This is a genomic window from Nonomuraea sp. NPDC004354 (genome assembly GCF_053602555.1).
Map to the genome: position 1 here is coordinate 55,928 of NZ_JBSGDV010000008.1, position 57,671 is coordinate 113,598.

At 70.0% G+C, this 57,671-nt stretch carries 47 protein-coding genes (1 of these 47 cut by a window edge); 27 read left to right on the top strand and 20 right to left on the bottom strand.

Annotated elements, in window-relative coordinates:
• A protein-coding gene (locus tag ACWENQ_RS22875) for an FAD-dependent monooxygenase (protein WP_452415987.1) crosses the window boundary here: on the top strand, window positions 1-603 show its end. The gene continues 651 nt to the left of window position 1, outside the view; the window shows 603 of its 1,254 coding nt (coding positions 652-1,254); its start codon lies beyond the left edge, outside the window; it ends in the stop codon at window positions 601-603.
• A 53-nt stretch (window positions 604-656) separates the two neighbouring features.
• The gene (locus ACWENQ_RS22880) at window positions 657-833 is read left to right on the top strand and encodes a hypothetical protein (protein ID WP_449923240.1); all 177 of its coding nucleotides are present in this window, start codon (window positions 657-659) and stop codon (window positions 831-833) included.
• A gap of 603 nt (window positions 834-1,436) precedes the next feature.
• Here ACWENQ_RS22880 and ACWENQ_RS22885 read toward each other — a convergent pair.
• Window positions 1,437-1,829: a nuclear transport factor 2 family protein gene (locus tag ACWENQ_RS22885; RefSeq protein WP_354908692.1), complete on the bottom strand. Its 393-nt coding sequence runs from the start codon at window positions 1,827-1,829 to the stop codon at window positions 1,437-1,439.
• Window positions 1,830-1,971: 142 nt separating this feature from the next.
• On the opposite strand from ACWENQ_RS22885, the gene ACWENQ_RS22890 reads away from it, so the two are divergent.
• From ACWENQ_RS22890 to ACWENQ_RS22910, 5 genes are all read left to right on the top strand, one after another.
• On the top strand, window positions 1,972-2,451 hold the full coding sequence (locus ACWENQ_RS22890; RefSeq protein ID WP_452415989.1) for an AAA family ATPase: 480 nt from the start codon (window positions 1,972-1,974) through the stop codon (window positions 2,449-2,451).
• A gap of 203 nt (window positions 2,452-2,654) precedes the next feature.
• Complete coding sequence (locus ACWENQ_RS22895) at window positions 2,655-3,113, top strand: hypothetical protein (RefSeq protein WP_452415991.1); 459 nt, start codon at window positions 2,655-2,657, stop codon at window positions 3,111-3,113.
• On the top strand, window positions 3,107-3,880 hold the full coding sequence (locus ACWENQ_RS22900) for a TIGR03084 family metal-binding protein (protein ID WP_452415992.1): 774 nt from the start codon (window positions 3,107-3,109) through the stop codon (window positions 3,878-3,880). The genes ACWENQ_RS22895 and ACWENQ_RS22900 overlap by 7 nt, the downstream gene beginning before the upstream one ends.
• 377 nt (window positions 3,881-4,257) lie before the next feature.
• Window positions 4,258-4,818 carry a cysteine hydrolase family protein gene (locus ACWENQ_RS22905; RefSeq protein ID WP_449923250.1) on the top strand — a complete coding sequence of 187 codons (561 nt, stop codon included), beginning with the start codon at window positions 4,258-4,260 and terminating at the stop codon, window positions 4,816-4,818.
• A 225-nt stretch (window positions 4,819-5,043) separates the two neighbouring features.
• The gene (locus tag ACWENQ_RS22910; protein WP_452415994.1) at window positions 5,044-6,015 is read left to right on the top strand and encodes an AraC-like ligand-binding domain-containing protein; all 972 of its coding nucleotides are present in this window, start codon (window positions 5,044-5,046) and stop codon (window positions 6,013-6,015) included.
• A gap of 7 nt (window positions 6,016-6,022) precedes the next feature.
• On the opposite strand, the gene ACWENQ_RS22915 is transcribed toward ACWENQ_RS22910, so the two are convergent.
• Window positions 6,023-6,541 carry a hypothetical protein gene (locus ACWENQ_RS22915; RefSeq protein WP_452415995.1) on the bottom strand — a complete coding sequence of 173 codons (519 nt, stop codon included), beginning with the start codon at window positions 6,539-6,541 and terminating at the stop codon, window positions 6,023-6,025.
• Between the two features lie 45 nt (window positions 6,542-6,586).
• Between ACWENQ_RS22915 and ACWENQ_RS22920 the strand changes: the two genes are divergently transcribed.
• From ACWENQ_RS22920 to ACWENQ_RS22950, 7 genes are all read left to right on the top strand, one after another.
• Window positions 6,587-7,456, top strand: a complete 870-nt coding sequence (locus ACWENQ_RS22920) for an SseB family protein (RefSeq protein WP_452415996.1) — start codon at window positions 6,587-6,589, stop codon at window positions 7,454-7,456.
• Window positions 7,453-7,845, top strand: coding sequence for a hypothetical protein (locus ACWENQ_RS22925; protein WP_452415998.1), 393 nt, complete (start codon window positions 7,453-7,455; stop codon window positions 7,843-7,845). Before ACWENQ_RS22920 ends, ACWENQ_RS22925 begins: the two co-directional genes overlap by 4 nt.
• A gap of 76 nt (window positions 7,846-7,921) precedes the next feature.
• Entirely contained in the window at window positions 7,922-8,329 is a 408-nt protein-coding gene (locus ACWENQ_RS22930) for a YbaB/EbfC family nucleoid-associated protein (RefSeq protein WP_354908707.1), read from the top strand.
• The gene (locus ACWENQ_RS22935; protein WP_449923266.1) at window positions 8,326-8,670 is read left to right on the top strand and encodes a hypothetical protein; all 345 of its coding nucleotides are present in this window, start codon (window positions 8,326-8,328) and stop codon (window positions 8,668-8,670) included. The genes ACWENQ_RS22930 and ACWENQ_RS22935 overlap by 4 nt, the downstream gene beginning before the upstream one ends.
• Entirely contained in the window at window positions 8,667-23,609 is a 14,943-nt protein-coding gene (locus ACWENQ_RS22940) for a WXG100-like domain-containing protein (protein WP_452415999.1), read from the top strand. Before ACWENQ_RS22935 ends, ACWENQ_RS22940 begins: the two co-directional genes overlap by 4 nt.
• A gap of 5 nt (window positions 23,610-23,614) precedes the next feature.
• Window positions 23,615-24,076, top strand: coding sequence for a hypothetical protein (locus ACWENQ_RS22945; RefSeq protein WP_449923271.1), 462 nt, complete (start codon window positions 23,615-23,617; stop codon window positions 24,074-24,076).
• On the top strand, window positions 24,073-24,639 hold the full coding sequence (locus ACWENQ_RS22950) for a hypothetical protein (RefSeq protein WP_452416001.1): 567 nt from the start codon (window positions 24,073-24,075) through the stop codon (window positions 24,637-24,639). Before ACWENQ_RS22945 ends, ACWENQ_RS22950 begins: the two co-directional genes overlap by 4 nt.
• Here the strand turns inward: ACWENQ_RS22950 and ACWENQ_RS22955 are convergent.
• Both ACWENQ_RS22955 and ACWENQ_RS22960 read right to left on the bottom strand, forming a co-directional pair.
• Window positions 24,636-25,916 carry a WXG100 family type VII secretion target gene (locus ACWENQ_RS22955; RefSeq protein WP_452416003.1) on the bottom strand — a complete coding sequence of 427 codons (1,281 nt, stop codon included), beginning with the start codon at window positions 25,914-25,916 and terminating at the stop codon, window positions 24,636-24,638. The two genes, ACWENQ_RS22950 and ACWENQ_RS22955, sit on opposite strands and share 4 nt — an antisense overlap.
• Window positions 25,917-25,918: 2 nt before the next feature.
• Window positions 25,919-26,362: a hypothetical protein gene (locus ACWENQ_RS22960; protein WP_452416004.1), complete on the bottom strand. Its 444-nt coding sequence runs from the start codon at window positions 26,360-26,362 to the stop codon at window positions 25,919-25,921.
• An 86-nt stretch (window positions 26,363-26,448) separates the two neighbouring features.
• On the opposite strand from ACWENQ_RS22960, the gene eccB reads away from it, so the two are divergent.
• The gene (gene eccB, locus ACWENQ_RS22965; RefSeq protein ID WP_452416005.1) at window positions 26,449-27,882 is read left to right on the top strand and encodes a type VII secretion protein EccB; all 1,434 of its coding nucleotides are present in this window, start codon (window positions 26,449-26,451) and stop codon (window positions 27,880-27,882) included.
• A 15-nt stretch (window positions 27,883-27,897) separates the two neighbouring features.
• Here the strand turns inward: eccB and ACWENQ_RS22970 are convergent, their stop codons facing one another.
• From ACWENQ_RS22970 to ACWENQ_RS22995, 6 genes are all read right to left on the bottom strand, one after another.
• Window positions 27,898-28,656, bottom strand: coding sequence for a WXG100 family type VII secretion target (locus tag ACWENQ_RS22970; RefSeq protein WP_452416007.1), 759 nt, complete (start codon window positions 28,654-28,656; stop codon window positions 27,898-27,900).
• The gene (locus ACWENQ_RS22975) at window positions 28,653-29,687 is read right to left on the bottom strand and encodes a hypothetical protein (RefSeq protein WP_452416009.1); all 1,035 of its coding nucleotides are present in this window, start codon (window positions 29,685-29,687) and stop codon (window positions 28,653-28,655) included. Before ACWENQ_RS22975 ends, ACWENQ_RS22970 begins: the two co-directional genes overlap by 4 nt.
• A 77-nt stretch (window positions 29,688-29,764) precedes the next feature.
• Window positions 29,765-31,105 (bottom strand): hypothetical protein, encoded by a 1,341-nt coding sequence (locus ACWENQ_RS22980; protein ID WP_452416011.1) that lies wholly within the window; start codon window positions 31,103-31,105, stop codon window positions 29,765-29,767.
• Window positions 31,106-31,107: 2 nt separating this feature from the next.
• Window positions 31,108-31,488: a hypothetical protein gene (locus tag ACWENQ_RS22985; RefSeq protein WP_449923293.1), complete on the bottom strand. Its 381-nt coding sequence runs from the start codon at window positions 31,486-31,488 to the stop codon at window positions 31,108-31,110.
• Between the two features lie 62 nt (window positions 31,489-31,550).
• Window positions 31,551-31,856 carry a WXG100 family type VII secretion target gene (locus tag ACWENQ_RS22990; protein WP_354908732.1) on the bottom strand — a complete coding sequence of 102 codons (306 nt, stop codon included), beginning with the start codon at window positions 31,854-31,856 and terminating at the stop codon, window positions 31,551-31,553.
• A 24-nt stretch (window positions 31,857-31,880) separates the two neighbouring features.
• Window positions 31,881-32,345 carry a WXG100 family type VII secretion target gene (locus tag ACWENQ_RS22995; RefSeq protein WP_449923916.1) on the bottom strand — a complete coding sequence of 155 codons (465 nt, stop codon included), beginning with the start codon at window positions 32,343-32,345 and terminating at the stop codon, window positions 31,881-31,883.
• Window positions 32,346-32,550: 205 nt separating this feature from the next.
• Here ACWENQ_RS22995 and ACWENQ_RS23000 point away from each other — a divergent pair, with 205 nt between their 5' ends.
• Complete coding sequence (locus ACWENQ_RS23000; RefSeq protein WP_449923296.1) at window positions 32,551-32,970, top strand: hypothetical protein; 420 nt, start codon at window positions 32,551-32,553, stop codon at window positions 32,968-32,970.
• A 68-nt stretch (window positions 32,971-33,038) separates the two neighbouring features.
• On the opposite strand, the gene eccD is transcribed toward ACWENQ_RS23000, so the two are convergent.
• Window positions 33,039-34,538: a type VII secretion integral membrane protein EccD gene (gene eccD, locus ACWENQ_RS23005; RefSeq protein ID WP_452416012.1), complete on the bottom strand. Its 1,500-nt coding sequence runs from the start codon at window positions 34,536-34,538 to the stop codon at window positions 33,039-33,041.
• A gap of 136 nt (window positions 34,539-34,674) precedes the next feature.
• Between eccD and eccCa the strand changes: the two genes are divergently transcribed.
• The 3 genes from eccCa to ACWENQ_RS23020 are packed head-to-tail and all read left to right on the top strand — an operon-like array spanning window position 34,675 to window position 40,154.
• Window positions 34,675-38,607, top strand: coding sequence for a type VII secretion protein EccCa (gene eccCa, locus ACWENQ_RS23010; protein ID WP_452416013.1), 3,933 nt, complete (start codon window positions 34,675-34,677; stop codon window positions 38,605-38,607).
• Window positions 38,608-38,628: 21 nt separating this feature from the next.
• Window positions 38,629-38,943 (top strand): hypothetical protein, encoded by a 315-nt coding sequence (locus tag ACWENQ_RS23015; RefSeq protein WP_449923305.1) that lies wholly within the window; start codon window positions 38,629-38,631, stop codon window positions 38,941-38,943.
• Entirely contained in the window at window positions 38,940-40,154 is a 1,215-nt protein-coding gene (locus ACWENQ_RS23020; RefSeq protein ID WP_452416014.1) for a transglycosylase SLT domain-containing protein, read from the top strand. Before ACWENQ_RS23015 ends, ACWENQ_RS23020 begins: the two co-directional genes overlap by 4 nt.
• Before the next feature lie 87 nt (window positions 40,155-40,241).
• Here the strand turns inward: ACWENQ_RS23020 and ACWENQ_RS23025 are convergent, their stop codons facing one another.
• Both ACWENQ_RS23025 and ACWENQ_RS23030 read right to left on the bottom strand, forming a co-directional pair.
• The gene (locus tag ACWENQ_RS23025; protein ID WP_452416016.1) at window positions 40,242-42,368 is read right to left on the bottom strand and encodes a protein kinase domain-containing protein; all 2,127 of its coding nucleotides are present in this window, start codon (window positions 42,366-42,368) and stop codon (window positions 40,242-40,244) included.
• A gap of 61 nt (window positions 42,369-42,429) precedes the next feature.
• Entirely contained in the window at window positions 42,430-43,584 is a 1,155-nt protein-coding gene (locus ACWENQ_RS23030; protein WP_449923313.1) for a S8 family serine peptidase, read from the bottom strand.
• A 509-nt stretch (window positions 43,585-44,093) separates the two neighbouring features.
• Between ACWENQ_RS23030 and ACWENQ_RS23035 the strand changes: the two genes are divergently transcribed.
• Window positions 44,094-44,543 carry a hypothetical protein gene (locus ACWENQ_RS23035; protein WP_354908757.1) on the top strand — a complete coding sequence of 150 codons (450 nt, stop codon included), beginning with the start codon at window positions 44,094-44,096 and terminating at the stop codon, window positions 44,541-44,543.
• 354 nt (window positions 44,544-44,897) lie between these two features.
• Here ACWENQ_RS23035 and ACWENQ_RS23040 read toward each other — a convergent pair whose 3' ends face one another.
• Window positions 44,898-45,608 (bottom strand): VOC family protein, encoded by a 711-nt coding sequence (locus tag ACWENQ_RS23040; protein WP_452416268.1) that lies wholly within the window; start codon window positions 45,606-45,608, stop codon window positions 44,898-44,900.
• Window positions 45,609-45,954: 346 nt separating this feature from the next.
• On the opposite strand from ACWENQ_RS23040, the gene ACWENQ_RS23045 reads away from it, so the two are divergent.
• Window positions 45,955-46,659 (top strand): alpha/beta fold hydrolase, encoded by a 705-nt coding sequence (locus tag ACWENQ_RS23045; RefSeq protein WP_452416018.1) that lies wholly within the window; start codon window positions 45,955-45,957, stop codon window positions 46,657-46,659.
• Between the two features lie 166 nt (window positions 46,660-46,825).
• On the opposite strand, the gene ACWENQ_RS23050 is transcribed toward ACWENQ_RS23045, so the two are convergent.
• A complete protein-coding gene (locus ACWENQ_RS23050) occupies window positions 46,826-48,223 on the bottom strand; it encodes a hypothetical protein (protein ID WP_452416020.1) in 1,398 nt (465 codons plus the stop codon).
• Between the two features lie 503 nt (window positions 48,224-48,726).
• On the bottom strand, window positions 48,727-49,185 hold the full coding sequence (locus ACWENQ_RS23055) for a MarR family winged helix-turn-helix transcriptional regulator (protein ID WP_452416022.1): 459 nt from the start codon (window positions 49,183-49,185) through the stop codon (window positions 48,727-48,729).
• 38 nt (window positions 49,186-49,223) lie between these two features.
• Here ACWENQ_RS23055 and ACWENQ_RS23060 point away from each other — a divergent pair, with 38 nt between their 5' ends.
• Window positions 49,224-49,679: a hypothetical protein gene (locus tag ACWENQ_RS23060; RefSeq protein ID WP_449923330.1), complete on the top strand. Its 456-nt coding sequence runs from the start codon at window positions 49,224-49,226 to the stop codon at window positions 49,677-49,679.
• A gap of 30 nt (window positions 49,680-49,709) precedes the next feature.
• On the opposite strand, the gene ACWENQ_RS23065 is transcribed toward ACWENQ_RS23060, so the two are convergent.
• The 3 genes from ACWENQ_RS23065 to ACWENQ_RS23075 all read right to left on the bottom strand — a co-directional run bounded on the left by ACWENQ_RS23065 (window position 49,710) and on the right by ACWENQ_RS23075 (window position 52,134).
• A complete protein-coding gene (locus tag ACWENQ_RS23065; protein ID WP_452416024.1) occupies window positions 49,710-50,822 on the bottom strand; it encodes an ABC transporter substrate-binding protein in 1,113 nt (370 codons plus the stop codon).
• Window positions 50,823-51,076: 254 nt separating this feature from the next.
• The gene (locus ACWENQ_RS23070; RefSeq protein ID WP_452416026.1) at window positions 51,077-51,754 is read right to left on the bottom strand and encodes an NUDIX domain-containing protein; all 678 of its coding nucleotides are present in this window, start codon (window positions 51,752-51,754) and stop codon (window positions 51,077-51,079) included.
• Complete coding sequence (locus ACWENQ_RS23075) at window positions 51,751-52,134, bottom strand: hypothetical protein (RefSeq protein WP_452416028.1); 384 nt, start codon at window positions 52,132-52,134, stop codon at window positions 51,751-51,753. The genes ACWENQ_RS23070 and ACWENQ_RS23075 overlap by 4 nt, the downstream gene beginning before the upstream one ends.
• Window positions 52,135-52,183: 49 nt before the next feature.
• Here ACWENQ_RS23075 and ACWENQ_RS23080 point away from each other — a divergent pair, with 49 nt between their 5' ends.
• From ACWENQ_RS23080 to ACWENQ_RS23095, 4 genes are all read left to right on the top strand, one after another.
• The gene (locus ACWENQ_RS23080; protein WP_452416029.1) at window positions 52,184-52,942 is read left to right on the top strand and encodes a DeoR/GlpR family DNA-binding transcription regulator; all 759 of its coding nucleotides are present in this window, start codon (window positions 52,184-52,186) and stop codon (window positions 52,940-52,942) included.
• 74 nt (window positions 52,943-53,016) lie between these two features.
• The gene (locus tag ACWENQ_RS23085) at window positions 53,017-53,907 is read left to right on the top strand and encodes a helix-turn-helix domain-containing protein (RefSeq protein ID WP_449923344.1); all 891 of its coding nucleotides are present in this window, start codon (window positions 53,017-53,019) and stop codon (window positions 53,905-53,907) included.
• A 60-nt stretch (window positions 53,908-53,967) separates the two neighbouring features.
• A complete protein-coding gene (locus tag ACWENQ_RS23090; RefSeq protein ID WP_452416031.1) occupies window positions 53,968-55,167 on the top strand; it encodes an epoxide hydrolase family protein in 1,200 nt (399 codons plus the stop codon).
• Window positions 55,168-55,475: 308 nt separating this feature from the next.
• Window positions 55,476-56,171, top strand: coding sequence for an SRPBCC family protein (locus tag ACWENQ_RS23095; protein ID WP_452416032.1), 696 nt, complete (start codon window positions 55,476-55,478; stop codon window positions 56,169-56,171).
• 54 nt (window positions 56,172-56,225) lie between these two features.
• On the opposite strand, the gene ACWENQ_RS23100 is transcribed toward ACWENQ_RS23095, so the two are convergent.
• Window positions 56,226-56,840, bottom strand: a complete 615-nt coding sequence (locus ACWENQ_RS23100) for a TetR/AcrR family transcriptional regulator C-terminal domain-containing protein (RefSeq protein ID WP_452416034.1) — start codon at window positions 56,838-56,840, stop codon at window positions 56,226-56,228.
• 65 nt (window positions 56,841-56,905) lie between these two features.
• Here ACWENQ_RS23100 and ACWENQ_RS23105 point away from each other — a divergent pair, with 65 nt between their 5' ends.
• Window positions 56,906-57,316 carry a hypothetical protein gene (locus tag ACWENQ_RS23105; protein ID WP_449923358.1) on the top strand — a complete coding sequence of 137 codons (411 nt, stop codon included), beginning with the start codon at window positions 56,906-56,908 and terminating at the stop codon, window positions 57,314-57,316.
• Window positions 57,317-57,671 lie beyond the last annotated feature (355 nt).

A 57,671-nucleotide genomic window follows, 5' to 3' on the forward strand; every position in this document is an offset into this window, starting at 1 on the left:
CTGTTCCGGAGCGAGCGCGAGCTCGACTACCACCACCGCGACGTGCCCCGGCAGAAGGAGCTGCTGCGCGGCGCGTTCGAGGGCATGAACGCCGACGTGGACCGCTGGCTGGACGAGCTGGACCGCGCCCCTGCGTTCTACTTCGACTCGATCACACAGCTCCGCATGGACACCTGGTCGCGGGGAAGGGTGACGCTCGTCGGCGACGCGGGCTACTGCCCCGGCCCGGCCGTCGGCGGCAGCACCAGCCTGGCCGTCGTCGGCGCGTACGTCCTCGCCGGGGAACTGGCGCGGGCGGGCGGTGACCACGAGCGCGCCTTCCCCGCCTACGAGCGGGCGATGGCCGAGCACGTGCGCGGCAGCCGCGCGGTCGCGCTGAGCGCGGCGAAGACCCTGGTCCCCACGTCCCGCCTCGGGGTGTGGGGGCTGGCCCAGGGTGCCCGCCTGATCTCCGCCCTGCCCACCGGGCCCAGCCGCGCCCTCCTCCGCCTCACCACCAAGAGCGCGCGCCTCTACAACTCCATGACCGTCGACGACTACCCGCCGTCGCCCGCCGCACCACGAGGCTTGATCGGCCTCGAGGGCGGACGCGGGGCGGACTGAGGAGTGTTCGCCGGGTAGTGGAACTCGGATGACCACCCGCTCGTTGCGCGAGAGTGACCACACCCCAGCTCACCTGCCCGCTGTGCCACAGCACCGAATTCACGCGGCAGGACGGCCGCATCGACAACAAGAACGGCTACCTTCCCAACCCGGTGGCGCTCATGATCTGCAAGCTGTGCAACTACGTGTTGCCGTTCTGGGAAAGGAAGTCGATCTTTGACCTGAGCTGAGGTCACGCCGAAATCCGGCGATTACGTTCGCGATGCGGACGCCCTGGGCCCTCACGCGCGGGCGCGGACGCCCAACCTGGGAACCACTCGCGCCCGACAGCAGCGCGGCCGGCTCGCCGAGGGAACCGACGACCACGGGCCGCAGACCGGCCCAGGCCCGACGTCGAGCGGTGTTCGCAAGCAACCCGCTGCGCCGTACGGACAGGTGACAGGGTTCCGAAGTGACCACGCATCGTGGGCGGCCAGTCGAGGCGCCTGCTGAAGTTCTTCCGCCGCCTGATCAGCGTCTCGGAGCCGTCCTCCGATCATGAAAGCGGTGGCGAGGCCGTTGGCGAGCAGGCGCGCGGCGGCGGCCCACAAGGCGGTGGGGGCCGCGCCCGTACGGAGGAACAGCGTGCCGAGCAGGGCGAGGCCGAGCGTGCCGCCGAGTTGCTGAACGGCGTTGAGCAGCCCGGCTGCGCAGGCCGCTCCCACGTCCCACCGGAGAGGGGCGCGTGGAGGACCGCGGTCCTCCACCGGCTGGGGCAACGACGCACACCGTGGCCCCTGACGCCTCACCGAGCGGCAGGGGTCGCTTTCCCCTGACCGCTGTCCCGGTCTGGATCAAGCCTTGATCGCGGTGCCCTGGGCGGAGACGAGGCGCCAGGTGCCGTGGGCGTCGGCGGCGTAGACGTGGGTGTAGCGGCTTCCGGCACTGAACGTGGCGCCGTCGGAGGTGGTGAAGTTCATGCCGGTACGCCCGACGACGATGCCTACTGTGCCGATGACCCGGACGATCGCCTCGTCCGGGAACGAGTGGATCCGCGGAAACCGGAGGGAGCCGGAGGCCACCAGGTCGAGCAGGATCCCCCTGTCGGCGACGGCCCCGTCCTCGACCCCGACCAGGACGAAGTCGTCCGCCAGCAGTTCCTCCAGAACGGCGAGATCGCTTGCCACGAGGGCGTCGAAGAAGCTCTGGTCGTACTTGAGGAGGGTGACCCGATCCAAGCTGTTCATGTCGCGACGGTAAACGTTGACGCCAGTGACAAGGTCAAGCCGGCCTCAGGGGCGCGTTCATCCGGGTGCCTGTGAGCGTCGGATCGCCAACCTCGGTCATACGAAGCCGACCGAGATCAGGGCGGTCCGGTAGTCTCGGCCGATGGCGAAGATCCTGGTCACCGGCATGTCGGGCACCGGCAAGTCCACGGCGTTGGCGGTGCTGGCGGCCCGAGGTCATCGCGCCGTCGACACTGACACCGACCGGTGGAGCCACTGGGTGACTCTGCCGGACGGATCCACTGATTGGGTGTGGCGGGAGTCGGCCATCAGCGACCTGCTCGCCGACCACCGTGAGGGCGCCCTCTTCGTGGCCGGCTGCAAGTCCAATCAGGGTCGGTTCTACCCGCGATTCGACCACGTCGTACTGCTGAGCGCTCCCGCTGAGATCATGCTTGCTCGCATCGCGACGCGAACCAACAACCCCTTCGGTAAGCGCCCTGAGGAACGTGCGGCCATCCTGCGCGACCTGGCCAACGTGGAGCCGCTGCTCAGGGCCACCTCCACTGTCGAGATCGACGCTTCTGCGCCGATCGACAAGGTCGTCCAGCAGCTTGAAGAACTGGCGCGAACCACGCCGTGACCAGGGGCTGCAGGAACATCCACCGCTTCTAGGTTCAGGCGCAGGCCGCCAGGAGCCTTGCGAGGCGTTCAACCGGGTGTCCAGTCGCTTCCGGCGAGCACCGCGACCGCGGACCGCAACCCGAAGCCACAGCCCCGAGCATCCCCAACGCGGCCAACGCGACGCGGATCCCGCACCTGCCGATCGCCGCGCCTCCCGGGGCCGTGGCCACCCTCACCTTCGCGGTGCTGACGCCGCCGGCTCAGCTCATCCGGGAACGCGCCGCGCCCGTTGTCGGTGCGGATCAATGGGTGCGTCCCCGTGATCGAGAACAGGTCATGCCGGGCCCGAATCGAGGCACTCGCATGAACGCCGAGCAGAAGGTGCTCGACCGCATCGAGGCCGGCTCCGTCGCGAGCCTCGTGGCGTTCCTTGACGGCCTCGGCGACGACAAGCGCGCGGTGGCCCTCTCGCCCGCTCACCTGAGCGGGAGCGAGCTGGCCTTGCGCGTGGCGTCCAGGAGGCCGCTGCTCACGGTTCCCAACCTGTCAGGGGCGATGTCGGCGACGCCAGCTCGGCATGCCGAGATCAACCTGGGTAGCCTGACCACATTAGATCAACTTTGCCCGCCCGAACGGGACAAGCCCGTTGCCGCCAAAGTGTGGAGGCGACACCGATGTTGAACTACGGCCTTGACATGTCCGATGTAGAGCTCGGCCTTGCTCTGCCCGACTTGGTGGCTGAAGGGGATGAGCTTGACGCCCTGGTATCAGCGCAGGCCGACTGGTCGAAGCCTACGCCGGCAGCAGGGTGGACGATCGCCCACCAGATCGCTCATCTTGCTTCAGCTGATGCGAACGTTCTCATCGCCATACGGACTCCGGAGGCGTTCGACGCTGTGCTGAAGCAGGCGGAAGCCGCAGGCAGCCAATACGCTGATCTCGACGCCGCCGCGGGAGCAGCCAAACCGCGATCCGTACTGCTGGAACAATGGCGGGCTGGTCGAACCGAGGTGGCGGCGGAGCTACGTGACCTTCCACTGGACCATGGGTTTCCGTGGTACGGCTCGCAGTTGACAGCAGCGCTCATGGTGCCGCTTCGACTGATGGAAACGTGGGCTCACGGGCAGGACGTTTTCGATGCGCTGGGTGTCTCACGCCGTCCGACGGGTCGGCTCCAGCATGTGGCCTCGTTGGGAGTGGTAGGGCGAGAGCTGTCGTTCCATGCCGCCCAATTGCCTGCTCCGGCAGAGCCGTTCCGTATCGAGCTGACTGGTCCTGACGGCCAAACCTGGGCGTGGGGCCCAGAAGATGCCATGCAGCGGGTTCAGGGCAGTGCCCTCGACTTCTGCCTTCGAGTCACCCAACGCAGGTCCCGAGCCCAGACTGACCTCACGGCAGTCGGCGAGGACGCGCAGAAGTGGCTTGACATTGCTCGCGTTTTCCTCTGAAGAAGCACCTTCGTATGCGGACGACCGTGTGTGAAGCCGCCATCCCCCGCAACTTCTCTGTCAACGACGTCTGAAACAACCGCCGCACCACCGCGCCGCGCATGGTGCGGCTGGCAGCCTGCTCTCGCCGAGCTGCCCGAGGGCTCCCGTCCGATCCTCGTCAAGGTCACGATCGCCCACCTCAGTCAGGGGCTGGTTGTGGTGGACATGGAGCCGATAGTGCGGTCTACGACCCAAGCCGCCTGCGCCGCGGCGAATGGATCACAAGCGGATCTGTCCCACTATCGTCGTACTAGATCAGTACGAGATCGATGACAACAACGCCAAGGTACGCCGTGAGGATGGCCGATGGCGCGCCGTACAGACAAGGAACCCGTATGACCACCACCGCGCTCATCGTCGGCGACCTGCAGGCGGGCATCGTGGACAACTACCCTTTCGCCGCCGCCGTGCTTCCCGCCGTGGAGAGGGTTCTTCCCGCGGCCAGAGCCGCCGGAATCCCGGTGATCTTCGTGCGTTTCGGGCTCAGGGCCTCAGGCCTTGATGTGGCAGCGGGAAACCAGTTGATCAGCGCCCTGCAAGGGGCGGGGACGCTGTTCCACGAGGAATCACCCGAAACGCTCGTGCACCCGCGCATCGAGCCGTTGCCGGGCGAGGCCGTCGTTCTCAAGCGCCGTGCCAGCGCGTTCGCGGCGACCGACCTCGATCGGCTCCTGCGCGCCCAGCGCATCGACTCGATCGTGCTGACCGGTGTCGCGACCGGGGCGATGGTCGCCGCTACGCTCTACGACGCCGCCGACCGCGACTACGGCGTGACCGTGCTCAGCGACGCCTGTGCCGACGCGGAACCGGACGTGCACGACTTTCTGATCAATCGCGTGTTCCCGGCCAGGGGTGTTGACGTCCTCACGAGTCACGAGTGGATCGCCCGCCTGTGACCAGCCGTCAGCAGTAAAAATCCCGCGATGAGACGGCTCGCGGGCGCCGGGAGCGGGGCGGTCGCGGGCCGCTGATCTTTCGGCGGCCGTTGTGCCGCCGGTCTTGCGGCCGGGGCCCGGGTTGTGGACCCTTGGACGGTGGCCGACAGCGTGGATGCGGTGTGCGATCACCAGTTCCGGAGTTCCTGGATCCACCGCACCGTCAGACCGAGCCCGGTGGTCTCCGTGTCCACCGACCCGATCCCGAAGAAGGATCGCCTGGAGTGGTGGGCGCACATGGCCGCGCACGAGATCGCGCCCACGTCGCTGTCCAGCGAGCACGCCGACGACTTCTACGGCCGGGTGCACTCCATCGACCTGTCGCGCGTGCGCGTGGGCGAGTTCACGATGTCGCCGCTGGCGGGCCGGCGCACCCCCACCCACATCAGGCAGTACGACCCCGAGGGCTACCAGCTCTTCCTCGTCCACGACAACCCGGTACGGCTGCGGCAGCAGCGCAACGACTCCTTGTTACAGGCCGGCGACATGTCGCTGTTCGACACCTCCTCCCCCTACACCACCGAATTCCTCGACGTCGGCGGGCTGACCCGGTTGACGATCCTGTTCCTGCCGCGCGACGCGCTGCCCCTGCCACGGAGCCAGGTGGAACGCCTGCTGGCCGCCAGGCTCCCCGCCCGGACCGGCTCGGGAGCGCTGCTGGCCCGCTATCTCACCGGTCTGCGCGAGCACGCCGGCGACTGCCACCCCGCTGACCTGCCGAGGCTCGGCAGCATCGGCCTGGACCTGGCCGCCGCGTTCGTCGCCGGTCGCCTCGACGCCGACCACCGGCTGCCGGCCGAGAGCCGCCACCGGACTCTGGTCACGCACATCGACGCCTTCATCAACCACCATCTCGGTGACCCCGAGCTGGGGCCCTCGAGCGTCGCCGCGCACCACCACATCTCCGTGCGCACCCTGCACGCGCTGTTCGAGCAACAACCGGAGACCGTCAGCGCCACGATTCGGCGGCGCCGGCTCGAACGCTGCCACAGCGACCTGGCCGACCCCCGGCTGGCGGAGCATCCGATCGGTGAGATCGGCATCCGCTGGGGCTTCAGGAACGGCGCGGAGTTCAGCCGCGCCTTCCGCGCCGCCTACGGCATCAGCCCGAGGGAGCACCGCCGCCAGGCGCTCAACGGACACCAGGACCGGGACTGACCCGCGGTCAACGGCCGGCGAGGTCGCGGTAGGTGTCCCTGACGACCTGCAGGCGGTCGCGGCGGAAACGAGGGGGCTCGGCGGCACGCACCTCCCGTCCGCGTGCGGTCCAGAACGCCTCCGCGGGGACGTCGTCCCGCCCCTCGGGGATGAACTTGAGCACTTCCTCCACGGCCGCGCGCGCCATGGACAACGTCCGGCGAGCGTTCTCCGGGTCGTCGGGGACGTTGCCGGCCGTGAGGTCGGCGAGCCACATCCACTCCCCGGCATCGAGCAACTCCGACGGTTCCGTCCCGCCGAAAGCCGGCCAGCCGACCGGCATGGTCTCGCGCTGCGGCAGCGAGAACAGGTGCTCCCGCTCCGCGCCGCAACCTTCGCAGACGCCCGAGTAGCACGTGGCCAGCGAACCTTCGACGCTGACCACGCCGCTGTCCCACTCGGTCTCCACAGAGCCGCACTCGCACGGGTTCAGGTCGAGGTATACGAGAGCCTCGTCGCGGGTGCGGGCAACCGGCCGATCCGTCACACCCGCAACCTACAGGGGTGCGAGGGAACCTACTAGGGTGTCGCCATGCAGGCACCGAGCGCGTTCGAGAAGCGACTCCAGGAGGCGCACGGCCGGCAGGACCTGACCACCTGTCTCACGCTGTTGCGGTACGCGGACTTCGCCTGCCCGGTCACCGACGCCGCCGCCAGGGGTGACGAGCGGATCGCCTGGCCGACGTTCCTTGGGGCGGATCGGGTGTGGGTGGTGGTGTACACCTCGGCGGAGGCGATGCGGGAGGCCACCGGCGACGCCGTCCGGCATTTCCGGGTGTTGTCGCTGGTCGAGCTCGCGGCCGGCTGGCCCGATCCCCGCTGGGGCCTGGCGGTCAACCCGGGGCTGGAGCCGTCGTTCCTGCTCGAACCCGGCACGGTCGCGAGGCTGGCGGTGCCCACGCTGGAGCAGGACCTGGCCGCGGAGCCGGACAGCGGCACCCCGATCGTGCAGAAGCTGCTCGAGGTGGCGCAGCTTCAGGAGCTGCTGGCCGGCGAGCGGCCGCGGATCTCCGGCTACTGCCATCACGCCCTGGACGTCGCGCACATCGCGACCCCCTCCGTGCTCGCCGACGCGCTGCTTCAGGAGGACGCGCTCACCGCGGAGGGCGCGGTCAACCTGTTGCGCTGGCCGGCGATCGGGCTGGAGCTCTACCGCACGCCGTACGGCGGCACCGACGAGGTGGGCCGCCTGGCGATGGCCGGCTGGGTGATCGAGGAGCCGCCGTTCGCCGGCATGGGCCTGGTGCCGAACGCGACCGAGACCATCAGGGAGTACAAGATCGACGGCATCGGCCTGCCGCACGGCGCCGAGATCGTGGAGCTGGCGGCCGACGGGAAGGAACGTACGCAGGCCAGGTACGACGCCGACCACGGCCGCTGGCTCATGGTGGCGGACGCGTGAGCCGCGAGCCGTACCGCGCCCGCTGGGCCGGGACCGACTACGAGGCGTCGGCGGACCTCGTCGACGGCCGGCTTTACCTGCGCCTGTACGGCTCGGCGCCCGCCGACGGCTTCGAGAAGGTGGCGCCCGGCCGGTTCGTGCGCGCGGTTCCCGCCGCGGACTGCTCGGCGGTCTGGCACGTGACGACCGTCTGCGAGTGGCACGGCGCCCCGTTCCTGGTGCACACGGCACGGGAGGCCGAGCTGCTCATCGAGTACACCGGCGGGGACGCCCTGCACGCCGCGGGGCTCGGCCTGGAACGGATCGAGCGCGGCGTGTACCGCATCTGGGTGAAGCGAGAGGAGGTGTCGGCGCTCGGCGAGAAGCTTGTAAAGATCGTCAGCAGTTGATGAACAACATGGCTCATGTTCTCTTTCACGCCCGATGATGTTGTTGTTATATTCGCCCCAGTTAGGGGGTGGGGCCTTGATCGAGGACGCTGACGTAGTCGGGCTCCAGGCCTACGCCGACGAATTACGCGCAACCTTCATGCGCATGCAGCGCGAGGCGACCGATCTCAACGCCCGGGCGCAGGCGATCCGGGTCACCGAGAAGTCCGCCGACGGGCTCGTCTCGGCCACGGTGAGCGTCCGTGGCGAGCTGATCAGGCTGGACCTCGACCCCCGGGTGTTCCGCCGCCCCGACGCCAGAGGGCTGGCGGACGCGATCACCGACACCGTGCGGCGGGCCGCCGCCAAGGCCATGGACGAGCTGCTCGAGGTCTTCCAGCCGGTGGTGCCGCCCGAGCAGTTACGCGCTCATCTGGAGGGCGATCTGGAGGCCGTGCTCGATCAGCTCTCCGGCCCGATGCCCGGGGAGAGACGCCGTCGATGACCGCCGACGACCGGGCGGACGTGCACATCCGCGAACCGATCAGCAACAGCCTGAACCAGTGGGACGCCATGGCGAACAACCTGAGCGCCGCCTGGCCGGCCATCGCGGCGCGGATCCGGGCGCTGAACGCCGCCCGCCCTCAGGGCGACGGGCCGGACGGCCAGTCCTTCAGTTCGCGATACCTGGCCGGTGGCGGCCCCGAGCGATTCCTGCGGGACACCGACGATCTCATCAAGGAGATCTCCGGTTCCGGGCCCCTGCTGCGCGCGACGGTGTCCAACACGCTCACCACTGAGCAGGCGATCGACCTGGGCCTGTCGACGACCTACCGCCAGGCATGATGGCGGGCAAGGGCGATGTCAACAACGACGCCCGGAAGCCGGCAGGCGGCACCGGCGCGTTCGACGGCGGGATCGCCACCAAGGACGTGGAGCCGGTCTGGCGGACCGAGGCGTTGCCCGGCTGGGTGGTCCACCACCTGATCCCGCTGCTCACGGCGGGCCAGAGCTGGCCCGAGGGAAGCGAGAGCAAGCTCTGGGAGCTGCGCGTCGAGTACGTCAAGCTGATGAACCTGCTCATCAGCACGCTCGACCCGACCTCCACCACGGTGCAGACCCTGAACGGCAGCCTCCAGTCACCCGCCAAGCCGGCCATCTTCAAACGGCTGGCCAAGCTCTACGACGACAAGGCCGGCGTGGTCGCCAAGGCGCAGGAGTCCTTCTCCTACGCGAAAATGGTCGACAACTTCGCCCGCGAGACCCAGTACACCAAGCTCTCGATCAACATCGCGTTCTGGATCGCGGTGATCGCCGCGTTCATCGCCCTGATCGCCGCGGGTTTCTTCCCGCTCGCGAGCATGCTGCTGCGCAGCGTCGGGACGGCGGGGGCGAGCAGGATCGCCCTGATCATGGAGCGCCTGGCGCTGGTGGCGTCGAGGTCGGGCACGGTCGCCGCGAGCGGCCAGGTCACCAAGCTCGCCGGAGCCGGTGCGGGCAGCAGGTTCTTCAACGCGGCGCTGGCCGCCGAACTGTTCGAGGAGATCACCGAAGAGCTCTCCATCGACGTCCTCTCCCAGTACCAGCAGATCAAGATGGGCACCCGCGACTCGTGGGACTGGAAGAAGATCAAGGCGGCGGCGATCGGCGCGGGCGCCGGCGCGATCGCGGGCACCAAGCTCGGCGGTCCGATGTCGCGCTTCGCCAACGACCTGCCCGGCATCTCGCGGCTGAACAGGATGGCGGGCGACAACCGCGGCGTCGGCAACGCGTTCCTGCGTTTCCCCGGACGTGCGCTGAACACCGGCCTGAACAACATGGTCGCCTCACCGGCCGGCAGCGTCGTCGCCAACTACGCCGTGTACGACCAGTTCGCGCTGCCCGGCGCGGAAGGCTTCTACGGCGGTTTCCTCGGCGGCGCGGGCCGTACGAACACCTTCGGCCCGACCAGCCATAACGTCGTGAGCGCCATCGTCTCCCCGATCTCCACGCTGAGCGGCGTGATCAACGAAGCGATGGCGGCCCAGCAGAACCCGCCCGGTACGGCAGGCCTCACCGCGGGGGACTTCACCTCGCCGGCCGGGCCCCGTCCCGGCTCGTCCGACGGCACAGCCGTGCCGGTGGTGACAGCGCAGCAGCCGGGCGGCGACCTGTCCGGCGCGCCCAGACGTGACCGCGGCGCTCCGGTCGCCGAACCGGCCGGGCCGCAGCCCGCGCAGAAGGGGACGCGGTCCGTACCGGCGCCCGACGTCGCCGGCCAGGACGCGCACCAGACGAACAGGTCGCAGCACGGCAACGACGCGAAGACGCGACAGGACACCGCCGCCGCGCAGAACCCGAACGTCCAGGACCAGTCCCAGGACCAGCCCGAGGACCAGCCGGACCAGGACCAGCCACGGGACCAGGACTCGCGACCGGCGTCCCGGCCTGCCGCGCAGGACGCTGCCCCCGCCCCCGACCAGCGGCCCGCGCCCACGACGGAGCAGGCCCCGGCCGAACCGTCGGCCGCGCCCGACGGCCCGCGGGACTCCACCGTCACCCCGGATCCGACCGGCACCGCGGATCCGGCGAACACCCCTGATCCGACCAGCACCCCGGAGCCGGCGAACACCCCGGAACCGACCAACACCCCGGAACCGACCGGCACTCCGGATCCGGTGAGCGCCCCGGAGCCGGCGAGCGCCCCCGACGCGGCCGGCGCGCCGGAGGTGGCGAGTGCTCCGGAGACGGCCACCGCTCCAGACCCGACCGGCACCCCGGAGGGCGCCCCTCGAACGCCCGACCCCAGCGGCAGCCCGCAAGACGTCGGCACGCCCGGCACCGTCACCACGACGGAGACGGTGACCGTCTCCGGCACGACACCGCAGGCCGACACGCGGCCCGCCGCCGCCCCCGCGCTGGCCCAGCAGGCCGCGGACCCCGCACCGGGCCTGGTCACCCGGCTGATCAGGACTGCGCGCCGGACCAGGGACGCCCACGCGCTCGTGAGCGGCCGTCCCATCAGGAACACCAGATTCGTCGCCGACGGCCGCGAGAGCGGCGTGCCCCGGCTCACGGTGGCGGAGGCCAGGGCGGCGTTCGAGGCCGAGGTGCTCGCCGCCGACCTCGGCGAAACGGTCACCGGCCTGCGCTGGACCGCGCCCGACACGCTGGTGGTCGAGCTCAGCGGCCTCCCCGACCAGACGTTCACCTTCGAGGTGGGCCGCGTCTCACGCGGGCGGCTCGGCCGCACCGTGGCGAACCCGGGCAATGTCAACGAGGTGCGGCTGGCTCCGGGCGTGGCGCCCGACCAGGTGGCCAGGCTGGTGCTGCACGAGATCGTCGACACCCTGCACGCCAGGAACCACCCTCGCCAGAACCTGCTCCGCCGCCTGGTCACCCGGCCGGAGGGCCGCGACGAGTGTCTGACGGCGCGGCAGCGCGAGGAGGCGTTCCTGACCCGCCGGATCGGCGCGGTGAGCGAGGACCAGCGGGCCGACCTCGTGGCGGAGCGGAACGCCGTACGCCGGATCCTGGAGGCGCACGGCCTGAGGACGGCGCCTTCCGGGCCGGCCCCGGCCGCCCCGCCGTCGGTGGCCGACCTGGTCGGCCGGTTACGCGAGCACGACCATGCCGTCGACCCGCTCGTACGGGATCTCGACCAGGCGCTGGCGCAGCATATCGACCGGCTCCTGGTCGTCGAGATGAACCTCCGCCTCCAGGCGATGACGATGGCCGGCGGCATGAGCACCGACCCGTTGCTGGAGGCGGTCTCCCAGGCGAGAGCCGCCTACGAGAGCGCCCAGGCGCTCGTGCACGCCGCGAGCACCCCTAACACGAGCGTCACCGAGTTCGCCAGGGCGCTGTATGCGGCCAACCGGCTCCACCAGCGGTACGAGGAGCAGGCCGGCCAGGTCAGCGTGGTTCCCGCGCTCACCGACGCGGCGCCGGAGCCGGACCTGCTCCGCCGGCAGATCGCCGCGCTGCGCGCCGCCGCCGCCGAGCTCACCGGCCCGGCGTCGCGGTCGCCGGGCACGGCGGCCGAGCGGCAGGCCGCGGCGGCCTCGGCGGTGCACGCCGCCGAGGTCTACGGGTTGCTCCTCGACGAGACGGTTCGGGCGCGCCGCATCGCGATCGGCCCGCCGGAGGTGCTCGCCGCGCAGTTGCGCCGCCTGGGCGCCACCTACGAGCAGCACTACCGCCGGGTCGCGGCGCAGGAGAAGTCGGCCGGCGCCCGCGGCGCCCAGGACATCCTCGCGCTGTACGCCGACCTCCGCGGACATCTGACCGCCCGCCAGGCCACCGCCCTGACGCTGCGCGCCACCGTCGAGGCGCTCGGCGGGGTCGTCGCCGCTCAGCGCGCGACGGTACGTGCCTACAACGAGTCGGCGGGCGGGGCGTACGCCCTCGCGGCGGACGCCCTGGCCAGGAGCGACCTGGACGGCGCGCGGACGTGGCAGGCCACCGCGGCGGATCTCGGCCGGATCGGCGAGCTGCACGAGGGGGCCGAGCGGCTGGCGATCGCCGCGCGCAACGTTCTCCGGGAGCTCGACGGCCTGCTGGACGACGTGATCACGGGAGTTCCCGTCGACCACGTCACGCTGGCGGCCCACGCGGACGCGGCCACCGCGGCCCTGAGGACGTATCAGGAGGCCGTCGCCGCGCTGCCGCCCGCGACACCGCCCGCTCTCCCCCGGCTGTCACAGCCGCCGTTCAGCCCGCTGGCGCAGCTCAGGAGGGAGATCCACGAGGAGGAGAGGGCGCTGGAGGTCGCCCGCCAGCACAACCTCGAGCTCGGCCTCGAGCACCGGCACAACGCCTGGATCGCGCGGGAGAAGGTTTTCGAGGCGTTGCACCAGGCGGCCCTTCACGGCCGGAACCTGGACGACAGCGCGCCCGAACGCACTCGCCGGGCTGAGCTGGACGCCATGACCGCGTTGTCGATCGCCCAGCACCACACCCGCATGGCCGAGCGGTACGAGGCCGCCGCCGCGGCCGCCGACCACGCGCTCGAAGCCGCTTATGCCACGCTCGCCGCCCTGAACAGGGTGAACAGGCCGGACAAGCCCAAAACGCTGCAGGTCGAATCCGCCATGCACGAGCTGCGGAGCCGGAGGGACGCCTACGAATCGGCGAGCCGGGCGGTGCTGCCGTCGGCGCACGCTCTGCTGGCGAGCTACGCGGCGGGGCCGATCGCCAACCTGCCCGTGCTGACCGAGCTGGTCAACGACATGCTCAGGCAGGAGGGGGTGGCCACACAGCTCACCCAGGAGGAGCTGAGGTACGCGATCCGCCAGGCCTTCCGCGGCGTGGTCTCGGAGGACGGCCTGCTCCTGCGCCTGAACGTGGCCACCGGCACGGAGCTGCGGATCAAACTGACGCTGGACGACCTCATGGAGGTGGCCAGGCCCGGCGGCACGCACTCCGAGACCATGTACGGCCGGCTGAGGCAGGGCGGCGGCAGATCGTCCGTGACCGGTCGGATGCCCCGCGGGCTCGACTTCGACCGGGACCTGATGGATACCGTCAGGGGGATGCTGCGGTTCCTGCCGTTCGAGACCGCCCGTCAGATCGCGGAGCACGGCGTACTGAGGCTCAGGCTCGGCTGGGACGACGGTCGCTCCGTCACCACCTCGGCCCAGAACAACTGGGTGGGCGGCAACGTCGAGGACAACCGCGGCATGGCCGCCATGTTCAGCGCCAGGGCGAGCTGGGAGGTGGAGCTGCGCACGGCGTCCGGCCACTCGGTGACGCGTGAGCTGCCCGCCGACAGAGAGTCCGCGCGGCAGAACGTGTGGATCGCGCACGCCTACCTCACCGACCCTCCGGAGCACGTCCTCCAGCTCCCGAAGGAGGAACGGCAGCAGGCTCCCTTGCCCGAACACGTCGTCACCGGCATGACCGGCCTGATCACGCTGGCCGACGACGCGGTCCGGCTGATCGAGGAGGCCGGGCTCAGGCTCAGTCCTGTCGCCCGGAGCCAGGTCCTCACGACGTTCACCGAGGATCTGCCCAGTTACCTCGGCGAGGCCGTCAACAATCCGTCGGGGCTCCGCCGGACCATCACCGTGCACGGCCGGGCCAGGGCCACGGTGACCGTACGCACCGCCGTGCTTCCCGGGGTCACCCTCGTCGGCGGCACCGTGAGGCAACGCCAGGAGCGGCATCGGACCGGATCCTCCATCGCGGGCCAGAGCCGTTCCAACAGCCACGACAAGGGCCTCGGAGCGGACGTGGGCGCCACCACGAAGTCGCACGAGCAGCAAGCGACCCCCGAGCTCGTCGTGAAGGGCACCTTCGGCGGCAACCTGGACCGGGCGGGTTCCACGAGCACCAGCGAGACCGCGGCGTCCCTCCATCCGGGCGTGCAGGCATGGGATGGCCAAACCCAGAGCTATCTGCTGAACATGGTGCACACGGTGACGATCCAGGTGGACGGGCAGCCACCGATCACTCTCGTCTCCGACCCGAGCACCGGACTGTTCCGCATGACCGAACCGGATGCCTACCGCTACGGACTGCCGGTCGACACCAAGGCGGAGATCGGGCGGAACGCGGACGGATCCATCGTGCTCCGCGGCGACCCCGTCAAGGTCGCCCCGCCCGGGAGAACCGGCGTGCTGCCCACCTGGCTCGGCAGCGATCCGGGACAGACCCGCGGCGCGGGCCCGGCACTGGTTCAGCAGGTCACCGGCATGAACCAGGTCCGGGCCCAGGTCGAGGACTATCTGCGTGACAAGGGCGTGTTGCCCAAGCTCAAGAACGGCGTCCCCGACTACTCCATGGACCCGTGGCTCAGGGCGAGCCAGATGGCCAACGAGCAGCTCGTCGCCGAGCAGTTCTCCGCGGAACGCCTGGAGACCGATTATGACCAGGCCGCCCAGGAGGGCCTGCTCATCAACCTGGTGCACCACAGGACCGGCCTCACGGCCGAGCACTACACCCTGCGCATCAAGCTGGAGCAGGACTTCGACAACGCCGTCTACGAGGGGGTGTCGACCGCCGAGCGCGTGGTGACGCTGGACATCGGCTCGGACACCTACACCTCGGCCCGGAACCAGGGCACGTCGGCCGGGCTCGGGATCCGCGGCGAAGCCGGGCTGAAGAACGCGCCCGGCGGAGTCGGAGGGTACAGCGGCGGCCTCGACGCCGGTCGGGGCAGCTTCGGGGAGCACACCACGGGCAGCACCGTCAACCAGGTGAAGCTCATGGAGGGCCTCGGGCAGACCGCGGTCTTCCGCGTCCCGCACACCGTCCGCGTCGATCGGCTGACCGGCCCGAACCTCATGCAGACCGTGGCGGAGGAACAGACCGGCGACGCGCGGGTCCTGCTTCCCGCCGATCTGCTCCCTCTCGCGCCGTCCGCGGACGGGCACCCCAGGCCGGAGAGCCCACGTCATCCCACCTCGGAGCGGGCGTTCCGGCTGGCCACGGTCGCCCACCTCAACGTCGGCGACATCGCGACGGCCGCCGCGAACGAGCTCGCCAAGTCGCTCGGCCGCGACTCCCCCGAGTTCCAGCACCTCGCGGCGTTCTTCAACGTACGCGGGCTGATCAGCCACCGCGAGGTGTTCTCCACCGGTCACCGGACCGGGGTGGACACCCGGACGGCGGCCGGGGCGGCCCGGCACCAGCCGGTCTCCCTCCACCTGAGGCGGGGCGAGTCCCGATTCCTGTCCGCCACGGACGTGCTGGTCGGCGACATCAACCTCACGCTCGGCTCCCACAGCAGCTCCGGCCGGCAGTCCAGGCCCCGCAGCGCAGGGGGCGGCCTGAACGTGCCGGTCACCACGAAGGGGGGCACCGACGAGGGCGCGGGGGTCTCATGGGGACGGACGACCGCACTCGAGCAGAAGATCATCGCCGGTCCCGAGCGGCTGGGCATCGACACGGGCAAGCAGTACGCCTTCGTGATGGACGTCACCCCCGAGCTGACCGTGGGCTCCGGCGCCGACGCGAGGACGACACAACCGGACAAGGGCACCGTCGTCTACCTGCTCGCCGAACGTGACGCGCTCGACCTGTACGCGAGCGGCGAGGTGCGGCTGCCCCTGCACCAGGTCGCCGACGCGGCCGAACGGCTGATGAACGGCAACCTGAAGCTCAGCCGCCGGGTCGCGGTCAGGTTCATGGACCGGTACCTGCAGGACCTGGAGCTGGCCAGGGCCGAGTCGCCGGGCCTCACCGCCGTGCCCGGTGTCCCGCTCACCTCGGAGCACAGCATGGGCAGGGCGCTCGCCGCGCTCCTCGGCATGTTCCCCACCGACAGGCTGGTCGACCTGATGCCGCCCGGGGTGCCGCCTGGACGGCGTGGCGAAACGGACTCCGAGACCATCGAGCGCATGCTGAGCCGGACGGAGTTCCATCCCCACGTTCTGGACAACCTGCGAGCCGCCGCCCTGCGGCTGGAGAACGGCGAGGTGGCCGCCGCGCTCGCGCCGACCTACCAGGACGCCATCGGCATGAGCACCGTCAAGGGGGTAAGCCTCCATCCGGTGAACAGGCCCGGCACCGAGGTGGAGCTGCTGGAAGAGATCGTGGCGGCGGTCGAGGAGGTGGCTCCGGGCGCGCTCGACCAGGACACCGCCCTGTGGCGCGCGCTGACGAACGACTTCTCCGGCAACACCTGGCTCGGGAAGATCGACAGCATGCTCGACCCGGACTCGCCCCCCGCCGACTACACCGTCAGGGTCGGCAGGGACGCGGAGGCGCTCGAGATCACCGTACGGGCCGAGCTCGGTGAGGACGCGCGGTATCGGGGTGAGGTCTCCGACTACGGGCAGATCCTCCAGCTCTACACCATGCTGGAGGACAACGCCTCCGAGTCGGCGGCGTTGACCGGCAGCGCCGGCTTCAAGGGGTCGGAGAGCACCGAGGCGGGCGCCGCGGGCACCGACCTCGGGCACGGCAACACGGGCGCGAGCAACATGCAGCAGACCCGGATCCAGCGGGTGGCGGCGTCCGATGGCACGAGGGCGGAGGTGCGCCAGGGCATCAGGCTCGTCGTCGAGGTGCGGCGGGTGGGCAAGGGCGAAGCGCCGCGCCGGGCCGCCCGCAGACAGTTGTCCGGCACCATCGACCGGATCATCCCGCCCGGCATGGTCACGCACGCGGGCGCGGCCACCGCGCCGGCACCCGCCGTGGCCGATCCCCGGCCCTTCCCCGTGCCGGAGAACTTCGCCGTCGAGAGCACGCGGGCGCCAGGACTCGCCCAAGCCGTCGAGCAGCGCCTGAAGGCCGCGCTGGGCCTGGAGCTCACCCGCGAGGGCTCCAAGGCGCTCGCCCGGCTCCTGTCCGGCAACGGCAGGAACGCCCTTTTCGAGCGCATGACGGCCAAGGACGGGTTCATGGTGCTCGAACTGCCGATGCCGGGTGGCCGGATGGTGCGCGTCCGCGTCGGAGCGGTGTTGTCCGACCCCGTGGTGATGGCCCGAGGTCACGTGAACCAGGAAATCGGCCAGGTCGACCGCAGGCAGTGGAGCACCTCGGCGAGCTCGAACCGAGCCCGGCCGCTCCCGCTCGGGATCACCGTCGGCAGCAACGACCAGAACACCTGGGTTCCCGGCGATCCCGACATCGGCATGAGCGCCGGCTACCGGGACCAGGCCGGTGACGGCTCGTCGGTCAGCGGAGGCAACCGGGACGAGACCAGCGTCTTCGAGAAGGCCCGCAGCAGCTCGGTCCGGTTCCGGGTCGACTACGACGTGCGCTTCGAGGTCTGGTCGAATCCGGCCACCGACCAGCGGCCGTCGCGGACCATCGTGGAGCAGCGCATCGCGACGGGCGACGTCGACACGGTCGTCCACGACCACGTGTTGCGGGCGCTCGCGGCGCAGGCGGAGAACCCGCGGGCGGCCGTCCCTCCCGCGGATCGACCGGCGCGGGACGTGCCCGGCCCGCCCGTGTCCCTCGCCGACCTGGGCGTCGACGACCATCACAGGCTGGCCGCCGAGCTCGCCAGGCGGCCGGGCCCCGTCCATCTCGACGCCGACCTGGCCGCTCCCCCGTACGGGCAGCTCAGGCAGGCGCAACTGGCCGCCCGAGAGCTGAACGCGGAGGTCAGGGTCACCGTTCACCTCCCGGGCGGCCCGCCCAGGACCTACCTCGCCACCCCCGACGGCCGGCTGGCGGCGGAAGAGATCGACGGAGGATTCGGGCGGCGCTTCTCCGGCATGCCGTCCGCTCTGATCGCGGCGGCCGAGCAGTACGGGATCGACCTGCACGCGCTGCACGAGCGGACCAGCGCGGACGGTGACACGAGCCTCGCCGAGCAGCTGCGGCGCGAACTGACCAGGCGTGCCCTGCCCCAGCCCGCGGCACCGGCGCCGGCCTGGCCGATCAAGGCCGCACCCGACGACACCGAGCAGGGGACGGACGGCGCGCACGGCTTCACCCACGGCTCGCCGATCCCCGGCTCCCGTTTCGTCGCGGACGGCCGGCCCGCCACGGAGGACGACCTCACCGTCGACGAGGCCAGAGGGTCGTTCAACGACGAGGTGCTGCCGGAGGACTTCGAGGGCGCCGACGACAGCTGGCGGATCACCTGGAACGAAGGCGACACCCTCACGCTGGAGTCCGACACCTTCGGGCGGCTGCACTTCCGGGTCCAGGTGGGACCGGTCGAGGGTGGCTACCTCGGCAAGACGACGGCGGTGAACGTCGCGGGCACGGAGGGGGATCCGCATGTGGTGACCCTGGCTCCGCGTGTCGCCCGCGATCAGGTCGCCAGACTCGTCCTGCACGAGATCAGCGATGTGCTCCAGCACCGGAACGCGGCCGAGCACGGGCACGCGCACACGCACGCGCCCGGGGAGTCCACCCGCGACGAATGCGTCACCGCCCGCCGCAACGAGCTTCGTTTCCTGGAGCGCAAGCAGCGGGCGGCCCTGGTGGCCGGCGACACCGCGGCCGCGGAGGACCTGGCGGGCGAGATCGCCGCGGTGCAGGGCGACCTGGCCGCGCGCACCCGCCCGTCGCAGTCCATCGACGACCTGATCAACTTCACGGACGACGAGGAGCTGACGGCCCTGGGCGTCCGGGGCGAACCGGAGCCCCTCGGTGCGAACGTCTCCAAGGTGACGCTGGACGACGGCTCTTCCGCGCTGCTCCTGGAGGAGAGCACCGTCCAGGGGAGGAACCGGCAACTGCTGGTGACCCGGCTGGCCCACCGCCTGGGGCTGATCGGGCCGCCCAGGGCGGCCGGTGACCGGCACATCCTCATCGACTGGACGCCCACCGGCACCACAGCCGGCATCCTCGGCACGCGTGAAGCGGTGCTCGCCGGATACCTCGTCGCCCTGGCCGACATCACGCCGGTCGTCGGCAGACCGGCTCTGCACGTGATGCCGAGCGGCACGCCGCTGCTGGAGTTGTTCCTGCGCGAGGACGCCTCCGGCGTGCGCGACTGGGGAAGCAACCCGCTGTCCCCGTCGGACGTGCGGGCGCTGGCGGCCATGCTGGAGGCCGCCCGCCCGGAGTTCGAGCAGATGGGCCTGCCGTCCGAGTTCGAGCGGATCCTGGAAAGGCACTGGGCCCTCGCCGGTGGCCCGCTCGCCAGGAACGCGGTCGGCCTGGAGAGCGTGGTGGCCGCCGCGCCGGGGCACCACCTGCCCCTCTTCGGAATCGGCCCGCTCAGGGCCATGGACGAGGGCTCGTCCGCCACGGGAGCGGACCTGGATCCGGCCGCCGAGGGCCAGGTCATCAACGCGGCTCGCCGCCTGCACAGCAACATCCAGCGAGGGGTCGTGTCGGAGCGGGAGTCGCCCCTGGGCGGCGTGGTCACGTTCGCCGACGGGTCCCAGGCGCTCAGCGTCCCCATCTTCGAGGGCAAGGAGATCCTCGTCCGGGCACTGCTCAGGCAGGTGTTCGGCCTCGCCGGCCCGGCCGTCGAGCTCGACGAGGACGGGTACGTGTGGCGTACGTTCGGCAACGACGCGTTGCGGGCGAGCCTCGCCACCGGCGTCTCCGAGGTGATCGACGTGCCCGGGTCGGACGGGCGCACGACAGAGGTGGTCTTCGGCGACGGCCGGCGGGCCCTGCGCCACGAGTTCCCGACCCCCGCGGCGGCGGACGAGCACGAGGCCAGGCTGGAGGAGGCGCGCGAGGCACGGGGCGACCTGCCCGGCACCCATCGGGCCACCCCCTACATTCTGTACGAAGAGATCGTCAGCCCACCGGAACCCACCGCCGAGTCCGAGGCCCGCCTGGCCACCCGGGCGCTGTACACGTTCCTGAGCCGCGGCCGGCCGTTAGACCACGCGACGCTTCGACGGCTGCTCGACGCCAACCCGCTCCTCGTCCGGTTCGGCGAGGCCGGCGACTGGGAGTTCCGGGCCGGCGCTCCGGTCCTGTCCGCCCAGGACGTCGCCCGCCTCACCGCCGCGTTCGAGGCGCTGAGCGACTCCTTCGGCATGCTCCATCTCGGCGACCGGTACGAGCGGTTGCTGAGCATGCTGAACGAGTTCGCCGGGTCCGACGACGCCAGGCTGATCCCGCTGGCCTTCTCCGAGGACCCGACGACCGTCGAGTACCGGGCGCCCGCCTGGCGGCCGGGACCGGGGCCCATCCTGGGCGAGCTCCTCCAGGGGGATCGCCTGGCACAGGTGAACGCGCGCAACCAGACCGACGTGCTCTCCCGGGCCGACGCCGAGCTGGCGGCACGGCCGAGCACGGAGGGGTACGTGTTCGCCCGGGTCCCCGCCGGCCTCGTCCCCAAGGACATCCGGCCCGGCGAGGAGTTCACCGTGGATACCCTTCTCGACGGCGTCGACAACGCCGACCAGGTTGGCGAGAGTCCCCATGGCACGCGGGTGACCATCCTGGCGTCCGACTACGTGCCGGTCGGAGACCTATCGGGCAAGCCGCACCAGGCTCTGTTCAGGGCCGGCGCCCGGTTCGAGGTGACGGCGAGACTGACCACCGACGACGGTGAGGTGCACTACTTCCTCACCCAGCAGCCCGCCCGGTCGCGAACCGGCCCGGTGGTCGCGCCGAGAATCGAGCTCACCGGCGAGCTGGCACTGGATCTGGCGACGCATGTCCACAACGCGCTCCGTAAGACCCTGGCGGGAGTACGCTTCCCCAGCGGCGTGGACGACGACGCCGCCTGGCACATGCCCCCCGTCAAGGACGCCTTCGTGGTGGAGGGCCGCTACTCGGAACGCGGCATGATGGTCGGCAGGCGGCGCCTCCGGTCCGAGGTGGTCGCGGCGACGCTGCTGTGCTCCCCCGGCCTGCCGCAGGACGCCCCGATCGTGCTCGTCGGCCCCCATGACGGGACGACGACGTTCGCGCAGGAGCTCGCCTGGTACACAGGCCGGGTCGTGCTGGCCGCGGACGGTGGCGTGGAGATCACGACGCTGGGCAACCTACGCGTCGGGGACGGCAGACAGTTCCGGATCTTCCTGCCCGCCGACAGCTCGCACACAGTCGCGGAGCAGCTCAGGACCTGGCTCGGTCCCGCGCTCGCGGCGCTGACGAGCGCCCCGCAGACCGGTCACACAACGCCCACGCCACCCGGGCGACACGTCCAGCCCCCGCTCCTCGCGGACGTCAGGCCCGGCCAAGCGTCCAGCCCCGTCTCCGCACCGCCGCTGAGCAGCCGCCACCGAGACCTGATCTTCCAGCATCGCCGCGAAGTCTCCGCGGGCATCTGGTACCGCGACGAGAACTCCGCCGTCATGTCCACGGCCGATCCACGCCTGCTGCGGCGTTCCCCCGGCGTCATCGACGTCGCGATCGCCGGCGACGGCACCGGTTTCCTCATCGGCGACGAACGGCTCAGCGCGGCCGACCTGGCCACCATGCTCGCTCACGACCCGCGCGTGATCGCGCAGCCCGACGCCTGGATCCGCATCCTGGGCTGCGAGACGGCCCGCAACCAGGCGGTGCTCCAGGAACTGGCCGACATCACCGGCCGGTCGATCCTCGCCAGCAACGAGATCGTCTACATCGGTGCTGACCGGCGCCCGCACACCGCGGCCGTGCAGAGCTACGACTCGGACGGGCGGCCGATCTTCCCGCGCGACGACAACGGCCAGTGGCTGCAGGCCCACCCGGCCACGGCGGTGACCCCCCCGAGGCCCCTCCCCGTCCCGGGAACGCAGGCCGCTCCCCGGCGCGGCCTGCCACAGGGCCTCGTCGATGCCGCGCTGGCCGCCGATCCGAACGAATGGGAGTTGTTCGGACAGCAGGGCAATGAGGGCATTGTGGCACACCTCACCCTGGAGGACGGCACCAAAGTCGTACGGAAGGAGATACCTGCCCCCAAAGCCAGGGCCGAGATCCTCAGTGCGCTGGTAGGCCAGCGCTTTGGCGCCAACGTCCCCATCGTCGTCGAGCACCCGACGGACCCGACAGTGATCTTCATGGAGTACATCCACGGCGAGCACCCCGGTGAGGAGGCGAACGTGAACAACAGACGTGGCGCGATCCTGATCGAACTGCTCGACCTGGTGATCAACAACAACGACCGGCACCGGAAGAACCTCTTGCTCACGGCCGACGGCCTCGCGGGCATCGACCATGGGCTTGCCCTCAGCGTGAGCATCCCTTACGTGTTCGAGGGCGAATACCTCTTCGGCAACTTCGTCTCGTCCAGAGCCTACGTAAGTGACGTGTGGATAGACAACCCGCTGACCCTGCAGGACGTGGACGTCCTCACGGACGTCATGATGTCGCTGCGTCCTTACTATGAGAAGTACAACTTCCTGGACGCCTACGACCTGGCGCTGGACCGGCTGTACCACATCGGGATGCACGCCAAGGGCGAGATCTCGCTGATAGCCCCGGCGGCGCCCGCACCCACGCGGGTCCAGCGCCACTTCGGCTGGGACTTCGACGCCCACAACGAGGTCGTCGAGGACGTTACCCAGCGGCTGGCGGCCGGCGAGGACGTCGCGTCCGTCGTGCCCTACATGACACGCGACGCGATGCACGTGGACGTGGCCTTCGGGCTGGAGCTGGAGTTCGCCCACACGGACGGCACCGCGGGCTTCTGGGAGAGCGACGTGCGCCTGATGGCCCGTGAGCTGTACCAGGAGGGGCTCATCGCGAGCCCGGAGGTGTTCGGGCACCACAAAGCCCCCGCCTCGATGAACGGCCTGCCGCACATGGAGTGGGAGGCGAACCGGCAGCGCCTCGCCGGTGAGTTCGTCTCCGGCATCCTCCGGGACACCGAGGGGACCTGGGCGGACCTGCCCCGGATCACCGAGATCATCCGGTCCTACGGCGGCGAGATCACCACGGCCGCCGGCGGGCACATCCATGTCGGCGCTCCCAACCTCGGCACGGACGTGAGGGCGCTGCGTCGGCTGTTCACGCTCTACCACGGCTACGAGGACATCCTCTTCCGGCTGGGGCAGGACCCCAGGGAGCCTTTCGGCATGCACCGGCCCTACCGGGCGTGCATGCCCAACGACGTCCTCAACGTCACCGAGCGTACGCCCGCGGGGTTCCGGGTGCCCGGCGCCCGCGCCTGGGCCCTCAACCTGTCCAACGTCGTCGGCGCGGAGAACGATCACGTCGAGTTCCGTCACAACGACGGGCATCTGGACCCCTCGATCATCCAGGCACGGATCAAGCTCGTCACCACCATCGTGGACTACGCCCGCAACGGCGAGGAGCGCCTGCCCGCGCGGGAGGTGCTGGGCACCCACCTTGAATACGACTGGAGCCCGCGACAGGAGGCGGCCTCCTTCATCGACATGGTGAACACCCTGTTCACCCGCCAGGTCGACAAGGAACAGCTGACCGCCCTGTTCGCGATCACCCAGTGGCAGCCGGCTTCGGACGACGGACGATGGTGAGCGATATGAGCGTACGCGTCAGGAACACGTCGGCGGCCGAGGCGCCCCCGCCGCCCCCGGTGCGGGCCGACGGCACGCCGTACACCTATGAGGTGATCGACGGCTGGTGGCGCTTCTACGGCGACGAGCCCGCCGAACTGATCGCGGAACTGATCCCGGGCTATTCGGGCACCCTGGCGGACCGGGAACGCTACGCGCTCGCCGCCGCGGCGCGGCTGCAGGCCGGACTGGCGGCCGAGGGGCCTTTCGACGACTGCACCGACGCGGAGCGTGCGTCGCTCCTGGCCGACCGCGCGCGGGTGCCGCACGTCGGGCACTGGAGCGCGGCCGTGCCGCTGGTGCTGGTCACCACGCGCTGCCCGGAGCCGGGACCCACAGGCGAGATCGTCTGGATCGACCCCGCGGACGACCTCTCCCTGCTGTCGAGCCTCGGCCGAGCGGGCTTCGTCCAGGTGAGCGCCGCATGAGCACGCTCAAGGTGGTCGTCATCAGCTCCGACACGGTCATCGGCACGCTGACGCGGGACGGGGACCGGCTGGAGTACAGTTCGGCCGATGTCCGGTCGATGATCGAGACGATGGCCAACGCTCGGGGGTGGACCCCGGCCGAGGCCTTCGACGGGTTGTGCGGCTGGAGCAACGGCTACGTGGAGATCGTGCCGACGATCTCGGTGGCCAGGGTCTTCGACGGGGTCAGGGACGGCGTGCCGTACTTCCTGCCCGATCACCCACGGGAACAGGACCCGCGGCTGGCCGACTACCTGAAGGCCGGCGCCGCCATCCTCTCGACGACGAGTCTCGACCTCGATCGGCTCGACCCGGCGCGCGGCGCGGTGGTGCCGCTCAGCTTCCGGACCGACGGCACCTGGGTCTGGACGGACACGGTCACCTACTACCTGGAGGAGCACGGCATCCGGCCGGATGAGGAGCTCTGCGCGCACATCGTCGCGCAGGGCTTCCGGTGCCCGGCGGTGGACCAGGCCACCGCCGAACGGACGCTGCGGGAGCTGCGCCGGTCCTCTTCCGGCTAACCGATCCTGCCGGAGACGGCGCCGTCCGTGTCGTCGCCCCAGACGTCGTCGTCCTCGTGGAGCCAGGTGCTGTTCTCCTTGTCCTCCGACTCGTTGGCCCCCGCCCCGGCCATCGGCATGAACGGCATGCCGCCGCCGGTCGCGGAGGCGGACCTGGCGTTGAGAGGGAGAGCGCCCGGGCCGGTCAGCACGTTGCCGCCGACACCGACGCCGGGGCCGTTGCCCGTGGAGGGGTAGGGAGTGGGGCCGTTCGGGAAGGAGGTGGAGGGGTCCGGAGCCCAGCCGGCCGGGCGCTGGAAGTCCTCCAGGGTGGTGTTCGTCCCGCGGGTGTTCGGCAGGCCGCCGGTGTCCGGCGTCCCGGCGCCGGCGTCCGGGCCGGCGCCGTTGGTGTTCGCGCCGCTCCGGTCGGCGCCGTTCGGCCCCTTGCCGCCCGGGTCGCCGGCGTCGAGGTCGGTCCCGTCCGGGTAGCGACCGTCCATGCCGGAGTCGTCCAGGTCTGTCCCGGAGCCCGGGTAGCCGCCGTCCGCGGTAAGGGTGTCGCCGGGAAGGCGGGGCACGGCCGTGTCGCCGGCCGAGGTCTCGTCGATGCCGTCGGGGCCGGGGCCCTCGAGGTCGCCGCCCGGAGGGGTGAAGGAGCTCGTATCGACGTGATGGTCCCCGGGGTCCTCGGTCGTGTCCACCGGGGGGCCGGGAATCGTGGGAGGCTTGAGGTCGGGCACGACCTTGTGGACGTTGAACGGCCACTCCTCGTAGACCTTGCGCAGGTCGTTGTTGAGCAGCCGCAGATGCTGGCCGGCCAGCTCGTCCGACGAGCCCCACTCGTACCCCGACGAGTTCATCGTGTGGTACCAGCCGGGGATGCTGTCGTCCCAGGTGTGGTCGTTGTCGCTCCACGCCTCGGACTTGTTCTCCACGAACTCCTTGTGCTCCAGCAGCCGCCTGCCGAGCGCCTCCAGCGGCAGGCCCACCGCCTTGAACTTCGCCGCCAGCTCGCGGATGGTGGCGTGCAGGGTGCGCAGCGACTGCTGCGACTCCACTGACGAGGGCCCCTCCCAGACCTTGGCCATCGCGGTCGCCCCCGACACCAGGGCCTCGTTCATCGAGGTGAGCCTGTCGGCGGCCGCCAGGTAGGACGCCGCCGTACGCTGGATGGTCGCCGGGTCGAGCATCATGATGAGGTTCTTGATCCCCGCCACGCTGCGGCCGTCGTCGTTGACGGAGAAGGGCACGCTCCCGTTGAAGCGGATCGTGTGGTCCGCCGTCACGTTCTCAGCCATCTCTAGCCCCCGTTCGCCGCGTTCGCGCGCTTGTAGTTGCCGGCGCCGACGTCGATGAGCGCAAACGCGATCGCGAGCTTCTCGTTGACCTCCTTGTAGACCTTGGCCAACTCCTCGTGGCTCTGCCGCAGCGCCGTGGCGAAGCTCCTGCCGCCCTCCCAGTTCTTCACACCCTCAAGGTGATCGGCGAAGAAGTCCAGCGCCGGTCCGTGCTGCTCCACGTCAGGGTAGGAGCCCGGACCGCTGGTCGTGGCGGCCTGCTGCCCCGTCGGATCGCTGCCGTAGACCTCAGGCAGCTTCGCCCACAGAGCGTTGGCGACCTTTTCGAGCTCCATGGGACTGTATTCGACGCCGTCCCTGTCAGCCACCAGACCCGGCCAGCTCTGCTCCAAATACCAACCATTGTCGGTTGATGCCATGAAAGCCTCCCGCATGCGGTTGATCAAGAAGCCTACTCGCCCGCCATGCCTTATAAAAGTGTGATATCCCTTCTCATTAAATAACTTTCGCGACCTGCGTAATATTGTCCGTCATGCAGACCCGAAAGGATCTCTACCAGGCGCACAAACTGATGACCCAGCGCCTGGGATTGGCACTACTTCAGGGTGAGCCCGATCTGCCCGAGTCGCCCATGCGGCGATACAACGTGGCGACGTTCGCCGGCATTCTCCTCCTCGTGCTGATCACGGCCGGATTCGGGATCTGGGGCATGCTCAGCCCCGGAGGAGCCACCAAGCTCAAGGAGGCGGGCCAGCTGCTCATCGAGGAGGAGACCGGCGCCTCCTTCGTCTACAACCAGAGCGAAGGCAAGCTCCAGCCGGTGGACAACTACGTCTCCGCCAGGCTCCTGCTGGACAGCCAGGAGATCAAGGTCCGTACGGTGTCGGCCGAGTCGCTGGCCGGCTTCGCCAGGGGGCGCAAGATCGGCATCTCGGGCGCGCCCGACTCGCTGCCCAAGCCCGAGAGGATGGTCACATCACCGTGGACGGTCTGCGTGGTCGAGCAGCCGGACGCGACAGGAGTGCGCCGTCCGTACGTCACGCTGCTGGGCGGCATCGACGTCGGCGGCACCCCGGTGGGCGCCGACGCGCTGCTCGTCACCGACGGGCAGCAGAACTGGGTGCTGTGGAACAACTACCGCATGCTCGTCAAGAACCCGCGCCGGCTCACCGACCAGGCGCCGCGCAGAGTGCCGATCACCTGGGTGAACGCCATTCCCGCCGGTCCTGACTTCGTCGCGCTCCGGATCCCGGAGCGCGGCAGGCTGGTGACGGGCCCCGGCGGCTCGCCCGCGCGAGTGGGGCAGATCTTCACCCTGGCCGCCGTTCCGGGCGTCCAGGAGCGCTGGTACGTGCTGCTCGCCGACGGCCTCGCCCCCGTCAGCCACACGCAGGCGACGCTCCTGCTCCAGGACCCGGACACCAAGATCGCCTACGGCAGGGGCCGGGTACGCCCGATCGCCGTCGACGCCGCCACGGCCAACGCCGCCAAGATCTCGGCACGGCGCGTCATGGGCGACGGGCTGCCGGTCACCATGCCCCGCTTCCGTACACCGACGGCCTCCGCGCCCTTGTGCGCGGTGTACGCCGACACGGCCCGAGGCTCGGTCCGGGCGCAGCTGACGACAGGCGCGACGCTGACCATCCCCAAGCCGCCGAGCAGCGGCAACCCCGACCGCGTCGACCAGGTGCTGCTGCCTCCCGGCGGTGCCGCACTGGCCGGCCGGCTCTCCGGAGAGGGACAGGCGGGCGCGATCCACGAGTACTCCCTCATCACCGACGAGGGCAAGCGGTTCCGGCTGGCCTCCGCCGACCTCGTGGGCACGCTGGGCTACGACGCCGCCCAGGTGGCGCCGGTGCCCGCGCATCTGCTCCGGCTCATTCCCGAGGGGCCGCTCCTGGACCGCGCCGCAGCGCGCGAACCCGTCGCGGAGACGTCGGCCGGGCGGCTCGCCGGCCGCTCCTGAGCCCGTCGGCCCGGCTCAGAGGCCGCCGAGGCCGCCCTTCGTGTCCAGTTTGGGGGTCAGCGTGCCGCCCGCCACGTCGTAGTCGAGTGCGGAACTGCTGAACTCCGGCATGGCGCCGGACTTCAGGTTGGTGAGCTGGTTCGGGATGCCCTTCATCGTGGGGAAGGCCTTCCCGCTGGCCTCGGACTGCTGGACGGCCTGGTAGAGCAGGGTGGTGAGGAGGCCGACCGCGATGCCGTGCTTGAGCAGCACCTTCTTCCCCGCTTCGACGGCGACCTTGCCGACCTTGAGATCGAGCGCATAGGCGAAAGGCACGTAGCGCTGGATCGCGATCATCGCCAGGGCGTACATCATCATGAAGCTGGCGATGCCCATGAAGGTGATCGCCCCGTAGTAGTACAACTTCGCGCTCTGGTCGACGGCTTCACCAGTGGCGTTCCGCGTTGACTTGAGCGTGGCGAGGGACTGGGTGAAGTCGTTGTACGCCTGGTCGAACTGCTCGCGGGCCGCGCCCTCCCACTTGACTCCCGGGCCGCTGAGCGCGGCCTGCAACTCCTTGAGCTGCCCTTCGAGCGCGGTCAGTTCGGAGGTCAGCCCGCCGTGGTCGGTGGTGCGCCAGTTCTTGGCCGACGAGGACATCCGTCCCGGGTCGGAGACCATGAGGCCGATCATCAGAACCACGTAGTAGGCCCAGGGACGCCTGATCAGGAGTGCCGCGCCCGATGCGGTGGCGGCCGCTGCGTAGTAGAGGCCCTTGCCCTCCCCGTAGCTCACTGCTTCTCCTTGCCGATGATCTCGGGGGCGATGTCCTCGTCGTCACCCCACACGCCTTCGTCCTCCGACAACAGCGAGCCCTGCTCCCTGTCGCGCTCGTCGCTGCTCGCGCCGCTCATCGGCATCATGGGCGCCATCGGCATGCCGCTGCCCAGGCCGCCGGGCGTGCCCAAGCCTCCCTGCCCCCGCAGACCGGCGCCGGCGCCACCGTCGGAGCCCGCGCCGCTGCCGGTCGGCGAGCCGAATGCGGTTCCCTGGCGCGTGCTCAGATCGGTCAGGTTCGGGTTCGGTACCCCGTTGAGCTGCTGCGTCCTGGGATCGAACGAGGACAGGCCGGTCTTGTCCTGCGGCTCGTTGAGCGCCGAGTCGATGTCGGGAACCTTCATGTTCGGGTCGTTGCCGCCGGGCAGGTCGGAATCCGGCCGGTTGACCCCGGGCAGATCGGCGCCCGGCACGTCGGTCGTGGGCCGGTCGGTGCCCGGCAGGTCGCCATTCGGCAGGTCGCCGCCCGGCAGGTCGCCGCCCGGACGGTCCGTGCCGGGCAGGTCCGTACCGGGGAGATCCGTGTCCGGCAGGTCGCCGCCGGGCACGTCGCCGCCCGGCAGGTTCGCGTCCGGCACGGTGGGCATCTTCGGGGTCGGGACACCTCCGGCGCCCGAGTCGATCTCCTCCTCGTTGCGCCACATGCCGTAGTCCGACGTCTCGGCCTCGTGGTAGTTGGCGTCGGCCTTCTTCAGCGCGGCCTGCCAGCTCTGCAGCGCCTTCTTGCCTCTCTCCAGGGCGGCGGACTGGGCCGCGATCGCCTTGTCGTGGGCTCTGGTGATCCCGATGCCGATCGTCCCGAAGCTGGGAAACGGGACACCCATGTGGCTGGACTTGGCCCGCAGCACGTCGATGAGTGCCGCCTGGCCGTTGATCTTGCCGCTGGCCGCGTCGAGTTCTCCTACCTTGAAGGAGATGCCCGACGAGCGCTGCGGCACCTGGATGCTCGTCGGGAAGGCACCGTAGCCACCGTAGGGCTGCTGACCCATACCGCCCTGCTGTTGACCGGTCGGTTGCCGGCCCGTGCCGCTTGGCTGCTGCCCCGTGCCGCTTGGTTGCTGGTCGCTCATCCGATCACCGGGTCCGTCACGTCGTGGCTGCTGGTCCAGGCCGACCTGTCCTCCGACAGGTAGGTGGCGCGCTCCAGGTCGCCGCCCTCGTCACCCATCGGGCCTCCGGTCCCCATCATGGGCAGGAACGGCGTGCCTGACAGGCCCGCCGGGCTGCCGCCGCGCATCGCCCCGAGGCGCCCGCCGGGTGTGTACGCGCTGTTCGGTGAACCGATCACCGACGGGACGCCCGGGGTCGTGCCGGTCGGCGTCGGGGTCGTGGCGGGGATCGCCGTTCTCGGAGGATGGTTGCCGATCGTGGTCGGCGTGGTGGTCGGGGGCTGGTAGGCCGAGGTCTCGGTCCGGGCGGGGTCGGCCTCGGGAGTGGCGTCGTCGAGGTCGGTCCTGTCCTGGGCGCCGATGACCGGAGGGGCGGTGCCGTCCTCCGTGCCCGCGCTTGTGCTCTGGCCGCCCGGCTGTTGCCCGGATCCGTCCCCACCGCCTGGTCGCTGCCCGTCGCCGGGCTGCTCCTGGCCGGGTTGCTCAGCGGGTTGCGTCCCCGGGACGGCGCCGTCCTCGCCACCTGGCCGGACGTCGTCCTGGTGGCCGTCCGCCGCGACCCGCGTGGCGGTCTCGCCCGTGCCACCCGAGCCGCTGACGCCCGCACCGTCGGCGCCGGGATCGCCGTCGCCGAACGTGGGCCCCTGGCTCCCGCTCGTCCCCCCGTATTGGACGCTCGTCAGGTCACCACCGGGCCCGGCCGGGATCGTCACGGCGGGCAGTTCGTAGGTGATGTTGTAGGGGACCGAGGTGAGGTGCAGGTCGCGGATCTTCTCGTTGAGTCTCTTCAGGGCCTCCTGCGCCCTGAGGTCCTCGACCGCGGCGATGGCGTTGGTCTCGTCGTCGCCCTCCAGGTCGACCTTGAGCAACAACTTCTGGACCCGGACCATCTCCTGGACCTGCGGGTCGGTCTTGTCCACCTTGATGCCCTGGACCTCGGCGATGGCCGCGGGGATGTACCCCGCGTAGGCCTCCAGGCTCCGGCCCATCTCCGCGAGCTTCCTCGCCAGTTCCTGCCCTGTGGCGTACATGAGCTCGAGCGCGGTGCGGGCTCTGTCGGCGTCCGGCCCCTTCCAGATGGTGAGGATCCTGCCGGCGTGGTCCTCGATCCCGACGACCGCGTTGATGACCGCCTCGGCCGCGCTGATGTAGGTGGATCCGGCCCCTTTGACCTGATCCGGCTGGCACGTCCCCAGCAGGCGCAGGATCTCCGCCTTCGGATGGGGCTCGCCCTCACCAGTGGGCACCCTGTCGCTCCAGATGACGAGCGTCTCGCGCTTCGAACCGCTGTCGGCCATGGTCAGGTGCTCTCGTTCCGCGTGTCCGCCTCGGCGTGGTTGCCCGCGCTCGCCTCGATGGCCGCGATGACGTTCTTGTACGCCTTGATGAACTCGGCGTGGACCTGGCCGAGCTTCTGTCCCGCGCTGTCCTTGCCCGCGGTCGCGCCGAAGGTCTTGGCGTCCGCCCATTCCCCGAACTGGGTGGCGCCGGGCTGGACGTCGATCAGAGCCCTCCCGCTGATCCCCGGCCTCTCCAGGGTCGCGAGGTTCTTCGACAGAGCCTCGGCGATCGAGCGCATCATGGAGGGCTCGTGCACCCTCCCGTCGCCCTGGAACTTCTCGGCCGTGTGCGGCTCGACGCTGAGCGGATCGGTTGGCGGTTCGGGTTCCTGCTTGCCCATCGCTTACCCCTGCAGATGCGAGATCTCGGTCACCGCGTCGCCACGGTGACCGAGGAGGCGCGTCAGTCCGTCCAGATGGCGATGTTGCGCCGCTCGGCGCTCTCGTAGTTGCCCTTGGCGATGTTGACGGCGCCGGCCGCCTGGAACAGTTGCTTGGCCATCGCCTGCTCGTGGGCGTTCCACTGGTCCTTCTTGGTGTTGAAGAACTGCTCGGCCTCGCCTTCCCAGCTGGCTGCGAGCTCCTTCTTGATGTCGGAGAACAGATCGTCCGTAGCTTTGTCGAGCTCGGTCACGATCTTCTTGAGCTCCTCGTACGCCTGCTCCATGCTGCCGAACTTGACGAATGTGTGATCATCGGGGACGGTCACTGGGATCTCCGTTGCCTCGGTCGGCTAGTTGTCGTTGACGACGTTGTCGATCCGGCCCATGAAGCCGTCCCTGGTCAGCGACCCGGACAGCTCCATGTTCTGGTCGGCGGCGTTCCGGTAGACGCCGGCGCCGATGTTGAGCCGGTCGTGGATGTCCTCGAGGATCTTGATCACAGCCTTGAACTCGACGTCCCACTCGTCGAGCGCGTGGCTGAACTTCTGGGCCGCGCCACCCCGCCAACCCTGGGTGGTCAGGTCGCCCTTGATCGTCTGAACCCGCTGACGCATGCCTTCGATGTACTGCGCGGTGTCCTGGCAGTACCCGGCAGCATTGGTCAACTGCGTCGGACTTGCTCCGTACAGTGCCACTGGACCTCCAAGTGGACATTTCCTTGTCTCGCACGGCGGTTGGTCGACGCGAATAGGGCGGACAACCTCCGCGAAACAACATCGATTCGCATGGTAACCACCACTTGCCACACTGATCACAAAGTCGCGCAAACGGGAAAAACTCTGCGCTTAGCGCCAACACTTTCTGCGCTCTGCGCTAACGACGCGAAGAATGCGGCGTCGCAAGATTGCCCCTCGGCGAATGCGGCGCGGCCCGGATGGGTCCTGAACGCTCGCAGAACCGCCACCGTCGAGCGGATCAGCCGGCCCGACGGTCAAACCCCGCGATATGGAGATGAAGATCTTGAGGTTGAAGAAGAGGACGATCGGCGCGGTCATCGTGGCCGCGCTCGGCACGACGGCGGTCTTCACCGCCACCACCGCCTCGGCCTCCGGCCGGACGACCGAGACGCCCGCCACGGTCTGCGGCCCCGGCTACTCGGTCGAGCGCCAGGCCACGTTCACCGGCGGCGTCGCCTACCTGCTCTACAACGCCGGCAAGCAGAACGCCTGCGCGGTGACGTTCAAGACCAAGGACGTGGGCACGCGCACCTTCGTCTGGTCCGCGGTGGACGTGAAGGGAGCGGGCGTGGTGAAGAACGAGGAGATCACCCCTCTGCACACCGTGCCCGTCTACCACGCCGCGCCGACCGGCTCCTGGGTGAAGTTCTCCGGCGGCACCAAGACCACCGACTCCGGTGGCGGATACGAGCGCATCAGCTGACGACCTCGTCCCCGGGCGCCGGGCGCCCGGGGACCCCCTCGCTCCGCCGCTTGGCTCGCAGCAGAGTGTCAGCCCGACAATCCGCGTACCCAGGTGTAGATCTCGAGCACGCCGGCCGCGAGCGGGAAGAGCTCGACGACGAGCAACACGTCCAGGATGTCCCCGGCCCGCCCCCAGAACGGCGAGGGCTTCCCCGACGACAGGGTCCTCCCGATGCCCACCGCCAGCAGGGCCACCCACAAGACGCAGACCGCCACGGCCAGCGCGCCGATGACCCCTCCCTTGGAGCTGAGCGCGAAGGCCACCATGGCGAGCCCCGCCAGGCCGGAGCCGACCAGCCAGATCCGCTGGCCGACGCCGGAGAACACGCGGGCGCGCATGACGAGCGTCAGGGAGAGCGCGACCGCCATGATGTCGGCGACCAACCCGTCGTGCAGTACCAGCAGCGCCTCGGCGACCAGCGCGGCCAGCCCGACAGCGGTGATCAGCCCCGTGGCGTAGTGCTGGGCGATCACGGTGCGCTCCTGGATCGCCGCCGCGTCGAGCCGCTGGTTGTCGGCGCGCAGCTCTTCTGCCGTGGTGGGCATGGCCGGCAGCGGCACCCGGGCCAGCCGGAACGAGAGCGTCGGCACCAGCGGGCTCAGCGCCAGCAACACGGCGATGGCCACGGCCGCCACTCCCGCGGGGGCGGCCCCCGACACCATGACCACCGCCGCGCAGACCGCACCGCACGTCGCGGCGACGGCCGTGCCGAGGAAGCCGGGTATGCCGTGCGAGATCGTCATCCCGGCGACGGCGGCGGCGAGCGCCGTACAGGCGAACGCGGCGAGTACATGGGGAGCGCCGACCTCGGCCATGCTCCCGCTTCCCGCGGGGGTGAACAGCCCGGCCAGGAAGCCGTACGGCAGCGCCGCGTGGCCGATCAGCGCGCCGGCCGTGGAGTCGCCCATGGCCCGCGACAGCACGGTCCCCGCGGCGATCAGCAGCAGCGCGAGCACTCCGAAGACGACCGTGCCGACCAGCGGCGGCAGGCCCGCCAGGGCCAGGCCGACGGCGCCGAGGACCAGCAGTCCCGTGGCGCCGGCCGTGCCGAGGGCCCTGCTGTGCGCCGCCGTCCACGTGCCCGGTCCGTTGCGCACGCCGGTGGCGACGACGTCGGCCACGTCATCGAAGATCGCGGCAGGCAGGATCGACTCGCGCGGGCGGAGGTAGAGGACCTCGGCGTCGAGCACGCCGAGCGTGCCGAGGCTCTGCTCCAGGTCGAGCGGAGCGCCGCCGAGCCGCTGCAACGTCCATCCCGGCGACGACGTGGCGTCACCGCCCACCTCGCCGAGCATGCGCAGCAGCCCCGGCAGCACGTGCGGCAGCGGGATGTCGGCGGGCAGCGTCAGGTCGGCCTTGCGGTTCGGACCCACGATCGTGACGTTGCACAACACCGGCAGCGGCAACGGCAGTTGCGCGAGGGCACCCTGCTGGATCGGCCCCGACTGCGTCGGCGTGGAGCTGTCGGCTCCCTCCGCAGGCGGCTGAGACTCCGGCGGCGGCGGCTTCTGAACCTTCGATCCCACGGTGCACTCCGTCCCAGAAGCATCACGGACAGCACAGAACATAGCGGGTCGCTTCTGGTAAGAACGTCGCGTGAGCAAAGTGGTTGTCCGGCGCCCTGAGCGCCGCCCCGGCCCCAAGCCACCTCGCGGGGAAGTCATGCTGGAGTCCCCGCCGGAGATCCCCGAGGTCCAGGGCCAGGGGTTCATGCTGGTGCTCGCCTACCTGCCCATGGTGGCGGGCGCCGCGGCGATGGCCCTGATGTTCACCGCGGGCGGCAACTCCAACCCGATCATGTACGTGGCCAGCGGCCTGTTCGCGGTCTCCATGGTCGGCATGACCATCGGCCAGATGGGGCGCCAGGCGGGCGAGCGCAAGCACCGGCTGAACGGCGCCCGCCGCGACTACTTCCGCTACCTCGGCCAGATCCGCAGGAAGGCCAGGCGCGCCGCCAAGCAGCAGCGCGAGGCCCTGGAGTGGAGCGGGCCCGAGCCTGACTCGTTGTGGTGGATCGCGATGGGACCCCGCTTATGGGAGCGCCGTCCCCGCGACGAGGACTTCGGCACGATCCGCCTCGGCACCGGCGTGCAGAAGCTGGCCATCCAGCTCTTCCCGCCGGACTCCAAACCCGTGGAGGACCTGGACGCGCTCTCGTCCGGCGCGCTGCGGAGATTCATGCGCGCGCACTCCACGCTCTCCCGGCTGCCCGTGGCCGTCGCCCTCGCCTCCTTCGCCCGGATCCGGCTCACCGGCGACCTCGCGGCGATGCGGGATCTCGTACGCGCCGTGATCGGCCAGATCGTCGTCTTCCACTCCCCCGACGACATACGGATCATGGTCTGCGCCGACCAGGAGCGCATGCCCCACTGGGAGTGGGTCAAGTGGCTCCCGCACGCCCTCCACCCCGACGTGGTCGACGCGTCCGGGCCGGTCCGTCTGATGGCCGAGAACATCGGCGAGCTGGATCGGCTCGTCGGCGGCGACCTCAAGGAGCGGCCCAGGTTCCAGCCGGGCGCACCCGCCGACGAGCTGCCGTACCACGTGGTGATCGTGGACGGCGGGCACGTGCCGCACGACTCCCAGCTCGGCAGCGACGCCATCCTGGGCGTGACCGTCATCGACCTGACCGGCTCCACCGGCGCCGTCGAGGAGGGCAACACGCTGCGGATGGAAGTCCAGCCGGACAACCTGCACATGGTGAAGCTCGACCACGCGGGCAAGGAACGCAAGACGCGGCTGGGCGCGCCGGACAAGCTCTCCTTCGTGTGGATGGAAGGGCTGGCCAGGCAGCTTTCCCCGCTTCGGGCCTCGTCGAGGAGCGGCGGCGACGGCGAGGACATGTTGTCGGTCAACACGACGCTCACCGACCTGCTGGGGATCAGCGACCCGCGCACGCTGGACCCGGCGGTCACCTGGCGGCCGCGGGCCGGCCGTAACAGGCTGCGCGTGCCGATCGGGCTCGGCGCCGACGGCCGCATGGTGGAGCTCGACATCAAGGAGTCGGCGCAGGGCGGCATGGGCCCGCACGGCCTGCTGATCGGAGCCACCGGCTCCGGCAAGTCGGAGCTGCTGCGCACGCTGGTGCTCGGGCTCGCGGTCACGCACTCCTCGGAGATCCTCAACTTCGTCCTGGTCGACTTCAAGGGCGGCGCGACCTTCCTCGGCCTCGACTCCCTCCCGCACGTCTCAGCCGTCATCACCAACCTGGAGGACGAGCTCCCGCTGGTCGACCGCATGCACGACGCCCTGCACGGCGAGATGGTGCGCAGGCAGGAGCTCCTGCGGGCGACCGGCAACTACGCCTCGCTCCGCGACTACGAGCGGGCCCGCGAGCAGGGCGCCGACCTGTTGCCGCTGCCCACGCTGTTCGTCGTGCTCGACGAGTTCAGCGAGCTGCTGTCCACGAAGCCCGAGTTCATCGACCTGTTCGTGATGATCGGCCGGCTCGGCCGCTCGCTCGGCGTGCATCTGCTGCTGGCCTCCCAGCGCCTGGACGAGGGCAGGCTACGGGGGCTCGACACGCACCTGTCGTACCGGATCGGTCTGCGCACGTTCTCCGCCATGGAGAGCCGGGCCGTGCTGGGCGTGGCCGACGCGTACGAGCTGCCCTCGGCGCCGGGCAACGGCTACCTCAAGTTCGAGACCACCGGCATGACCAGGTTCAAGGCCGCCTACGTCTCCGCCGCCTACCAGCCCGACCCCAGGCACGTGACGGACAGCGGGCAGCCCGCGGCCCGCGAGGTCATCGAGTACGGCCGCGCCTTCGCGCCGCTGCCCGTCGTCGAGACCCCGCCGAAGGAGGCACCGGCGGAGGCGGAGGAGGGCGGCTCCCAGTCGAGCCTGCTCGACATCGTGGTCGGCCGGCTGGCGGGACGTGGCCCCGCGGCGCACCGCATCTGGCTTCCGCCGCTGGCCGAGCCGCCGACCCTGGCCCACCTGCTCCCCTCGTTGTCGGTGACTCCGGAGCTCGGGCTGTCCACGCCGGGATGGGACGGCAGGGGACGCCTGCACGCCGTCATCGGCATCATCGACCGGCCCTTCGACCAGCGTCGCGACCCGTACTGGCTGAACCTGTCCGGCGCGGCCGGGCACGTCGGCGTCGCGGGCGGCACGCAGAGCGGCAAGAGCACCGTGCTGCGCGCGCTGATCGCCAGCATGGCGCTCACGCACACGCCTCAGGAGGTGCAGTTCTACTGCCTGGACTTCGGCGGCGGCACGTTGTCGGCGCTGGAGGGCCTCCCGCACGTGGGCGGCGTGGCCAACCGGCAGAACGCCGACAGGGTCCGCCGTACGGTCGCCGAGATCTCGACCGTCCTCCAGCAGCGGGAGCGGGACTTCACCGAGCACGGCATCGATTCGATCGCCACGTACCGCAAGCGGCTGGCCGACGGCAGCATCGAGGGCGACGGCTGGGGCGACGTGTTCCTGGTCGTGGACGGCTGGCTGACGATCCGGCAGGAGTACGAGAGCCTGGAGCAGGTGATCACCGACCTCGCCGCGCGCGGGCTCGGCTACGGCATCCACGTCATGGTGACCACCAACAAGTGGTCGGAGTTCCGGCCGGGCATCCGCGACCTGTTCGGCACCAGGATCGAGCTCAAGCTCGGCGACGCCTACGAGTCGGAGGTCAGCCGCAGCGCGGCGCTGGCGGTGCCCGAAGGCGCGCCGGGACGCGGGCTCACCAAGGACGGCATGCACTTCCTGACCGCTCTTCCCCGCATCGACGGGCTGCGCGGCGCCGACGACCTCGCCGACGGGCTGCGCGCCCTCGTGGAGATCGTCAAAGACTCGTGGGAGGGCCCGGCCGCGCGTCCCGTGCGGCTGCTGCCGTCCCTGCTCCCCGCGACCGCCTTGCCGGGCCCCGAGGAGACCGGCAAGAACCGCATCGCGATCGGCATCGACGAGGCGACGCTCTCGCCGGTCGCCCTCGACTTCGAGGCCGATCCGCACGTCGTCGTCTTCGGCGACACCGGGTGCGGCAAGTCGAACGTGCTGAAGCTGATCATGGAAGGTCTGGTCGCGCGCAAGACGCCCAAGGAAGCCAGGCTGGTCGTGATCGACTACCGCCGGTCGCTCCTCGACACCGCGGCCACCGAGCACCGCATCGGTTACGCGGTCTCCAGCGCGGCGGCGGCGGAGCTGGTGCAGGAGGTGCGCTTCGCCCTGCTCAAGCGCCTGCCGCCCGCCGACCTGACGCCCGACCAGCTTCGCGAGCGCAGCTGGTGGAAGGGTTCGGACCTCTACGTCGTGGTGGACGACTACGACCTGGTGGCCACCTCGAACAATCCCCTGCAACCGCTGGCCGAGCTGCTGCCGCAGGCGCGGGACATCGGACTGCACCTGATCCTCGCCCGTCAGATGGGCGGCGCCAACCGTGCCATGTACGACCAGGCGGTGCAGCGGCTCAAGGAGATGGCCAGCCCGGCGCTGATCATGTCGGGCAACCGGGAGGAAGGTGTGTTGTTCGGCAAGGTGCGACCGCAGCCCCTCCCGCCCGGCCGGGCCTTTTATGTGGACAGAAGGTTCGGAGACCGGCTGATCCAGACAGCTTCCTTGGAAGTGGAGGAAAACGGGACTCACCAACCTCAATGATCTCCACTATGCTCGACTTTCATGAGCGCAGGCTTCGTTGATGTTTCCTACAAGGCATTCGACGAGTGCAGGACGCGGATCAACATCGCGGCCAAGGGGTTCGATCTCGACGAAATCTTCAAGAAGACCAAGTCGAAGCCTCCCGCCGAGCTGACGGACGCCAAGCTGTTCGGCAAGCTGGACGGCGCGCAGGAGCTGGCCGCCAAGATGGACGCCGCCTGGTCCGGAATCCGCGTCGAACTCGACAGCGCGCAGCTCAAGCTGGAGAGCGTCGAGCGGGCGCTCAACGATGTGGAGGCCAACCTCCGCAAGGCGGAGAAGGACTCGGGCGCATGAGCACCGACAGCACCATCATCATCACCGTAACCGCGCCGGACATCACCGAGGTCCCCCGCGGGGCGGAGTTACAGGCCATGCTCGACAAGGTGACGGGCAATCCTCAGGGAATCAGGGCCCTCGCCTCGACCTGGCGATCATGCTCCCACCAGGCCGCGGACGTCACCTCCGCGCTCATCAGGAACATCAACGAGGTCGACCTGAAGTGGGAAGGCGATTCCGCGGACGCCTTCGACCGCCACATGCGTCTCTATCCCAAAGCGGGCGGCGAATTCAACACCGCCGTCACCGCCTGCGCGACAGCGCTCGACCAAACCGCCACGGCACTGGAGAAGGCTTCCGCGGAAATCCGCAAGCTTTGCGATGAAACGGTCGGCGGTGCGCAAATTTTCATCGGGAATTACCTTGTCAACCACCGCGACAAGGATCAGGTCGACGCCATGCGCGCGCTGCCCGAGGACCGGGACTTCACCACTCTGGTGAACACCAAGATCGAGCTGGCCAAGGGATATGTCAAGGCCGCCGAGGAGGCCGTCACGGCCGCCAAGAACACGCTGGCCGGCCGCGTCCAGGCGAGCGGGACCGGGGAGAACTCGCGGTTCGGCTTCTTCTCCGACATCCCGTATCCCGGAGGGGCGGACTTCGACCCGGGCGACAAGAAGGTCATCTGGAAGCGGACGACATCCTCTCAGGGGGACACGCGGCTGTCGGGCGGTGACGGCTCGAAGTCCGGCGGCGGCGCGGGAGCCGGTGGCGGCTCCGGGTCGGGCGGCGGGGTCTCGCCGGCGGGCACCACGCCCGCGCCCAAGGCCGAGGTCGTCGAGTGGATCAAGCAGGCGCTCACCGTCATCAAGTCACCCGAGATGGCGGACGTCATGCGCGAACGCGGCATCGACGTCAATGACCTGGACCCGAACGACCCCCAGGACGTCCAGCGCATCTGGACGATCATCTACCACGAGTCCGGCGGCAACCCCGGCGCCGTCAACACCTGGGACATCAACGCCAAGAACGGCGTTCCGTCCCAGGGCCTGATGCAGACCATCCCGCCGACGTTCAACGCGCACGCCCTGCCCGGCCACGGCAGGATCCTGGATCCGGTCGACAACATCATCGCGGGAGTCCTGTACACCTACAGCCGCTACGGCAACCTCGGCGGCCACCCCGGCATCCAGTCCCTCGAACGAGGCGGCGGCTACAAGCCCTACTGACGGCCGCGGCGGCCGCCGCTCGTCCGGATCTCGGGCGACGACGACGGCCCCACCCGGAAAGCTCGGGGTGGGGCCGTCGGTGCTGGATCAGCCGCAGTTCGCCCAGCCCGCGGCGGTGCTTCCCGCATCGACGCTGCCGGAGAACTTCACGCACCTGCCCGGGGCGACCAGCTTGACCGGCCCGGCGTAGTACTTGTAGTTGCCGCTGTCGGTCGCGCTGCTCCCGCCCTGGACGTCGAGCGTCGCGCTGACCGGGCTCTCCTTGCCCACGCCCGCGTACTTCATCGTCACCACGCAGTTCTGCTTGGTGCCGCTGTTGTACAGCTGGAAGGTCTCACCACCGTTGAACGCCTGCGAGCGCTGCACGTAGAAGCCGGACCCGCACACCTGGACCGGCGTGTAGGGGTTCTTCGGCTCCGGCTGCGACTGCGGCTGCGGCTGCGCGGGCGGCGGGGCCGCGCTCTTCGTCTCCGGCGGGGGCGCGGGGGCCTCCGTCGCAGGGGGCGGAGCCGGCGCCTGTTGCGTGCTCTTGACAGGAGCCGGCGTCGGGGACGGAGGCTCGGTGCTCTTCTTGGGCGTCGGGGTCGGGGGCTCGGTCGTCTTCTCAGGAGTCGGGGTCGGCTGCTGGGACTGCTCCGGCGTCCTGGTGTTCCTGGGCGTCGTGTCCTTGGGCGTCGGCGTCGCCGTGACCGTCTTGGTCACCCGCGGGCTCTTCGGCTGTGCAGGCGTCGCCTGCGGGGTCGTCGGCTGCGCGGTCGGCTGCTTGGTCGGCTGCGGGGTCGTCGGCTGAGCCGTGGGAACCGGCTGGGTCGGCGGCGGCGAGGGCGTCGGCACCATGCTGTACGCGGGCGCGGTCGGGACGCCCGACGGCTCCTCGGTGGGCAGGACGAGCGGGCCCACGCCGTACGGGTCGGCCTCGGACGCCGTGGCCCACGGCACGGTCACCTCGGGCTGCGGCTGGTCGGCGCCCGGCTCGCCCGGCTGCGCGACCGCCCCGTCATCGGAGTCGGCCGTCCCCTTCTCTCCCGCGTCGGCCGATCCGGTGGCTCCGCCGGTGACCTTGCCGTCGGCCGAGACGCCGATCGAGTTGATCCGCTGGGTGTCCGTGTAACGACTGGCTCCCCAGATGCCCACGCCTGACAGCACCATGAGCGCGGCCACCGAGGCGGCCAGGCCGACCGGGAACCTCCGGCGCGGCGAAGACGGTTCCACGACCGACGCCTGCAACACCTGGGGCCGCTGCGGCGACTCCCACATGGGCTGCTGCGGCTTGGGCCTTTCCCACGCCTGCTGTGGCTTGGGCGGCTCCCACGCCTGTTGCGGCTTGGGCTGCTCCCACACCTGCTGCGGGGGCTGGACCGGCACACCTTCGAGCGGCGCGCCGTCCGCCGCCGGCGGCAGGGCGGGGAGACCGAACGCCGGAGGCCGGGTCACCGCCTCCGCCGGCGGCGGCTCAGCCGTGACCTCCGGCTCCGCCGCCGGGCCGCCGAGCAGGCGCAACAGCGCTGTGTACGTGGTCGGCCGCTGCCCGGCGTCCTTCGCCAGCGCCGCGGACACCACGCCCAGCAGCGGCTCCGCCAGCGTGCCCAGCGCGGGCACCCCGGTCAGCACCGCGTCGGCATCCTGACCGAACGGCGCCTTGCCGGTGGCCGCGAAGACCACCGTGGCCGCCCAGGCGAACAGGTCCGCGGAGGAACCGTACGGCTCGCCTCTCAGCTGCTCGGGCGAACGGTAGCCGATCTCACCGGCGGGCTCGCCGAGGTCCAGGTCGGTCACCCGGAGGCCGTCGGCGCCCATGATGACGTTGCTGGGGGTCAGTCCCCGGTGGGTGATGCCCGCCAGGTGCGCGGCGGTCAGCGCGGTCAGCGTGCCGACGGCCACCCGCTCCACGGCCTCGGCGTCGAGCGGCCCATCGGCTGCGACAAGCTCGGCGAGGCTGCGCCCCTCGACGTGTTCGCGCACGACGTAGAGGTGGCCCTCGTGCAGACCGACGTCCACCGTTCGCGCGATGGACGAGCTGGAAAGGCGCCGGACCCTGGCGAAACGCGCGACGCCTTCCGGGTCCGGCTTGCCGGTGAACAACTTGATCACCCGGAGAGGCGCGTCCTCCGACTCCCGGCCCAGGAAGGCCGTCCCGCGCGGCCCCTCCGGCAGGCGTTCCAACAGGTCGTGGTCGCCCAGCCGCATCGGATCGTCCGGCTGTAATGGGTCCATCGTAGGTTTCCCTTCATCAAGCGCTGCGGCGCAGCGCCTGCATCAGCAGTCACATGGGTCATCAGGTCGGTGGGCCCGCCCGCCATCCACGGCTTCTGCCGAGCGGCAGCACCCGGGCGAGCGCGCCGGCCGCGGCGGTGAGGATCAGCGCCCCCGCGGTCACGGCCAGCGAGATGTTCCTGGCCCCGGCGTCCTCCGGTGGGAGTTTGGCGATCGCGTCCGCCGCGATGGGAGCGGGCGGAGGCGCGGCCACCAGCGGCCGGCCCGCGGGCTCGAAGGGCAGGACGGCGCTGACCGCCTGCACCGGATTGACCATGCCCGCCCCGGTGCCCTTGCCGACGGAGCCGTCGGCCGTGGCGATGATGCGCCGCCGCACCTGCTCCTGGTTGAGATGCGGGAACCGGGCGCGCACCAGCGCGGCGGTCCCTGACACGTAGGCGGCGCCGAAGCTGGAGCCCTCGAGATCCAGCTTGTACGTGCCGTGCGGCCACGGGGCGATGATGCCGACGCCCGGCCCCAGGACGCCGACGGGTGTGGCCGTGTTGGAGGAGTCGGCGCGCCGCCCGTCGGTAGTGGCCGAGCCGACGGCCAGCACTCCCTCATAGGAGCCCGGATAGGCGGGCACGTCCTCCTTCTTGTCGGTGATGTTGCCCGCGGCGGCGACGATCACGACATCTCTGGCCAGGGCGTTCTGGACGGCCGCCTTGAGCGTGGGATTGTCGGCCGCCTTGATCGAGATGTTGATGACGTCGGCCTTGAGCTGGACCGCCTTGTCGATGGCCGCCGCCAGGTTGGCGACGTGGCCCTCGGCCTGGTTGCTCTGTTTGAGCTCTATGACGGTCGCCTGCGGAGCCACGCCGTGGAAGGCGACGCCTGGATAGACGCGGCCGGCGATGATTCCGGTGACGGCGGTGCCGTGACCGACGCAGTCGGTGTAGCCGGTTCCGGTGAAGTCGACGAAAGTGGAGAGCCAGGGCAGTTGCGGGTGCTTGACGTCGAGGCCGCTGTCGATGACCGCCACCCGTACGCCGGCGCCGGTGCTCAGCCGCCACGCCGTCTTGATGTCCAGCCGCTTCTGCGCCCAGGGCTCTCCGCCGGGCAGCTTCACCACGCCTGCTTCGGGGTTGCACTCCTCACGCGCCGACGTGGCGGTCGCCGGGGTCGCGACCGCTGGAGCGACGACGAGGCCGAGAGCGGACACGGCCGCCAGAAGCACTCGACCGAGCACAGCCGAACGCCGCACTTTGTCCAGATATATCCGAGCGATCCGCCCCGACTGCGCAGGACCATCACGGCTTCCCGCCGGCACGGAGGCGCGGCTCGCGCTCGTGCGACGCCGACCGCCCCACCGCTCTACCAGGGTCATCTCAGCCATCCAGGTCGAACCGCGTCTGACCGCCGGATCCGGCGATCAACACGACCAGCAGGGCAACGAGCAACGCGGGCGTCCTGGCCCTGGCATCCGCGCCCCCGCGCACCTGCCCCGATCAAGTCGCATTCGTTCGAGAGGCAATCCTGCGACGCCGCTTATCCCGTGTCGTTAGCGGAGAGCGCAAGATATCTTGGCGGAGAGCGCAGATCATCCGGCCCCGGCCAGGCGACCCCGCCAGGGCCGACCAGTGGGCCCGTCAACGCGCTCCGGTACCCTCTCGTGATCTTCACACAGCGCTCGAGTCCCGGCCGGACACCGGGACCCCCCTTGAAACCAACCTGGAGTAGTCGTCAATGACCATGCCTGAGCACAGCACGACCTGGCACGACGCTCGCTACGACATGCCCGTCAGTCGGCAACTGGAGCGCTACAACGAGCTAGCCGCCAGGAACGCATCGGCTCGTGCCCGGATTGAGCTGGTGGAACGAGGGATCTATGACCCCGCCCGGCATGGAGCCGATGACCGGCCTCCGCTCACCGTGGCCGAACACATCGAATTGCTGGCATTGGCGGAGAGCATCGCGCGCACCGTGCGCCATCCCTCCAACGTCCACCACGCGCTGCTGGCTGGGGTGACCTGGGCCGATATCGCCCGCATCGCCGACTCCGACGAGCTCGCCGTCCGGCGGGACTACCAGCAGTGGGCTGACGATCAGTACGACCTCAACCAGCGCTTCCCCGACCGCGGCATGACCGCCGATGAGCACGCCGCCGCGACGGCCAGAGCAGCGGAGGGGCCTTGAGACACCTTCTTGCGGGCCGAGACACCGTCGCCGACTTTGTGGGCACCTCACGTCCGGCGATCTTCGCGGCCTCCACGCTGCCCGTGAGGGTCCCCAGGGAGATCGCGACCTTCTTCACGTCCGTGAGCTTCCGCGCGCCGGGCCGGCAGACCACCCGAACCCAAGGAAACCGGTGCCGGCGGTCGATGTCGCTCCGGTCGTCGGCGCAGTGGTGGCCGTATTCGGTGGTGCCGTCCCGCTTCTCGGCGACGGCTTGGCCGTCCACGGACGCTTGGGGGCGAACCTCCTTCGACGGCGGTGGCGACGACGTCGCCGAGGAGCCGTTGTACGACCCGCAGGTGAAGAGGCTCCGCGTCAGCGCGGGGTGAGGACGCAGAACTCGTTGCCCTCCGGGTCGGCGAGGACCGTCCACGACACGTCACCCTGGCCCACGTCGAGGTCGGTGGCGCCGAGAGCCCGCAGCCGGGCCACCTCCGCCGCTTGATCGTCGCCGGGGTAGGGCCGGAGGTCGAGATGGATGCGGTTCTTCACGGTCTTCACGTCAGGCGTGCGGAGGAACTCGAGATACGGCCCGACACCCTTGGCGGAGCGCAGCACCGCATGATCGTCGGTCACCTGGTGCAGGGTCCAGTCCATCGCCTCGCCCCAGAACCGGGCCATGGCCCGGGGGTCCGCGCAGTCGACCACCACCGCGGCCATCGGCCCGGTGTCCCGGTAGACCGATCGAGGCTCCAACACGCAGAACTCGTTGCCCTCCGGGTCAGCGAGGACCGTCCACGGGACGTCACCCTGGCCCACGTCGACGGGCGTCGCGCCGAGATCCTGGAGGCGCGCGACCAGATCCGCCTGATGGGCCGCAGAGGTGGTGGCGAGGTCGATGTGCACGCGGTTCTTCACCGTTTTGGATTCCGGGACGCGAAGGAAGTCGATGCAGAGAGCGATGGGGTCGGGATAGGCGAAGCCCTCGGGCTCGACGTTGGTCTCGCCGGCTTCGTCGCCGGAGACGTTCCAGCCGAGCGCCTCCGCCCAGAACCGGCCGAGTGCGGAGTCATCACGAGCATCCATCGCAACGTGAACGAGCCGTGTCGCCATGCCGCCGATCCTATGCACGCGTCGATGAGGACCCAGCTGGGGCATCGAGGGCCGAGAAGCTGAGGACCGCGTCCAAGGCCGCGTAGTAGAGCTGAGGCGCGTGGGGACGTCGGCGGTGACCGCCTGGCCCGCCTCACCGCCGTCGTCCAGGTGCCCGATGGCCTGCTCGGACGCAGGCGTGCGGCGGCGGAGCCTCTGGCGAGCTCCGGCCTCCTGCCGAGCACGCGGATGGCGCTGCAGATGAGCGTCGCCTTCTCCGTGGCGTTCCGGCGCAGTGATCGGCAGCGAGGTTGTCGGACCGTTCCGCTACCTTTCCACCATGGCGGAATTCGTACTGGTCGCGGGCGCGTGGCTCGGATCGTGGGCGTGGGACGAGGTGGTGCCGGAGCTGCGTGCGGCCGGCCACGGCGCCCACCCGTTGACGCTGTCCGGCCTCGCCGACAGGCGTGGCCTGCCAGCTGGGCAGCAGACCCACGTCCAGGACATCGTCGACGAAGTCGGACGCCACGATCTGCGCGACGTCATCCTGGTCGGGCACAGTTACTCGGGCATCCCGGTCGGTCAGGCCGCCGAGCGGATCGGTGACCGGCTGGCCCGCGTGGTCTTCGTCGACTCCAACGTTCCCGCCGACGGCGAGTCGTTCGTGTCCCGCTGGTCGGTTCACGGCCGGACGATGGTGGAGGCCTCGATCGCCGAGAACGGGGGCTTCTGGTCGCCGCTGGTCGCGGCCGACTACGACGGTCAGGGCCTCACCGGAGAGCAGATCGCCCGGATCGTGCGCGGCTCGACACCACACCCGGGGGCCACGCTGACCGAGCCGGCCGTACTGGCAGGCCCGCTCGGCCGGCTTCCGGCGACGTACGTCAAATGCCTCCTCGACGGCGACAAGCCGAGCGACGACGTGGTCAAGCTGCTGACCAGCGAGCACTGGCGGCTGGTCGAGATGGACACCGGCCACTGGCCGATGTTCTCCCAGCCACGCGAGCTCGTACGGATCCTGCTCGACACGGTGGCAGGCGGGTAGGTCCGGCGCCGCGGCCGCTTTGGCGAGGGCTGCCCGGATGGTCTCGTCGCCGACCCGGTCGACAGCGGCTTGCACCTGGGGGGACGCTGTTCCGGCGCGGCCGAGAACGAACTCCTGGACCGGCGGGCGGCGTGGACAGTTCGGCACGCGGGGCGGACACCGTCGATCACCTCAGTCGTTTGTGCGCGTGGGCCAGTAAGTGGTGGGTGGCCGCCTGGCCGCCGACGGCGATCTGGCTGACCAGGAGGCTTCTGGTGCCGTCGCCGGCGTTGGGCGAGTCGGGCGCCATCCTCGACCAGGCGTGCCTGATGTGCGTGGCCAGATAGCGGGTGTCGCTGCCGGTGTCGGCGAGAACGACGACGCGGTGGACGGGGTAGCGGTCGATGACGCGCTGAAGTTCGTAGCCGGTGCCGATGTTCTCCTTCTGGAAGCCCGACAGGTCGATGACGACGAGGTCGGCGAGACCCAGCAAGGTGTCGACGGCGCGTTTCCAGTAGGCGCCGTGGCACAGGTAGGCGGACATGGGGTAGCTGCCTTTGCGGTCCCAGACGCGCACGCCTTTGCCGCCGGTGCCCCTGATGGTGCGAAACCCGCTGGGCAGCGGCTCGAAGGGCCGCGCGTCGAGCTCGCGCAGCATGCGTCGGTCGGAGGCGATGAACAGCTCTCCGAGCGTCCCGGCGCGCCGCATCCGCGCCAGCTCGGAGTGGCGCACGGAGGCGGCGCTGCGCAGCAGGTGCACGTACCCGCAGCGGCGAAAGGCCCCCTTGACGAAGTCGCGCACCCGTAGCTCGTTCTCGAACAGCCGGAAGTAGACGATGCTCAGCGGCGGCTGACCGAAGACGTTGCGTGCGGCGCTGACTTTGGGCAGGCCGAAGACGACGGTCCGGGGCGGCGCGTAGAAGGTGATCTTCAGCTCGGGGATGACCGGCGTTCGGTAGCGGGACAGGGCGGCGGTGGCGGGCGGCATCAGCTCGGCGAAGGCCGGGTCCTGCGAGAGCTTGCGCACCTGCCTGGCCAGCAGGTGTCGGCGCGTGACGTCGACGGCGACCACAAGCAGCACTACCAGCCCCACCCCACCGGCCAGGGCGGCGACCAGCATCGCCTCCTCGGCGCGCGAGCCCATCCGCTCGGGCGTGAGCAGGGTGCCCAGCGCCACGATCGCCAACGGAAAGGCCACCCACGGCACGGCCAGCATCAAGACGTTGCCCAGCGTGGTACGGCCGGGCCGCGACTGCCGCAGGGCGGCGCCGTGCTCGGCCGAGGGCGGCAGCAGCAGCGCCTTGGCCGGATCGCGCGCCCGCCGTTGCTGCGACAGCGCGATTTGCCAGCGGACCACGCGCACGACCAGTGCGACGGTGAACAGTGCTGAGGCCAGGCCAGTGCCGCCGGCCAGCCAGGGGAAGAGCTCGAAGTCGCGGGGGATCCGCACGCCGACGGTCACCGCAGGAACCAGGCCGCTCATGTAGGCGAAGACGAGCGAGGCTATGCCGCCGGTGTAGAGGCCGCCGAGCAGGTTGCCGCGCGCCGCCTCGGCCTCGGCCGCCGGGTCAAGCCGATACCGCATGAGCCACCTCCGTTTCCACCGAGTGTGGCCACCCAAGATCCCCGGCACATGAGTAGCCCCTACTCAGGAGGGGGATACAGGGGCTCTACCGCGGTCAACGCGGTACCGGGCCGAGCGGAAGATCCTCATCACAGACCACTGACAGGCGCAGAAGCCACAGGTCGCTACCGCTGATTTCCGCACCCAGCCGCCTCGATGGCCCATCGGCCGCTTCGTCCCCCAGATCTTGACGTGTTCGACGCCGCATTCTTGGGATCAATGGAGGCATCACAGCGGAGAGCGCACCGGCAGATCTTGGCCGACTCAGCTCGATGCCCTCAGCTGACCGGATCCCAGGCAGCACGAGGACGAGCGAGCGGCTGAGCCGGCCCCCGGACCGGAGACAGCCCGCAGCGGGTCAGCGAACGCGCGATCGGCGCTGATTCCGTTCACGGGACAGACGGGAGGTCGTGGGACCGAGGTTCGTCAGCGTGATCGCGGTCAGCGTCTCGGCCCACCGCCGCTCACAACGGATCGCAGGCGGGATCGTGTTTCTCATAGAGCCGGGCGAGCAGACGATTGAGCTGCCGTTGTTCGGCTGCGTTGAGCGGCGACAGGAACTCGGCCTCCGCCTTGGACAGCTGATCGAGCGCCTCGTCCACCACCTTCGTGCCGGCATCGGTCAGCCTGACCAGGTACTTCCTTCGATCAGCGAGGTCGCGTTCACGGTGCGCGTAACCCAGCCGCTCCAGCTTGTCCACGACCGCCACCATGGTCGTCCGGTCCATGCCGGTGAGCCGGCCCAGTTCGCGCTGGGACAGCCCCTCACCGTGGGCGACGCTCAGGACGCGCAGGTCACGACCGGTGAGAGACCAGCTGTCCAGCGCGTTACCGATCACTGCGCGGGCGGCGTCGCCGAGACGGAGCATCATGTGGCTGGTCGCCGAGGTGACCAGCTGCGCGGGCGGGGTCGGTTCTCTCATGAGGGCAACATACGTCATAGCACCGATCATCAGTTACTATGATCGTCAGCACCGCTGATGAATCGGAGTGTGCCATGAGCTCAGTTGCCACTCGTGAGACCGCGCTTCGCGTCGCCCTCGTGGCGATGGGGCTGGTCACCACCCTCCCCGCCCTCGCACTGGTCACCTCGTACGCGCTGGAATGGACCTACGGGGTGATCGCCCCCGAACCGATGACGCTGGCACTGCTTCAGCACCGGGGCATGCTCCAACTGCTGCTGGGCGCGGCCCTGATCTGGGCGGCCTTCTTCCCGCCGGCGCGGCGGGCTGCCGCGATCGCCGCGGTGGCGGGCAAGTCGACCTTCCTCCTGCTGATCCTGCCGAACCCCGACCTGCGTGCCGACCTCGCGCCCTTCAGCACGGTGGTCGATCTGACCTGCATCGTCGTGCTGTCGGTCTACATCGTCTGGAGCACCTCGGTCAGCGTCAGAGGCGGTCGACACGCCCCGCATTGACTTTCTGGGCAGTCGGACGGCTGTGCTCTCTCAGCCGGCGTGAAGGATCCGCAAGCGATCGGGTGCCGCCGGATCTCGGTCAACGACCTGGACCGGCGCCCAAGCCCACTGCCAAACGCTGATGCCCGGCGTGCGGGAGAACTGGATCTTCCCGCGGGTGCCTTCGACTGCAACGCGCGGCCAGGCTTCGGCAGTGCTCGCCCGGTCCACGCCGCCAGACCGCAGCACATCAGCGAGGACGGTGACCGTGTCGTAGCCCTCGAAGGCGACGAAGGAGGGCGCCGCGGCCAGCCGTTCGCACAGGACCTTCTCGACTCGTGCCCCGAGTGGGCTGAGGCGCTCGGGCAGGTAGCGCAAGAACGGGATCGCGGCGCCGTCGTCGCCCAGCAACCTCGCCCATTCGGCGAACTCCGGCTGCCCGGCCGGAGCACCAATCATGATCTCGGCCAGGCGCGGGTCGCGGCGGACAGACTTGACGATCGACACGGCCGGCTCCGGGTGGCCGACCAGAAGAAGGAGGGCCGTCGCGCGATTGCCGACGAGTTCGTCGCACACGGCCGCGGGGGCGAGCGCGCCCATGTCGAGTTCGATGACGGTGCCGCCGTGCGGAGCGAGGTAGTCCCGCAGAATGCGGGCCCCGGATGCCCAGTAGACACTCGGCTGGGCAGCTACGGCGATCCGCCTGTGGCCCGCGCTGAGAAGGAAGTCCGCGTAGATCTGCCAGCCGTGGGACTGCGCCGGGGCGACGCGCGCGACCCATTCCGTCGGCTGTTCGGTGAGCGTGTCGAGAACCGCTGAAGAGCAGAGGTACGGCAGGCCGAGGGCCTCGGCCCTGGCCGCAGCGGTGCGAGCGACCACGCTGTGATACTCCCCCGCCAAGGCGGCCACGCCCAGGCGAGCCAATTCATCCACGGCCGCCACGGCCCGCTGCGGATCAGCCGCGGTGTCCCGGACCACCAGTTCGAGCGGTCTTCCGACGATCCCGCCGGCGTCATTGACATCGCGAACGGCCAGCTCGAGTCCGGCGAGCAAATGTTGGCCTGCCTCGACCCAGCCAGGCCGAGTCAACGGAACGAGAGCGCCGATCTGGACGGATGATCCGTCAGTCCGCTCCACTGCAGGCGGTGATGGTGGCGTGTTCATGCGTGGCGTCTCCCGTGTGACGGTTCGGTCGCAGTCTGCCCTGATCACAGAGTGGCAAGGCCAGATAGTACGCGTTCATCTCATCTCGCCCGTGGCGGGCGCCCCCCGCGACCTGTTGCCCGACCCCGGCCGCCCCATCACCTCGCCTGTTCCTCAACCACTCACACCCGGAGGGGCTGGACCAGCAGATCGATCCGGGCGGGCCTGAGGCACCCCCTCGTCCGCCTCTTGATCCTCTTTCTGGGCAGGGGGTGTCAGCCGGTGCTCGCGGCGGAGGCGAAGGGGCCGTCCAGGGCGGCCCATTGCAGCAGCAGGATGGTTTTGCCGTCGGTGATGCGTGCGTCGCGGACCATGGCGAGGGCGTCGGTGAAGGGCAGTTCGAGCACTTCGATGTCCTCGCCGTCCTCCTCCAGCCCGCCGCCGTGTGCTGTGCGGTCGGCCGGTGTGTAGGGGGCGGCGTAGAAGTGCAGGCGCTCGGTGACCGAGCCGGGGCTCATGTAGGCGTCGAGGACGTGGGTGAGCGGGCCGAGCGTGATGCCGAGTTCCTCGGCGGCCTCGCGCCGGATGGCGGCGACCGGGTCGTCGCCGTCGAGCAGTCCGGCCGCGGCTTCGATGAGCATGCCGTCGGGGTGGTCGTTGACGTAGGCCGGGTAGCGGAACTGGCGGGTGAGCAGCACGCGCCCGCGGTCGGTGTCATAGGGCAGGATGACCGCGCCGTTGCCGCGGTCATAGGTCTCGCGCTGCTGGGTGACCCAGCGTCCGTCGCGGCGCCGGTAGTCGAAGGTGGTGCGACGCAGGACGTGCCAGCCCTGGGAGGTGAGCTCCACGTCGCGGACCACGACGTCGGAGTTGCGGTCCAGATCACGCCCGACGCGGTCGAGGCCGGTGCGGCCACGGTGGTCGGGGACGTCGATGCCGGGGCGGGTGTTCACGCGGTCTCCTGCGGAGTGCGGCGCGGGATCTCGTTCACGTCGTGGTAGACGGGCAGGCCGCGACGGCGGGCGGTGGCGACGTCCTGGTCGGCTCCGGTGGAGTTGCCGGGGAGCCGGAGCACGGCGTCGCAGTGGGCGAGCAGCCGTTCGGCGGTCGGGTAGAGGACCTGGTCGGCGAGGGGGTCGGTGGGGTCCGCGCCGGCCGAGCGCAGGACGGGCAGCGCGACCCACTCTCCGATCATCGGGACGTGTCCGGCGGCGAAGACCGGCCACGCCGCCGCTTCGAGGCGGGCGAGGTTGGCGGCCATGGCCTGCGGGTCGCCGTCGCTGCCGGAGCGGTAGGGCCCGGCGATCAGGATCAGCATCGGCTTGTCGGTCATGACGCGCTACGATACATGCAGAAACGTGCAAGAACTGGAGAGAACGTGCATGCTGGCTGCTGAACGGCGTGACCACCTGCTGGGCCTGCTCGCCCGCGAAGGCAAGATCGTCGCCAAGGACGTCGCCGCGGACCTGGGCATCTCCGAGGACAGCGTGCGGCGCGACCTCCGCGACCTGGCCGCCGAGGGCCTCTGCCACCGCGTCTACGGCGGAGCGCTACCCGTCTCCCCTGCCGTGGCGGACTACACCGCCCGCAAGACCGTCACCCCCGACGGCAAACGGAAGGTCGCCGCGGCGGCCGCGGCGCTGGTACGGCCGGGCAGCGCCGTGATCCTGGACGGCGGCACCACCGCCCTGGCCGTCGCCCACACGCTCTCGCCGGACCTGGCCTGCACCGTGATCACCCACAGCCCGACCATCGCCGCCGCGCTGCTGGAACATCCGCGGGCCGAGGTCTTCCTGCTCGGCGGCCGCATTTTCAAACACTCGGCGGTCGCCTGCGGTGCCGCCGCGGTGGAGGCGGCCCAGAACGTCTCGGCTGACCTCTGCCTGCTCGGCGTCACCGGCGTCCATCCCGAGGCGGGACTGACCACCGGCGACGCCGAGGAGGCCGCGATGAAGCGCGCCCTGGCCGCACGGGCCGCCGACACCTACATCCTCGCCTCGTCGGAGAAGATCGGCACGGCTTCACGGTTCCGCGTCCTGCCCTGGGAGGAGATCAGCGGACTGATCACCGATGCCGATCCCGGCAACGCAGTCGTCGAGCAGCTCACGGCACGCGGCGTGGAGGTTCTGGCAGCCGGCTGACAGCCACGCGCCGAACACGGGAGCGCAGGAGGTAGCGGTTCAGCCGGCCACAGGAACTGACTAGCCTCGGCCGTATGGTGTTCGACTCCGTTCATTTCGATCTCCAGTCCTATGCCGGTTTCGACATGGATCGATACGTTCGGCGGACGCACTGCAGCTGGGAGGACCTCGGCTGGCAGTCCTTGCTTGCGCAACGGTTCGACCACGTCCCGCTGGTCGAGGACATGGAGTTGCCGGCCGCGGCGGACGTGCACCTGATACTGCCCGTAGGAGGCCGGACCGTGATGGAGACACGGATCGATGGTCGATGGAGCCGCCACACCTGGGTACCGGGGCGGCTCGAACTGGGCATCCCGGACCGGCCCGCCGTCCGCCGCTATCGCGCGGACGGCCCGTTGCGCAGCGTGCAGGTCCACATCCCGCGCGGCACCGTCGAACGGACCGCCGAGCAGCTGGGTGGCCGCGCGGTGGACTACGCGAGCATGGCGGCGTCCGTGGCCGCCGGCGATCCGCTGATCGAGGAGGCTGTCCGCGCCGCCGGCTTCGCGGAGGAGACCGGCGACCTGTACGCCGAGTCCGCGGCCGCCTTCCTGGCCGTGCACCTGCTCACCCGCCATTCCCGGTCACCTGGTCAACGGACGCCGGGGCGGGAGGACGCACGCGTCCGCGCGGCGATCGCCGTCATGCGTGACCGGCTGGCCGAACCGCTCACCCTGGCGGACATCGCGGACGAGGTGTACCTCAGCGTCTATCACCTTGTTCGCGTGTTCAACCGAGCAACAGGAGAAACGCCCCACCGGTTCCTCATCCGCTTGCGGATCGAGAAGGCGCAACGCCTGCTGCGGGATACCGACCTCACGGTCGCCCAGATCGCGCCGCTCTGCGGTTTCGCCAGTCCCGGTGCTCTGTCGACGGCCTTCCTGCGGCACACCGGCACCCGTCCCTCGGCATATCGCAATTCCTGACCGCTCTCCCGGCAATCTCACGCATGGACCCGGGGGTGACCGGTTTCTAGGGTTTCGTCCATGTCTGAAAACGCGGCGACAACGCCGGAGATCGAGCCGTACCCCATGCGCATTCCTGACCGCGACCTGGCGGACCTGCGGGCTCGTCTTGACGGGGTTCGGCTTCCCGAGCCGGAAACGGTGCCGGGCGCCACGCAGGGTATCGGGTTGGACCGGCTGAGCACGCTGCTGGACACCTGGCGACAGCACGACTGGCGGGCCAGGGAAGAGCAGTGGAACACGATTCCGCATTACCGCGTGCGCCTCGACGACCTGCGGATCGCGTTCTGGCACGTACGCTCGCCCGAGCCCACAGCGCTCCCCTTGTTGCTGACCCACGGCTGGCCGGGCTCCGTCCTCGAATTCGAGAACGTCCTCGGGCCGCTCAGCGATCCGGTCGCCCATGGCGGTTCCGCGAGTGACGCCTTCCACGTCGTCGTCCCGGCCCTGCCAGGGTTCGGGTTCAGCGATCGTCCACGCGAGCGCGGCTGGCACCCCGCACGCACGGCGCGGGCGTGGGCCGAGCTGATGACCGTGCTCGGCTACGAGCGGTTCGGCGCGCACGGCGGAGACTGGGGCGCGTTCGTCAGCACCGAACTGGCACGCCTGGTGCCCGAGCGAGTCGCCGGCCTGCACCTGACGATGCCGATCGCCTCTCCCCTGCCGGACGACCGGATCTCGCCGGACCCGGCGGAACAACGCATGCTGGAGCGGCGCGACACTCATCTCGCGGACGGATACGGCTTCGGGATGATCATGAGCACGCGCCCGCAGACGCTCGGCTACTCCCTGCTCGACTCGCCTGCCGGCCTGGCGGCGTGGCTCGGTGAGAAGTTCGCCGCCTACTCCGACACCCGACCGGAGGCCGGCGGCGGGGTGAGCGCGTCGCAACAAGTGGACAACATCGCCCTGTACTGGCTGACCGGGACCGGCGCCTCCAGCGCTCGCTGGTACTGGGAGGCCATGCGGTGGGTACCACGCAGCGCCGAAGAAGAGAACGAACAACCGGTGACGGTGCCCACCGCCTGTTCGCTCTTCCCCGCCGAGCCGTGGCCGACCGCCCGGCGCTGGGCCGAGCGGCGCTACCACGACCTCCGGTCATGGCACGAGCTGGACCGCGGCGGCCACTTCCCCGGTCTGGAACAGCCAGACCTTCTGGTCTCCGAAATCAGGACCGCATTCCATCACCTACGTCACCGTCCCGGCGATCTCACACGGTGAAGGTCTCTCACCCTTCCCTTCCACCGGCGGCCGGGCTCGCCTCCGTCCCCGCGATGACCTGCCACCTTCCCGTCCGAAGGGAAACATCATGACGACCATGTCCACGCCACGCTCCTCGCCGTCACGTACGCGATCCCGCTCGTCGTCTGGCGGACGCGGCCCGACGGCGCGCCGAGCCTGTCCAAGGACATTCACCCCGCGTTCGTCGCTTTGATCGTCGCAGCCTCTGCCGCACTCATCGTGGCCATCCGTCGAGCCCGGCGCTGAAGCAGCGTGCCCACTTTCCTCAGTACTCATCAGGAAGCTCAATGACCATGTCCAGCAACAACCTGTCGAACTCCTCCGGGCAGCGATTCCCGACCCGCGCGCGCATCACCGCGCTCACGATCTCGCTCGCCGCGACCGGCGTATTCGCAGGCGACATCTCCGCCGCGCAGGCCGTCACCGCGCAGCCCCCGGCCATCCACCACGCCGCCGCTCACCACGGTGGTGGACTCCAGTGCCGCGGGAAAGGTGTCGACCCCACCGCGAAGATCCGGTACCGGACCGAGGCCTTGATCAAGGCGCCGCTGAGCACCATCTGGAAACTGCAGACCGATGTGGAAGGCTGGCCCACCTGGCAGAGGCCCGTGACCAGCATGAAGCGCCTGGACCCTGGCCCGCTCCGCAAGAACTCGCGCTTCCGGTGGACCACCCCGGTGCCCGCCACTCCCGTCAGCGCGCCCACCACGCTGGTCATCACCTCCACCGTCCGCCAGCTTCGGCACCATGCGTGCATCCGCTGGACCGGGCCGGCGATCGGCGAAGGACTGCGCATCGACCGGGGCGTTCACGTCTGGACCTTCACCAAGGTCAAGGGCGGCGTCCTCGTACGCACCGAGGAGACCCATGCGGGCGACCAGATCGAAACCAACGTGCCACTCGCCACCGACTTCCTCGGAAAAGGTCTTGAGGCCTGGCTGAAAGACCTCAAGAACACCGCCGAAGCGCGCACGAGCGCTTAAGTGCCTGTTCCGAACTTCTGGCCATGGACCGAGGGACGGTGGACACATCCTGGGCTACCGCATGTCGCGGTCTCCGATGATCAGGGATACGCCGGCGTTGAAGATGTCGTCGGGGGTGAGTCCGGCGTGGCGGCCTTCCGCCAGGGCACGGGCGATGGTGGGGAATGTCTGCGCGAACTGTTCGGCGGTCCGGGTGTCCATGGTGTGGGCGCCTGCGGAGTCCTGCTCTTCGATGACGTGGCCGAGGGTGTAGTGGGTGCCGGTGAAGACGATGTTCGCCGCCTCAGCCAGGGGCAGGTCGCGGTCTTCGAGTGTGCGGAGTGCGTGTTCGGCGATGCGGGCGAGGGTGGGTGTGCCGGGTGGTCGGGCGCCGGCCACGACTCGGGCGCCGTCGGGGTAGGCCAGCATTGCCTGGCGCAGGCGGTGGAAGATGGCGGCCAGCCATGGCCGCCAGGACTGGTCTGAAGGCAGTGGCGCGAGCTCGGCGAATTGTTCTTGCAAGATGGCTTCGGCCATCGCGTCCAGGAGCTCCTGCTTGTCGTTGAAGCGCCAGTAGATGGCGGGGGCCTTGACCTGCAGGCTGGTGGTGAGCCTGCGGAAGGTCACCCCGGTCAGACCTTCCTGTTTCAGCAGCGTCAGGGCTTGCTTCACGATCGTCTCTGCATCCACGGCATCCATTGTATAACTGTGTTACATTGGCTTCTATAACGTCGTTATAGAGCGAGGTGTAGATCTTGAACCAGGCACTCGTGGACAGCATGCGGACCTACCTCCAGGCCGGACTGGCCATGGACGTGGACCAACTGGATCAGCTGTATGACCCGGAATTCGAAAACGTGCGGGCGGATGAGTCCGGCCAGACGATCACCCTGACCAAGGCCCAGTTCATGGCGCGCTTCCGCGCGCTGCGCGAACAAGGCCAGTCGGTGGGTGAGTCCATAGACGACATCACCTTCCCGGCCACTACCGACTTCGGCGACCACGCGGCGATCATCATGCGCCGGGTCGAAAACGATGTGCCGGCACTGTATACCTTCATCTGGCGGATGGACGAGGGACAGCCGACCACCATCCTGCGCGAGATCACCTTCGACAAGGACATCAGCTACCTGCTGAAGATGGTGCAGTCCGCGAAGGACGCATAGCGGTATCGGAGGGCGCGCCCCTTGTGGGAGGCGGTCGGCCGGCAGCGCGGACGACTCGACGCCCCATCAGATGATCATCGACCACAGCACTATGGCTTCGTGGTGCTCGGATAAGTGCTCGTAGTCCTGGACGCAGCGCCTGCGCCGGGAGATCCACGACAGCGTCCCCTCCACACTTCTCGGGGCGTCCGCCGTTGCCGTGCAACCAGGCCGGTTGAGGCATGAGCGGCTCGATGGCCTGCCGTTCGGCGTCGGTCATGTCGGTGGTGTAGCAGCGCGTCCAGGCCGGGCGCCGCGCTCCGTGGCCATAGCGGCAGGCCACACGTGAGCAGGCAGTTTCTTTGTGCTACGTCGC

Excerpts from the sequence above, each read along its gene's own strand:
- ACWENQ_RS23040 (WP_452416268.1), bottom strand. The coding sequence starts at position 45,608 with ATGGATGCTCGTGATGACTCCGCACTCGGCCGGTTCTGGGCGGAGGCG.
- ACWENQ_RS22940 (WP_452415999.1), top strand. The coding sequence starts at position 8,667 with ATGATGGCGGGCAAGGGCGATGTCAACAACGACGCCCGGAAGCCGGCA.
- ACWENQ_RS23035 (WP_354908757.1), top strand. The coding sequence starts at position 44,094 with ATGACCATGCCTGAGCACAGCACGACCTGGCACGACGCTCGCTACGAC.
- ACWENQ_RS22985 (WP_449923293.1), bottom strand. The coding sequence starts at position 31,488 with ATGGGCAAGCAGGAACCCGAACCGCCAACCGATCCGCTCAGCGTCGAG.
- ACWENQ_RS23045 (WP_452416018.1), top strand. The coding sequence starts at position 45,955 with ATGGCGGAATTCGTACTGGTCGCGGGCGCGTGGCTCGGATCGTGGGCG.
- ACWENQ_RS23050 (WP_452416020.1), bottom strand. The coding sequence starts at position 48,223 with ATGCGGTATCGGCTTGACCCGGCGGCCGAGGCCGAGGCGGCGCGCGGC.
- ACWENQ_RS22890 (WP_452415989.1), top strand. The coding sequence starts at position 1,972 with ATGGCGAAGATCCTGGTCACCGGCATGTCGGGCACCGGCAAGTCCACG.
- ACWENQ_RS23060 (WP_449923330.1), top strand. The coding sequence starts at position 49,224 with ATGATCGTCAGCACCGCTGATGAATCGGAGTGTGCCATGAGCTCAGTT.
- ACWENQ_RS23095 (WP_452416032.1), top strand. The coding sequence starts at position 55,476 with ATGACCATGTCCAGCAACAACCTGTCGAACTCCTCCGGGCAGCGATTC.
- ACWENQ_RS23025 (WP_452416016.1), bottom strand. The coding sequence starts at position 42,368 with ATGGACCCATTACAGCCGGACGATCCGATGCGGCTGGGCGACCACGAC.
- ACWENQ_RS23055 (WP_452416022.1), bottom strand. The coding sequence starts at position 49,185 with ATGAGAGAACCGACCCCGCCCGCGCAGCTGGTCACCTCGGCGACCAGC.
- ACWENQ_RS22945 (WP_449923271.1), top strand. The coding sequence starts at position 23,615 with ATGAGCGTACGCGTCAGGAACACGTCGGCGGCCGAGGCGCCCCCGCCG.
- eccCa (WP_452416013.1), top strand. The coding sequence starts at position 34,675 with ATGCTGGAGTCCCCGCCGGAGATCCCCGAGGTCCAGGGCCAGGGGTTC.
- ACWENQ_RS22905 (WP_449923250.1), top strand. The coding sequence starts at position 4,258 with ATGACCACCACCGCGCTCATCGTCGGCGACCTGCAGGCGGGCATCGTG.
- ACWENQ_RS23085 (WP_449923344.1), top strand. The coding sequence starts at position 53,017 with ATGGTGTTCGACTCCGTTCATTTCGATCTCCAGTCCTATGCCGGTTTC.
- ACWENQ_RS23090 (WP_452416031.1), top strand. The coding sequence starts at position 53,968 with ATGTCTGAAAACGCGGCGACAACGCCGGAGATCGAGCCGTACCCCATG.
- ACWENQ_RS22950 (WP_452416001.1), top strand. The coding sequence starts at position 24,073 with ATGAGCACGCTCAAGGTGGTCGTCATCAGCTCCGACACGGTCATCGGC.
- ACWENQ_RS22920 (WP_452415996.1), top strand. The coding sequence starts at position 6,587 with ATGCAGGCACCGAGCGCGTTCGAGAAGCGACTCCAGGAGGCGCACGGC.
- ACWENQ_RS22980 (WP_452416011.1), bottom strand. The coding sequence starts at position 31,105 with ATGGCCGACAGCGGTTCGAAGCGCGAGACGCTCGTCATCTGGAGCGAC.
- ACWENQ_RS23065 (WP_452416024.1), bottom strand. The coding sequence starts at position 50,822 with ATGAACACGCCACCATCACCGCCTGCAGTGGAGCGGACTGACGGATCA.
- ACWENQ_RS23080 (WP_452416029.1), top strand. The coding sequence starts at position 52,184 with ATGCTGGCTGCTGAACGGCGTGACCACCTGCTGGGCCTGCTCGCCCGC.
- ACWENQ_RS23075 (WP_452416028.1), bottom strand. The coding sequence starts at position 52,134 with ATGACCGACAAGCCGATGCTGATCCTGATCGCCGGGCCCTACCGCTCC.
- eccB (WP_452416005.1), top strand. The coding sequence starts at position 26,449 with ATGCAGACCCGAAAGGATCTCTACCAGGCGCACAAACTGATGACCCAG.
- ACWENQ_RS22955 (WP_452416003.1), bottom strand. The coding sequence starts at position 25,916 with ATGGCTGAGAACGTGACGGCGGACCACACGATCCGCTTCAACGGGAGC.
- ACWENQ_RS22935 (WP_449923266.1), top strand. The coding sequence starts at position 8,326 with ATGACCGCCGACGACCGGGCGGACGTGCACATCCGCGAACCGATCAGC.
- ACWENQ_RS22900 (WP_452415992.1), top strand. The coding sequence starts at position 3,107 with ATGTTGAACTACGGCCTTGACATGTCCGATGTAGAGCTCGGCCTTGCT.
- ACWENQ_RS23020 (WP_452416014.1), top strand. The coding sequence starts at position 38,940 with ATGAGCACCGACAGCACCATCATCATCACCGTAACCGCGCCGGACATC.
- ACWENQ_RS22975 (WP_452416009.1), bottom strand. The coding sequence starts at position 29,687 with ATGGGTCAGCAGCCCTACGGTGGCTACGGTGCCTTCCCGACGAGCATC.
- ACWENQ_RS23015 (WP_449923305.1), top strand. The coding sequence starts at position 38,629 with ATGAGCGCAGGCTTCGTTGATGTTTCCTACAAGGCATTCGACGAGTGC.
- ACWENQ_RS22885 (WP_354908692.1), bottom strand. The coding sequence starts at position 1,829 with ATGAACAGCTTGGATCGGGTCACCCTCCTCAAGTACGACCAGAGCTTC.